This window comes from Cellulomonas sp. Root137 (assembly GCF_001426725.1).
GTDB lineage: Bacteria > Actinomycetota > Actinomycetes > Actinomycetales > Cellulomonadaceae > Cellulomonas.
In genome coordinates this window covers 1-56178 of sequence record NZ_LMFG01000003.1, presented here as the reverse complement: position 1 = coordinate 56178, position 56178 = coordinate 1, and the positions used below count along the sequence as shown (strand labels likewise).

Below are 56178 nucleotides of genomic sequence, written 5' to 3'. Positions count from 1 at the left end.
GGGCGCGGGTGGCTCCGCCGGACCGCCCAGCGGCAGGACGCTGCGCGCCCCGGTGCGCTGCTCGGCGCGCGCGAGGGCGGCCCGTGCGAGCATGACCCGTTCCTCGCGCGACAGGGTGCCGACGGACATGCGGACCTCCCCTCGACCGGCCGATGAGAGGGTGCTCTCGAGACCTTCATCGAACATCTGTTCGAAGTATCTCAGTACACGCTGACACTCCCCGCACTGTCAATCCGCGGCGTGCCGGACGGGTGACGTCGCAGGTCTCGGCTAGGTTCTCGTCGCCCGGCAGCGTGGCCGGCGTGGGACAACAGCACGGAGGGCACGTCATGGGAGTCGTCGTCGGGATCTACCGCCTCGCGCTGGCGGGGATCACGTTCCTCGCACTGTTCTGGGCGCCGAGCACGGGCGTGACGTTCGACATCGAGGACTACGTCTACTTCACCAACCAGTCGAACCTGCTGCTGGCCGTGGTGATGCTCTGGGGCGGCATCGCCGTGCTCGCCCGGCGCGCCGAGCCGCCGCCGTGGCTGTTCGGTGCGGTGACGCTCTTCCTGCTCATCACCGGGCTCGTCTCGTACCTGATCCTCGACCCCGCCCCTCCGGGCGAGGAGGTCATCGCCCTCGGGCTCACCCACGACCAGCTCGTGCACCGCCTGACGCCGATCGCGACGTTCGTGCACTTCCTGCTCCTGGTCCCGCACCGCCGCCTGCGCATCCGCACCGCCGCGTACTGGCTGCTCTACCCGGTGGCCTACTGCACGTTCAGCACGGTCCGCGGCCTGCTGAGCCCCACCAGCGACTACCCGTACGGCTTCGTCGACGTCTCGGACCTGGGCTACGACGGGCTGGTGCTCAACGTGCTCATCTACGGCGTCGGGTTCTTCGTGCTCGGCCTCGTCCTGGTGGGCCTCGACCGGCTCCTGCCCGCGCGGGCGATCCTCGGCAGGCACGAGCCCGAGCCGATCCCGCGCGCGCCGCTGGTCCCCGCGGAATGATGTCGCCATGCCAGTGAACCTCACCCGTCCCGTCGCGCCCGACCCCTACTCGCTGCTCCCGGCGGTCCCCGACTTCACGCTGACCAGCGACGACTTCCGGGCGGGCGAGCGCCTGCCGGACGTGCACACCAACACCGACGCCGGCCGCAACGTCTCGCCGCAGCTGTCCTGGGAAGGCTTCCCCGAGGCCACGCGGTCGTTCCAGATCAGCTGCTTCGACCCGGACGCGCCCGGTCCTGCCGGCTGGTGGCACTGGACCGTCGTCGACGTGCCCGCCACCACCACCTCGCTGGCCCGGGGCGCCGACCTGCCCGCGGGTGCGTTCGCCCTGCGCGGCGACGACGGACAGGCCCGCTACGTCGGCGCCGCTCCCCCGCCGGGCGACCAGGTGCACCGCTACTTCTTCGTCGTGCACGCCCTCGACGTGCCGTCCCTCGGGCTCGGCCCGGACGCGATGCCGGGCGCGGCGAACACCGCCGTCACCTTCCACACGCTCGCGCGGGCGGTCCTCGTCGGGACCTACCAGCAGTGACGCTCGGCACGCTGACCTGGGTGCGCGCGCTCGACCGCCCCGACCTGCTCGCCGTCTCCACGCTCGCCGCGATCGAGGCGTGGGCCGCGACCGACCCGACGGTGGCCGAGGCGGTCCTCGTCACGGAGATCGACCCCGACCTCGCGGACACCGCCGCGCTGACCGAGGCCTACCGCCTGCCGCCTGCGGCGTCGGCCAACTGCGTGCTCGTGGCAGGCCGGCGCGAGGGCGAGGAGCGGGTGGCCGCGGCGGTCGTCCGTGCGACCACCCGTGCGGACGTGAACTCCACGGTCAAGCGGCTGCTCGACGTCCGCAAGGCGTCGTTCCTGCCCATGGACCACGCTGTCGAGGAGTCGGGCATGGAGTACGGCGGCATCACCCCGCTCGGGCTCCCCACCCGGTACCGGGTGCTGGTGGACGGCCGCGTGGCGGTGGACGACCCCGACGCGGGGGCGACCGTGATCATCGGCAGCGGGGTGCGTCGGTCGAAGATCGCGCTGCCCGGGGCGCTGCTCGCGCAGGCGCCCGGCGTGGGCGTCATCGAGGGCCTCGCGCTCGCGTAAACTTTCTTCGAGTAGCATCGGAGGCAAGTTTACGAGCCGGGGAGGTGGGCATGGGCACCTACGTCACGCAGCAGTGGACACCGCGCGCGACCGACGGGGTCCCCCGCCGGTTCACGCGCTCGGGCAGCTACCAGGCGTTCGTCCCCGACTCGCTGCTCGACCTCGACGTACACCTCGAGGCGGGCCTCTCGGGGCTCCTCGACGAGGCGGAGAGCCGCGCCCGGGAGGCCGCCGACCTCGCCGCGCACGCGGGGCTCGGACAGATCGGCGACCTGCTCGTCCGCTCGGAGGCCGCCGCGTCGTCCCTCATCGAGGGCTACGAGCCGACGCCCCGCGCGGTGGCCGTCGCCGACTTCGTGGCCCGCGGCCGCGAGTCCGCCGTCACGGTCGCGCGCACCCTGCACGCCGTCCGCTCGTCGGTGGAGCGGGCCCTCGACGCGGACGTGTCCCTGGTGTGGGACGCCGTCGAGCTCCAGCGACTGATCGCGCCGCGGCACGCGGGCGTCCGCACCGAACCGGTGTGGATCGGCGGCCGGACACCGCTCGAGGCGCACTACAACGCCCCGCCGCACGAGCTGGTCCCCGGGCTCCTCGACGACCTCGACGCCTACCTGGTGTCCCGTCGGCACCGGCCGGTCCTCGCGGCCGCCCTCGCACACGCGCAGCTGGAGACCATCCACCCGTTCGCCGACGGCAACGGCCGCGCCGGCCGGGTCCTCATCGGGACCGTCCTGGCCCGGTACGGCGTCGCGCCCCGGATCACCCTGCCCGTCAGCACCGCCCTCTTCCGCGACCGCGAGCGCTACTACGCCGCGCTCGACACCTACCGTCGCGGCGACCACGGTGTCGCGATCGTGACCGTGGTCGCCGAGGCGGTCGTCGCGGCCGCCGCCGACGCGCTCGCGCTCTCGGGCCAGGTGACGGACTGGCAGCGCCGGCAGACGGACGCTCTCGACGCCTACCTGCGGGACAGGTCGCCGACCGGCCGCGTCCGGCGCGGCGTCGCGCACCGCCTGGTCTCCGACCTCCCGACGCACCCCGTGCTCGATGCGGCCTCCGTGGCGGCGCGGTACGAGATCAGCGCCGTCGCCGCACGCAACGCGCTCGACTCCCTGGCCGCGTCGGGGGTGCTGCGCACCGACCGGAAGGCCGACCGCACCCGCACCGTCTACGTGGCCACGGAGCTGCTCGACCTCGTCGCCGAACCGGGGATCGTCCCCGACGCGGAGCCGGCATCGGCCGTCGACGTCCCCGTGGCCGCCCTCGACCTCGAGGCCGAGTCTGCGTGCGGCGCCTGGCTCCCTCGCGCCGGGCGCGCCTGCCGCCTGCCCCGCGGGCATCGCGGCCAGCACCGCTGAGCGTCGGTGGCCGTCGCTAGGGTGCGCCACATGAGCCGGACGACCCACCGCGTCATCAGGGACCGGACCGTGTGTCGCGCGCACGGGATCGCCGGCGTGCTGGCACGGCCCGCGGCCGGCGCCGAGCGGGCAGTCGTGGTGATCGGCGGGTCCGAGGGCGGGATGCACGAGCGGGACGCCGTCGCGCTCGCGGAGGAGGGGTTCGCCGCGCTCGCCCTCGCCTACTTCGGCACGGCCGGCGTCCCGAGGATGCTCCTCGACGTGCCCCTCGAGTACTTCGGCCGGGCGATCGACCTGCTCGAGGCGCAGGGGTTCGCACCCGGCTCGATCGGTCTGCTCGGCGGCTCCCGCGGCGGCGAGGCGGCGCTGCTGGTGGGCAGCCGCGACGAGCGCGTGGGGTCGGTGGTCAGCGTCGTCGGCAGCGGGGTCGTCACCGCCGGCATCGACTACGACGTGGGCCGGCTGGACCGGATCCTGCGGTCGTCGGGACCGGCCTGGACCGTGGACGGCGAGCCGCTGCCGTTCCTGCCGTACGCGGTCACACCGGAGCTCGAGGACGCCATCGCACGCCACGACCCGGTCGCGCTGCGCGACGGGTTCGCGCCGCTGCCGACCGACCACGACGCGCTGGAGCGGGTGAGCATCCCGGTGGAGCGGATCCGCGGCGGCGTGCTGCTGGTCGCGGGTGGCGACGACCAGATGTGGGACTCGCCCGGGTACCACCAGGTGGCTGCCGACCGCCTGGCTGAGCACCCCTACCCGTGGGCGAACGTGGTGCTCGACAGCGCCGGCCACATGATCGCCGGCCCGCCCGGCGGCGTCGCGACCAGCCAGGGCCCCGGTCCTGGCGTCACGTTCCGCTACGGCGGCGACCCGGTCCTCACCGCGCACGCTCGCCGGGAGACGTGGACGCGGACCATGGGCTTCCTGCGCTACACGCTCCCCCGCGACGACCCGGCGTGAGTCAGGCCCGGGTCGCCCAGAACGCGACCGCGGCGGCCGCGGCGACGTTGAGGGAGTCCACCCCGCCCGCCATCGGGATCCGTACCACCAGGTCGGACTCGGCGACGGTCACCGGCTTGAGCCCGTGCCCCTCGGCGCCGAGCACGAGGGCGAGCCGCTCCGGCGGGTCGGCCACCAGCTCGTCGAGGGTGATCGAGTCGTCCGACAGGGCCAGTGCCGCGGTGACGAACCCGGCGTCGCGCAGCGCGGAGATCCCCTCGGGCCAGGGGTCGATGCGCGTCCACGGCACCTGGAACACCGTGCCCATCGACACGCGGACGGACCGGCGGTAGAGCGGGTCGGCGCACCGCGGCGTGACCAGCACGGCGTCGACCCCCAGCGCCGCAGCCGACCGGAACGCGGCGCCGACGTTGGTGTGGTCGACGATGTCCTCCAGCACGGCGACCCGCCGCGCGCCGGCGAGCAGCTCGGAGACCGGCGCGAGCGGGGGCCGGTGCATCGCGGCGAGCGCCCCCCGGTGGACGTGGAAGCCGGTGATCGCCTCGAGCACGGGCTCCTCGGCGACGTAGACGGGGACCTCGGTGTCGTCGGACGGCAGGCTCGCCAGCAGCCGCTCCAGGTCCGGCAGCCAGCGCGGGGACAGCAGGACCGAGCGCGGTCGGTGACCGGCCGCGAGCGCGCGACCGAGGACGGTGGAGCTCTCGGCGATGTAGAGGCCCTTGGCGGGTTCCTGCCGCGAGCGCAGCGCGACGTCGGTCAGGGAGACGTAGTCGGCGAGACGCTCGTCGGCGGGGTCGGTCACGGGCTGGACGGAGGCGACGGGCACGCGCTCATCCTTCCAGCCGGACGACGACCTCCCCGTCGCGCTCGAGCGAGAACGGCGTGCCGTCGACGGAGTAGGCACCGAGCAACCCGCTCACCGGCACGCGTCCCGTGGACGAGGTCCGCCGTGTCGTCGGCGCCAGCCACCACTCGTCCTTCACCAGCCGCCGCAGCGCGTCGTACGCGGGCTTGGGGGTGCCGTCCGCCCGCACGAGCCCGCCGGGCGCGCCCAGCCACGCGCCGTCGTCGGTGATCCCCCAGTACGTCGCGGCCTGCACCGCGGGGTGCCCGACCAGCGTCCGGTAGTGCCGCTCGATCTCGTCGGCCTGGCGCGCCTCACCCTCGGGGGTCGACGGCCACGACGCGACCTGGTGGTCGTTGAGGTCCTCGATGTGCGCAGGCATGAGCTCGCCCGACAGCAGCGTCGTCTCGGTCAGGTGCAGCGGCAGGCCGAACCGTGCGAACCGGTCGAGGATCGCCAGCGTCTTCTCCTCACCCCAGTACCCCTGGTGCATGTGACTCTGCAGGCCGATCGCGTCGACCTGGATGCCGGCCTCGAGCACGCCCTCGATCAGGCACTCGTACGCGGTGGACATGTCGAAGTCGTTCAGCAGCAGCGTGGCCGACGGGTTGGTCTGCCGGGCGGCGTCGAACGCCAGCCGGATGGTCGGGATGCGTCCGCGGTCCCACGCCAGGCGCGTCAGCCCGTTGGGCTCCTTGTCGAACACCGGCATGATCACGACCTCGTTGATCACGTCCCAGGTGTCGATCACCCCGGCGAAGTCCGCGACCTCGCGACGGATGCGCGCGTCCTGCACGTCCGCGATCTCGTCGGTGCTCAGGTCCAGCAGCCACGGCGCGCACACGGTGTGCCAGGCCAGCGGGTGCCCCTTGACGACCACGCCTCGCTCGGCGAACCAGCGGGCAGCCCTCAGCAGCCGCGCGGTGTCCGGACGGCCGCGCACGGGCTCGAACGTGCCCCAGTAGAACGGCAGCGTCGCGGCGTTGAACACATCGAGCCAGAGGTCGGCGAGCGCCGCGGACCGCTCGTGCGCCTCGGCCTCGCCGTTGGCGAGCGCGACGAGGTCGAACCCGATGTTGCCGAACAGGAAGGCGTGCCGCTCCTGCGCGACCACGACGTCGGTGTCGGCGAGCGGGTGGCCGTCGGGGCCGAGGACGGTGACGACGGCGTCGGCGCGCCGGTGCTGCAGCGAGGACATGCGGGCCAGCCTGCCACGGCCGAAAACGTTATCGATCCGCCGCCACGCCGGGCTCGAGCTCGACGGCCGGCACCGGGCGAACCCGGATCGCGCGACCGCCGAGCACCGCGCCGACCGCGCCCGCCACGGCGACGACGGGCACCACCAGGAACGCCTGGTGCGTCCCGACGACGTCGGACAGGGCTCCGAGGGCGAACGGGCCCACCCCGATCGCCAGGCCGCCGACGAGCGTCGCGCGGGCCTGCATGGCGTCCGCGCGGCCGGGTGCTGTGGCCAGCAGGAGCGCGATCGACAGCGGGTACGTGGCGCCGTACCCGAACCCCGCCACCACCAGCCCGACCATCGCGACCCACGGTGTGGTCGCGGTCCACAGGATCGCCCACCCGCCGATCGCCACGACGAACGCGACGGCGAGGAGCATCGCCGGCGGCACGCGCAGCGACAACGGCCCGACGACGAACCGGATCGCGGACATGCCCGCCACCAGCCCCGCGGTCGTCGCCGCGGCGATGCCCGCGCCGGCACCGGTCTGCTCGATCACCAGGCCGGTCGCCCAGTACGTCGTGGCGAACTCCATCAGGATCGCGGCCACCAGGGTCACCAGGAAGCACCAGGTGGGAACCCGGCTCCCGGTCTGGACCCCGGACCGGGGCGCGACCACGGTGTCAGGGGCGTGCGGTGGGGTCATCGCCCCGCCCACCGGGATCCGCGCCACGACGACGGCCGTGGCGAGCGCCAGCACGGCCGTCACGGCCACGGCGGGCCGCCACCCCCAGCCGACGGCCACGCACGCGCCCACGGCGAGCGGGCCGAGCAGCCCGACCGAGGACCCGACCCCGTTGCCCTCGGTGAGCGCCGCGGACGCCTTGCTGCCGTGCTGCAGCGCGAGCCCCGCCTGCGTCGAGCTGATCGCGACGTTGCCGCCGAGCGACACGACGACCATCGCGCCGAGGCTCCAGGCCAGACCCGGGGCCGCCACGATGCCGCACGCGCCGACGGCCACGAGCGCGGACGCGAGGACGATCGCCCCCCGCCGACCCCGAGCACGCACGAGCCGCGGTGTGGCGAGCGACGCGACGATGGCTCCGACGGCCATCGCCGTCCCGTGCAGCCCTGCCTGCGCAGCGGAGATCCCCAGCTCGTCGGCCAGCAGCGGCACGCTCGGGTTGAAGCTGTAGAGCAGCCACCCCCACACGACGAAGGGTCCGTAGAACGCGATCGTCATGCGGTCGCGCGGGAACCCCTCGGAGGACATGCGCCCGAGCGTACGTGCCTGATCAGGGCGTTCTCCGGGACGTCAGTCCACCGGCGCCACCGCGGCGGCGAACTGGCTCGCGTACAACCGGGCATACGCACCGTCGGCGGCGAGGAGCTCGTCGTGCGACCCCTGCTCGACGATCGCGCCGTCCTCCATGACGAGGATCGTGTCGGCGTCGCGGATGGTGGACAGCCGGTGCGCGATGACGAACGACGTCCGCCCGTGCCGCAGCGCGTTCATCGCCTGCTGGACCAGCACCTCGGTGCGGGTGTCCACCGACGAGGTCGCCTCGTCGAGGATGAGGATCGCCGGGTCGGCCAGGAACGCGCGCGCGATGGTGAGCAGCTGCTTCTCGCCCGCGGAGACGTTCGAGCCCTCGTCGTCCACAGTCGTCTCGTAGCCGTCGGGCAGCGTCCGCACGAACTTGTCCACGTGCGTGGCCTCGGCCGCGGCGACGATCTCCTCCTGGGTCGCGCCGTCGGCGCCGTAGGCGATGTTCTCCGCCAGGGTGCCGCCGAACAGCCAGGTGTCCTGGAGCACCATGCCCATCTGCGAGCGCAGCGCGTCCCGGGTCAGCTCCCGGGTGTCCACGCCGTCGAGCGTGATCCGGCCGCCGTCCACCTCGTAGAACCGCATGAGCAGGTTGACCAGGGTCGTCTTGCCGGCGCCTGTGGGTCCGACGATCGCGATCGTCTCCCCCGGCTCGGCCACCAGGGACAGGTCCTCGATGAGCGGCTTGTCGGGCGAGTAGCTGAACGCCACGTGATCGAAGGCGACCCGCCCCCGGGTGGGCTGGACGGGCGGTGTCGGCTCGGCCGGGTCGGGCGACTGCTCGGGCGCGTCGAGCAGCTCGAACACCCGCTCCACCGAGGCGACCCCGGACTGCAGCAGGTTGGCCATCGACGCGATCTGCGTGATCGGCTGCGTGAACTGCCGGCTGTACTGGATGAACGCCTGCACGTCACCGAGCGTCATGGTGCCGGACGCGACCCGCAGCCCGCCGACCACCGCCACGATCACGTAGTTGAGGTTGGCGACGAAGCCGAGCGCGGGCTGGATGATCCCGGAGATGAACTGCGCCCGGAAGCTGGAGTCGTAGAGCTTCTCGTTGCGCTCCGCGAACACCTCGGCCGCCTCCGCCTGCCGCCCGAACACGGTCACGAGGGCGTGCCCCGTGTACATCTCCTCGATGTGCGCGTTGAGCTTGCCGGTCCATGCCCACTGCTCCATGAACTGCGGCCGCGACCGCTTGGCGATCGCCCCGGCGATCATCACCGAGAGCGGCACGGTGACCAGGGCGATCACGGCCAGCAGCGGGGAGATCAGGAACATCATCACCAGCACGCCGACCACGGTGAGCACCGAGGTGATGAGCTGCGAGAGCGTCTGCTGCAGGGTCTGCGCGACGTTGTCGATGTCGTTGGTCACCCGGCTCAGGAGCTCGCCACGCGGCTGGCCGTCGATGTACCGCAGCGGCAGGCGCGACAGTTTGGCCTCCACCCGCTGACGCAGCCCGTACACGACGCGCTGCACGACGACCGCGGTCAGCCGGCCCTGGAGCCAGCCGAACAGGAACGAGCCCACGTAGATGAGCAGCACGACCATGAGCAGCTGCCAGAGCCGGTCGAAGTCGATCCCCACCCCGGGCACGGCCCCGCTGCCGGCGACGACGTCCGCGAACGTGTCCTGCCCGCTCGCGCGCAGCGCCGAGACCGCCTGGTCGGTGGTGGTCCCGGCCGGGAACGCGGATCCGAGCTGGGTGCCGACGACCCCGTCGAAGATGATGTTGGTGGCGTCGCCCAGGAGCTTGGGGCCGATGACGGCGAGCACCACCGAGGCGACGGCCAGGGCCACGATGAGCGCCATCGGTGCCCGCTCGCCGCGCATCTCGCGCAGGAACCGGCCGGCGGACTCGCGGAAGTTCATCGACTTCTCGACGGGCATCCCCATCGACATCATCGGCCCGCCGGGGCCGCGGCGGGCCGGAGGGATGCGCTGCGTCTGGGTGCTCACGCCGCCTCCTCCACGCTGACCTGCGAGTACACGATCTCCCGGTAGGTCTCGGACGACTCCAGCAGCTCCGCGTGCGTGCCGACGCCGACCACCAGGCCGTCCTCCATGACCACGATGCTGTCCGCGTTCCGGATGGTCGCCACGCGCTGCGCGATCACCAGCACCGTGGCCTCCCGCGTCTCGGGGACGAGCGCGGCCCGCAGCCGGGAGTCCGTCGCGTAGTCGAGGGCGGAGAACGAGTCGTCGAACAGGTAGATGTTCGGCCGCCGCACCAGGGCGCGCGCGATCGCGAGCCGTTGACGCTGGCCGCCCGACACGTTGGTGCCGCCCTGGGCGATCGGCGCGTCGAGCCCACCGTCGAGCGCCTCGACGAAGTTGCGCGCCTGCGCGACCTCGAGCGCGTGCCAGAGCTCGTCGTCGGTCGCCCCTGGCCTGCCGTACTCGAGGTTGGACCGGACGGTGCCGACGAAGAGGAACGGCTTCTGCGGGACCAGGCCGATCTGGGTCCACAGCTGGTCGGGGTCGAGCGCGCGCACGTCGACGCCGTCGATGAGCACCTCGCCCCCGGTCACGTCGAACAGCCGGGGGATCAGGTTGAGCAGGGTCGTCTTCCCGGCACCCGTGGAGCCGATGATCGCGGTGGTCTTCCCCGGCTCGGCGACCAGGTCGACCCCGTGCAGCACGGGGCGCTCGGCGCCCGGGTAGCGGAACTCGACGCCGTGCAGCTCCAGCAGGCCGGGCCGCGACTCGGGCCCGGTCCGGAGCACGGCCGGCTGCGCGGGCGGGACCACGGAGGTGCGGGTGTCCAGCACCTCGCCGATGCGTTCGGAGGACACGACGGCCCGCGGGACCATCACGAACATCATCGTCGACATCATCACGGCCATGAGGATGTAGGCGATGTACGAGAGGAACGCGGTGAGCTGCCCGATCATCAGGTGGCCGGCGTCGATGCGCTGCGCGCCGAACCAGAGGACGGCGACCGTGGTGGCGTTGAGCACGAGCATGACGGCCGGGAACATCAGCGCCATGAGCTTGCCCACCCGCAGCGAGGTGTCGTAGAGGTCGGTGTTCGCCCCGTCGAACCGGGCGGACTCCCGGCGCTCGCGCACGAACGCGCGCACCACCCGGACGCCCGCGATCTGCTCGCGCAGCACGCGGTTGATGGCGTCGATCCGCTTCTGCATGGACCGGAAGTACGGGATCATCCGCGTGACGATCAGGGCGACGACGATGCCGAGCGCGGGCACCGAGACCAGGAGCACCGCGGACAGCCCGACGTCCTCGCGCATGGCCATGACCACACCGCCCACCAGCATGATCGGCGCCATGATCATCAGGGTGAACGTCAGCAGCACCACCATCTGCACCTGCTGCACGTCGTTCGTCGTGCGGGTGATGAGCGTCGGGGCGCCGAACTTGGCGACCTCCTGGGCCGAGAACGTCTGCACGTGGCCGAACAGCCGCTTGCGCACGTCACGGCCGAACGCCATGGCGGTGCGGGAGCCGAAGTAGACGGCGATCACGGCGGCGACCACCTGCACCAGGCTCACCGCGAGCATCACGCCGCCGAGCCGCATGATCTCCCCGGTGTCGCCCTGGGCCACGCCGTCGTCGATGATCCGCGCGTTGAGGCTGGGCAGGTAGAGCGTCGCGATGGTCTGCACCAGCTGGAGCACGACCACGGCGACGACTGCGCTCCGGTAGGGCCGCAGGTGCTCCTTGAGCAGGGTGATCAGCATCGCGGGGTCCCCTCGGCCAGCACGCCGTGCAGGACCAGGTCAGCCAGCCGCTCCGGGCTCGGGGGCGGGACCTCCAGCCCGCGCCGCAGCGCGTCGACCGTCCGCATCGACGAGCCCATCAGCACCGTGGTGAGGAGCTCGATCACGTCGTCGACGGGCAACCGGAACTGGTCGGCGTCGGGCTCCAGCAGCCACGCGAGCGTCGCGTTCACGGCCGCGGTGCCGGCCTCCTGCCGCCGCCCCCACATCCGCATCGCCGCCTCGCGGTGCTCGCTCGGGGACCTCCCCGGCTCGAGCCGGCTGATCTCGTGCAGCAGGGCCATCCACCGCATGGACTCGCCCACCCGCCCGAGTCCCTGGGCCAGGATCGCGACCAGGCGGTCACGCAGCGGCAGGGTGCGGTCGATCGTCGCAAGCTCGGGTACCGACGCGGCCGGGTCGACCGCGGCGAGGACGGCCTCGCGGACCAGCGTCACCTTGTCGGTGAACACCCGGAAGAGCGTGCCTTCCGCCACGCCGGCCGCGTCGGCCAGCTCGCGAGAGGTCACGGCGGCGCCGCGCTGCAGCAACAGGGGCCGCACGGCGAGCAGGATGGCCGCCCGGCGCTCGTCGGGCGGCAGCGGCGTCGCCCGTCCCGTCGGCGGTTGGAGAGTCGTGTCCACGACGCGACCGTAAGTGAGTGAGCACTCACTCCGGAACCATGTTCGCTGTGGGCGAACATGGGCCAGGGGAGGACCCTCGTCGAGATCCGGCCCTGTGCGTCAGGCGGTCGGTGCGTCCTCCGGCGGCGGCTCTGGCGCCCGCGGGGGCACCGCTCCCCCACCAGGACGCTGCCCGAGCTCGACCGACGGGTCGAACGGGAGACCGCTCAACGTGCCCGAGCTCGTCGCGTCCGCGGTCGCCGCGGCCGACTCGCGCCGCGCCTCGGCGAGCGCCTCGGCGGGGTCCGTCAGCGTCGTCGGCGGGAGGTCGTCACCCAGGGGCGAGGTGCCGGCCGGGCGGCCCGAGTCGGAGACTCCCCCGTCGCTCCCGGTGAACGCGCCGCCGAACCCCTTGGCGAACGTGCCGAGCGCGCTGGTCAGCTCCGACGGCAGGAACCACATCTTGTTCGACGGGGTCGCGGCGATCTTCGGCAGCATCTGCAGGTACTGGTACGCCAGCAGCTTGGGGTCGGCGTCGCCGCGGTGCACGGCGTCGAACACCTGCAGGATCGCCCGGGCCTCGCCCTCGGCCGTGAGGATCGCCGCCTGGGCGCCACCCTCGGCCCGTAGGATCGCGGCCTGCTTCTCGCCCTCGGCCGTGAGGATCTGCGACTGCTTGAACCCCTCGGCGGTCAGGATCGCCGCACGACGGTCACGCTCGGCGCGCATCTGCTGCTCCATCGACCCCTTGATGGAGTCCGGCGGGTCGATCGACTTGAGCTCGACGCGGTTGACGCGCACGCCCCACCGCCCGGTCGCCTCGTCGAGCACACCACGCAGCTGGCCGTTGATCTGGTCGCGGCTGGTCAGCGTCTGCTCGAGGTCCATCGACCCGACCACGTTACGGAGCGTCGTGACGGTGAGCTGCTCGATGCCCTGGATGTAGTTGGCGATCTCGTAGACCGCCGACTTGGGCTCGGTCACCTGGAAGTAGATGACCGTGTCGATGCTCACCACGAGGTTGTCCGAGGTGATCACGGGCTGCGGCGGGAACGACACCACCTGCTCGCGCAGGTCCACGCCGGCGCGCACGCGGTCGACGAACGGGATCAGCAGGTGCAGGCCGGCGTCCAGCGTGCGGGAGTAGCGCCCGAGCCTCTCGACGATGATCGCGACGGCCTGCGGGACGATCTTGACCGCCCGCACCAGCGCGATGACGACGAACAGCAGGACCAGCCCCAGCACGATGTAGAGGGCGATCTGCCCACTGCCCAAGCCGTCCATGAATCCTCCAGAGGGGTCACTCGCGGGCGAGCTGCCCGCGGTCGTTCAGGGCTCAGGCGCCGACGACGGGGACGACGACTGCCGTCGCTCCGTCGATCCGGGACACCCGCACCTCGGTGCCGGGCGGGATGGCCTCCGCGGCATCCGCCCGGGCGCTCCACACCTCACCGTTGAGCTTCACGCGGCCACCCTCGACGGTGACCGTCGAGACGACCACCGCGTCGCGGCCGACAAGCGCTGCGGCGTTGGTCTCCACCAGCGGCATCCGGTCCCGCAGGTGCCGCAGGAGCCACGGACGGAGCGTGGCGAGCAGGATGACCGAGGTCAGCGCGGCGACGACGAACTGCACCGGCACCGGGGCTCCGAGCCAGTACGCGATCGCCCCGGCGATGGCGCCGCCGGCGAACATCGCGAGCACCAGGTCGAGCGAGAGCATCTCCAGGATGCCCAGCGCGAGCGCTGCTCCGATCCACCACAGCCAACCCATCGGTGCCCACTCCCTCAGTCAGGCAGGTCCGGACGCCGGAGCCTGCTGTCCAACCGATACTAGACGGGTTCTTTGCGAACCTGTGGGGAAATGCTCAGCCCTCAGAGGAAGCCGCGCGCGCCGACCAGCGACCGTCGGTCTTGGCCACGACGAGAGGGAGGTCGAACGCGCCCGACAAGGTCTCCGGGGTGAGGACCTCGTCGATCGGTCCGGCCGCGAAGGCCTTGCCCTGGCGCAGCAGCAGGATGTGCGTGAACCCGGGCGGGATCTCCTCGACGTGATGCGTGACCAGCACCAGGACGGGCGAGCGGTGGTCGCCGGCCAGCTCGGCCAGGGCCGCGACCAGCTCCTCGCGACCCCCGAGATCGAGACCGGCGGCAGGCTCGTCCAGCAGCAGCAGCTCGGGGTCGGTCATCAGCGACCGGGCGATCTGCACACGCTTGCGCTCCCCCTCGGACAGGGTGCCGAAGGTGCGGCCGGACAGGTGCGCCACCCCGAAGGCGGCCAGGAGGTCCGCGGCACGCGAGTCGTCGAGCGCCTCGTACTCCTCGCGCCAACGCCCCGTCACGCCGTACGCCGCGGTGAGCACGACGTCGCGCACGCTCTCCCCCGCGGGGATCCGGTCCGCGAGCGACGCGCTCGACAGGCCGATGCGCGGGCGCAGCTCGAAGACGTCGACCCGCCCCAGCCGCGAGCCGAGCAGGTCGGCGGTCCCGCTCGTCGGGTGCATCCGGCCCGAGGCGACCTGCAGGAGGGTCGTCTTGCCCGCACCGTTGCGGCCGAGCACCACCCACCGCTCACCCTCGCGGACCGTCCACGTCACCTCGTCGAGGATCGTCGTCGTTCCCCGGCGGATCGTCACGGCCTGCAGGTCGAGCACGTCGGTCATGGGCATGACCCTAACCGTCGAGCCGCACGTCGGCGGCCTGCGACGGGCCGCTCGTCGGTGCGCTGGGTCACGTCTACCGTTGTACCGTGGACCTGACCCTGGAGCTCCCCCGCTCCGTCCTCCTCGCGCTCTGGCTGGCGGACGAGAGCATCGACCGCGCGGTGCTCGTCGACGCCGTGCAGTCCGACGACGAGCCGCACACGGTCCAGCGGCGGCCGTCGCACGACGAACCGCTCCGTGACGACCTGACCGACGAGCCGCTGAGCGTGCTCCTCGACGCGTGCGCCGGCTCGCCCCGGGACGTCGCCGCGGTGCTGCCCGTGCCGGGTGACCCCGGAGCCACACCGGCGTCCGTGAGCTCGGCGGCGACCGAGGCCGGCGAGGCCGTGCTCGTCCGCACCCCGCAGGAGTGCCTCGTCGCGGTCCCGGTGGTGCAGCGCTTCGGCTCCGCACTCGAACCCGGGCACCTGGTCACCTGGGAGCTCTCCGACGTCGCCGACTGGCGCCACGCCGTGCACGCCCGCACGGGGTCGCTGCAGGACGCCGAGCGCGAGCTGCGCCAGGGGCTGCTCCAGGCGACCGAGGCACTGGTCAAGCTCGACGTCGCGCAGTGGCGTCCCGACGCCGCCGAGACCGTGGCGGCGCTGCGGGAGCTCGAGCTGCCCGCGTGGCGGCTGCCGGACAGCCTCGACGGCCGGCGCGTCCGGGTGCTCGCCAGCGCGGCGCGCCTGCGCGCGATCGTCGCGCTGGCCACGCAGGACGACGGCGCCGCCGTGAACCTGTGGCAGGCCGACCAGCGGTCGACGGCGCTGCGCGAGGTGGACCGGATGGCCCGCCGCGCGATGGCCGCGGCGGCGTCCCAGGTGACGGCCTGACGGTCAGCCGAGCGCCGCTCGATACACCTCCAGCGTCCGCTCGGCGATCGCCTCCCACGTGAAGTGGTCCTCGACGCGGCGGCGCGACGCCAGCCCCCACTGCGCGGTCCGGGCCTCGTTGCCGACGACGTCGGTGAGCGCGTCTGCGAGGTCGTGCACGAACCGGTCGGGGTCGACCGGGGTGCCGGTGCCGTCCTGCAGCTGGTCGATCGGGACGAGCCGGCCCGTGACGCCGTCGTCGATCACCTCGGGGATGCCGCCGGTGGCCGTCCCGACCACGGGCAGCCCGACCGCCATGGCCTCGAGGTTGACGATGCCCAGCGGCTCGTAGACCGACGGGCACGCGAACACCGTGCCGTGCATGAGGACGGCGATCAGCTCGTCGCGCGGCAGCATCTGCTCGATCCAGACCACGCCCGACCGCTTGGCGCGCAGCTGCTCGACCAGCCCGGTGACCTCCGCCATGATCTGCGGCGTGTCCGGCGCGCCCGCGCAGAGCACCACCTGGACCTCGGGCGGCAAGAGCTCGACGGCACGCAGGAAGTACGGCAGGCCCTTCTGCCGGGTGATCCGGCCGACGAACACCACGCTCGGCCGGGACGTGTCGATGCCCAGCGCCGCGACGGTCGCCGACGCCTTCGCCACCGCCTCGTCGCTCGTCGGCCGCTGCCACTGGTCGAGGTCGATGCCGTTGTGCACCACCTTGACCCGTGCGGGGTCCACGCTCGGGTAGGCCCGCAGGATGTCCTCGCGCATGCCGCCGCTGACCGCGATCACGGCTGCGGCACCCTCGTACGCAGTCTTCTCGGCCCAGCTGGACAGGGCGTAGCCGCCGCCCAGCTGCTCGGCCTTCCAGGGGCGCAGCGGCTCGAGGCTGTGCGCCGAGACGACGTGCGGGAGCCCGTGCAGCAACCCGGCGAGGTGGCCGCCGAGGTTGGCGTACCAGGTGTGCGAGTGCACCAGGTCGGACGCGACGCCGTCGGCACCGACCGCGCCCACCGCGTCGGCCATCTCGAGGTCGACCCCGAACGTCTGCAGGGCGGCGTTCGCGCCGGCGAGCTCGGTGGGGACGGTGTAGCCCGTCACGCCGGGGGCGTCACGGGGGCCGTCGAAGCAGTGGACGCGCACGTCGATCGTGCGCTCGAGGACACGGGTCAGCCCCGCGACGTGGACGCCCGCTCCGCCGTAGACGTGCGGCGGGTACTCCCGGGTCAGCAGGTCGACACGCACAGCAACCATCCCCTCGCCACCGGCACCGACGACCGGTTCTCCCGCCGACACGCTAGCGCGTGAGCGACGTCACGCCTCGCTGGGACCGCGCCTGGGGCCTAGGGTCGTAGCCATGGCAGCGCCGCGCGTCCTCGCTATCGTCCTCGCAGGTGGGGAGGGCAAACGTCTGATGCCCCTCACCGCAGACCGTGCCAAGCCGGCGGTGCCCTTCGGGGGGTTGTACCGGCTGATCGACTTCGCCCTGTCGAACGTCATCAACTCCCGGTACCTGCACGTCATCGTGCTCACCCAGTACAAGTCCCACAGCCTGGACCGGCACGTGTCCAAGACGTGGCGGATGTCCCCGCTGCTGGGCAACTACGTCGCCGCGGTGCCCGCGCAGCAGCGCGTCGGCAAGCACTGGTACCTCGGCAGCGCCGACGCCATCTACCAGTGCCTCAACATCATCGAGGACGAGCGCCCGGACATCGTGGTCGTCGTCGGGGCCGACCACGTGTACCGCATGGACTTCTCCCAGATGGTCGACGCCCACATCTCCTCGGGTGCCGAGTTCACGGTCGCCGCGATCCGCCAGCCCATCGAGGAGGCCGACCAGTTCGGCGTCATCGAGGTCGACCCGACGGACGCCACGCGCATCAAGGCGTTCCTGGAGAAGCCGACCGACCCGGTGGGCCTGGCGGACTCCCCCGGCGAGATCCTCGCGTCGATGGGCAACTACGTGGCCAACGCGGACGCGCTGGTCGCCGCGGTGACCGCCGACTCCGAGAACGTGAACTCGCGCCACGACATGGGCGGAGACATCGCCCCGTACTTCGTGGAGCGCGGCACGGCCGGTGTCTACGACTTCCTGCGCAACGACGTGCCCGGCTCCACGCCGCGCGACCGCGACTACTGGCGCGACGTCGGCACCATCGACGCGTTCTACGAGGCGAACATCGACCTCATCTCGATCGAGCCCGTGTTCAACCTCTACAACGACGAGTGGCCGCTCTACAGCGGGTACACGAGCCTGGCACCCGCCAAGTTCATCCACGCGGGCGCGGGCAGGCTCGGTCACGCCGTGGACTCGGTGGTCTCTCCGGGTGTGCTGGTCTCCGGCGCGACGGTGTCCGGCTCGGTCCTCTCGCCAGGCGTCCGACTGCACTCGTGGGCGCAGGTCACGGACTCGGTGCTCTTCGACGACGTCCACATCGGCCGGTACGCGCAGGTCCACCGGGCGATCATCGACAAGAACGTCCACGTGCCCGAACGCGTCCGCGTCGGCCTCGACCACGACCACGACCGCGCACGCGGGTTCACCGTCACCGAGTCCGGGATCACCGTCGTGCCCAAGGGAACGATCATCGCGGAGTGAGCACCGGGCACGTCGCCCGGCGCGCGCCACTACCCTGCCGTCCGTGAACCAGTCGCCGCCCCGCCTCGTCGTGATGGACGTCGACTCGACGTTCATCACCGGCGAGGTCGTCGAGATGCTCGCCGCCCGAGCGGGCTCCGAGGAGCTCGTCACCGAGATCACCGAGCGGGCCATGCGCGGCGAGATCGACTTCGCCGAGTCCCTGCACGAGCGCGTGGCGACGCTCGCCGGCCTGCCGGAGTCCGTGCTGGCCGACGTGCTCGCCGAGGTCGAGCCGTCCCCCGGCGCCGCGGAGCTGGTGGCCGAGCTGGCTGCCCGCGGGTGGCCCGTCGGCCTGGTCTCCGGCGGGTTCATCGAGATCGTGCGCCCCCTCGCCGCGTCGTTCGGCATCACGCTGACCAGGGCGAACGCCCTCGAGGTGGTCGACGGCCGACTCACCGGCCGCGTGAGCGGAGCGGTCGTGGACCGGGCGGCGAAGGCGCGCACCCTGCGCGAGTACGCGGCCACGGTCGGCATCCCGATGGAGCGCACGATCGCCATCGGCGACGGCGCCAACGACATCGACATGGTGGTCGCCGCCGGCTTCGGGATCGCCTACAACGCGAAGCCCCTGCTGTGCGCAGCGGCCGACGCTGTCGTGCGCGACCGGCTGGACGCCGTCCTCGACCTGCCGGTCTTCGCGTCGTGACCTCGACGGATGCCACCGGGCCGGTCGACCACCGCGTGCGGATCCTCACGCTCGACACCCACGCCCTGCGCCGGCTGTACTGACCTCAGCCCAGGTCTGGCAGGGACCTTGCCGTCCCGGCCGGTACGTGGTCAGCCCTGGCGAGCCTGCTGGCCGGCGCCGTGGGGATCGGTTCGTTGCGTCGGAACGTCGCACGCCAGGTCGACGTCGACGAAGAGTCGCAGCCGGTCGTCCGCAGCCAACGATGCCAGCGCCCACTCGCGGCGGGCGGCGGTCGCGGCGGTCTCGACGTGGTCCGCCGTCGCCTCCAGTGCCTGTGCCTGTCGCAGCAGCCGCTCGTCGTCGGGGGCGGCGGCTGCGGCGACGGCTGCGGCGTCGGCACCGTGGCGCGCCCGGCGGGCCGCGAGCATCAGATGGGCGGCCCGGGCTCGGGCCACGTGCTCCTGCCGACGCGCGCGGAGCTGCTCGGCGGTCGCGCCGGTGTGCGTGGCGGTACGGACCTGCTGCGTGGTGGTCATGTGGCTCGCCTCCCTGTCAGGAACTACGGCAGACGGCACGCCGCGCTTGAGGGTTTCCACCGCCTGGACTGACGGCTCTGACGCAGTGCGACCGTGAAGAGAGCGATCGTCGCCGCCCTGGCCGTGGTCGTCGTGGCGAGCCTCGCGGCGTGCGACCCGTACGGGCCATCCGGCCAGACGGACGCCGTCGACATCCAGGTCGTCGTCAACACGGACGGTTCCACCACCGCCCAGGTGTTCCTCGACGACACCGCCGTCCGCAGCGATGCGCAGCTTCTGGCATGGGGCCACGCAATCGGCACCCGGCTGTTCCCCTCCGCGACGTCCCTCGCCGTCCGGGTCGAACCGAACGGCGCGGGGTACCCCTTCGCCGTCATCGACGCGCCTGACGTGTACGAACCCGGGCCGCACCCCCGTGTCTCGCTCGATACTCGCGACGCCGTGACCTGGATCTTGGCCCAGGATGCGGAGCTGGTCGACGTCTACGTCGATGCCCCCGGTATCGCCCTGACGGCGACCTGGGAACCGTCCCGCGGCCAGGACGTCGCCGAGTGGGCGTGGATGGACGTCGCAGACGCAGCGGACGCCCCGGTCGGCGTCGTGGTGATGTCACCCGAGCCCTGGATCGGCCTCCTGGCCGTCACGCTGACGGCGCTGGGTGTCGCCGCGCTCATCGGAGCGTTCGTCGTGCTTCGGCGTCGCCCGCGTCGCCACCGCGTGATCGCGATCACGCTCGCCAGCGGCGCGTTCGTCGCCTCCTTGGCCGTGCTGCTCCGCGGAGGAGCGAACCTCCCGGAGAACCTCGGCGTAGCCGGCGTCGCGTCGAACACCTGGGTCGAGGTCGCTGCGATCGTCACGGCACTGGCGGTGCTCCAGATCCCGGCCGCCTGCATCATCGTCGCGGCCGCCGCCTCGCAGCGCACACCCTCCACCCAGCAGTTCGTCCCAGCGCCCGGGTGGCCACCGCCACCCGCCGGCTGGCGTCCGCCGCCGCGGTGGCGGCCCGACCCGAGCTGGCCAGCGGCCCCGGCGGGGTGGAAGTTCTTCGCGGATCCAGCCGAGGAGCGGGCGGACGGGCAGACGCCGCCGTCGTAGGTCGGCGGGCCCTCCAGCTCGCCGACCTCCGGCAGCTGCCCCGGCGGCGCGGCCAAGACTGGCGCCCTGAGCAGACCTCAGCCCGGCAGCACGAGCGTGCGCAGCGTCGCCGTCCCGCTCTCGAGGGCGTCCCACCCGGGGACCTCGAGCAGCGACCAGCTCGCGGTCGGCACTCCCAGGCGCACGCGCGCGAGCGTCGCCGGATCCGAGTCCGGACCGGCGAGCGCGGCCGCGGACTGCGACATCGTGGGCTCGTGCCCGACGACGAGGAGGGTCCGGACGTCCGCCTGCACCGCGCGCACCAGGTCGATCAGCGCGCGCGACCCCGCGTAGTACAGGTCGTCGAGGTACTGGACCGTGGGGTCCGCGCCGAGCGAGGCACGGGCGAGGTCCCACGTCTGGCGCGTCCGCACGCTGGCCGAGCAGAGCACGAGGTCCGGGACCAGCTGATCCTCCGCCAGCCGTGCACCGACGCGCGCGGACTGGCGCCGGCCCACGAGCGAGAGGGGCCGCTGGATGTCCGCGATGAGGTCCGGGTGCTCCGCCTTGGCATGGCGCAGCAGCAGCAGTCGCCGGGTGCCGGTGTCGGGCCTCACGGGCTCAGAGTGCCATTCGGGGGCGCTCCGCGCAGCAGCGGTCACAGACCCATCGCGTGGTAGCCGCCGTCGACGTGCACGATCTCGCCCGTGGTCGCGGGGAACCAGTCGGACAGCAGCGCCGCCACCGCGCGAGCCGTCGGCTCCGGGTCGAACGCGTCCCAGCCGAGCGGTGCGCGCTCGGGCCAGCCGCCCTCCATCGCCTCGAAGCCGGGGATCGACTTGGCGGCCGTCGTGCGGATCGGGCCGGCGGAGACCAGGTTGATGCGGATGCCGTGCGGGCCGAGGTCGCGGGCGAGATAGCGCGAGGTCGACTCGAACGCCGCCTTGGCGACACCCATCCAGTCGTAGACCGGCCAGGCGTAGCGGGCGTCGAACGTGAGGCCGACGATCGCGCCGCCGGAGCTCAGCAGCGGCTGGGAGGCGACCGCGAGCGACTTGAGCGAGTAGGCGCTGACCTGCAGGGCCGTCGCCACGTCCTCCCACTCGCCGGCCAGGAAGTTGCCGCCCATCACGGACTGCGGCGCGAAGCCGATCGAGTGGACCACGCCGTCGAGCGAGTCGAAGCCCGCCTCGCGCACCCGGTCCGCGAGCGCCGCGAGGTCGTCGGCGTCCGTGACGTCGAGCTGGAGGACCGGCGCCTCCTTCGGGAGCCGTCGCGAGATCGCCTGGGTCAGGCGGAACTGGCGGCCGAACGAGGTGAGCAGGACCTCGGCACCCTCCTGCTGCGCGAGCCGCGCCACGTGGAAGGCGATCGACGCGTCCGTGAGGACACCGGTGATCAGGAGCTTCTTGCCGTCGAGCAGACCCATGTGCGTTCCGTTCTGTCGTGTCGCCGTGCGTCAGGAGAGTGGTCAGTGGCCCATGCCCAGGCCGCCGTCGACGGGGATGACCGCGCCGGAGATGTAGCCCGCCGCGTCCGACGCGACGAACTCGACGACGCCGGCCACCTCCTCGGGCAGCGCGAACCGGCCCAGCGGGATGGACTCGCGGTACGCCTTCTGCTTGTCCTCGGGCAGGGCGCGCGTCATGTCCGTGTCGATGAAGCCGGGGGCGACGACGTTGGCGGTGATCGCCCGCCCGCCGAGCTCACGGGTGATCGAGCGGGCCATGCCGACGAGGGCCGACTTGGACGCCGCGTAGTTCACCTGGCCGGCCGACCCGTACAGGCCGACCACCGAGGAGATGAAGATGATGCGTCCGCGGCGGAGCCGGATCATGCCCTTGCTCGCGCGGCGCGCGCAGCGGAAGGCACCGGTGAGGTTGACGTCGATGACGTCGTCGAACTCCTCGTCGGTCATCCGCATGAGCAGCTGGTCGCGGGTGACGCCCGCGTTGGCGACGAGGACCTCGACCGGACCGTGCGCGGCCTCGATCTCGGCGAACGCCGCGTCGACGCTCGCGGTGTCCCGCACGTCGCCGACCACGCCGAGGACGCCGGCAGGCAGGTCGCCCGAGCGGTAGATGGTGGCGACCTTGTCGCCGTTGGCCACGAACCGCTCGGCGATCGCCCGTCCGATGCCTCGGTTGGCCCCGGTGACGAGGATACTGCGAGCGGTGGCTGTGTTGTCGGAAGTCTCAGGCACGGGACACGACGCTATCCGACGACTCCCGTGAGTCGCGGCAGGGTCCGCGCCCACGTTCGTCGCGCCACGTTGTGGGACCTGGACAACACGTCTCCTCAGCGCCGCCACAGGCTCACCGGACTACGATCAGGTAGTGAGCAGCATCCGTCGGCGACCGGACCTCCCCTCGGCGGAGGTCCCCAGCATCACCAGCGCGCCCGAGCCGCTCGCGGACGACCTGGCGCGCCGCCAGAAGCGCTATCTCGTCCAGATGGGCATCCGCATCCTCTGCTTCGCCGGCGCCGTGCTCACCTGGGGCCGGATCCCGATGTGGGCGTCCCTGCTGCTGATCGTCGCCGCCGTCGTCCTGCCGTACTCCGCGGTGCTGTTCGCCAACGCCGGCCGCGAGCGCCGCGACTCCGACGGGACGTTCATGGCCGCCCGCGAGATCGGTCCCGGCTCGGGCGCACCCCGGGGTCTCGGCCCCTCCGACCACCCGGAGGGTCGCGCGTGAGCCTCTTCGGCCCGGTCCCCGACGCGGTGGACGAGCTGATCTGCAGCGGGCGCGGCTGCCGTGCGGACGCGACGTGGGGGCTGCTCTGGAACAACCCGAAGCTGCACACGCCGGAGCGCCGCAAGGTGTGGCTCGCCTGCGACGACCACCGCGAGCACCTCAGCACGTTCCTCGACACGCGCGGCTTCCTGCAGAGCGTGGTGCCCGTGGCGGAGCTCGAGTCCGCTCCCCGGTCATGAGCCCCGCGGCACGCCGCGCCACCGGCCTGGTCCTCGTCGGCCTGGTGCTCGCGGTCACCTGCACCCTGCTCGGCCGGTGGCAGTGGAACCGGCACGTGTGGCGTGACGGCGCGATCGCGGTGGTCGAGACCAACTGGTCGGCCGAGCCCGTGCCCCTGGGCAGCGTGCTCGACTCCCCCAGCACCGCGCTCACCGACGCGGACGTCTGGCGCCGGGTCACCATGGTGGGGCACTACGAGCCCGACGGCACCGTCCTGTTGCGCAACCGCCCGGTCGACGGCGCCCCCGCCTACCACGCTCTCGTCCCGTTCGTCGTGGAGGACGCCGACGCCCCCGCGCTGTCCGGGAGCGTGCTCGTCGTGGACCGCGGCTGGGTGGAGCCCGGCGCGGACGGGAGCGTCGACGTCGTTCCGCCCGCGCCCCCGGAGGGCACGATCACGCTCACCGCTCGGCTGCGGCACGACGAGCCGGCATCGAACCGGGCCGCGCCGTCGGGACAGGTCCAGGCGATCTCCGTCGACCAGGTGCTCGTGGCCGGCGGCGTCGAGGGTCGGTCGGTCGACGCCTACGTCGCCATGACCGCCGAGGACCCGTCCGTCGCGACGGCCCCCGGGCAGCTGCCCGCGCCGAGCACCGACCCGGGCTCGCACCTGTCCTACGCGTTCCAGTGGTGGACGTTCGCGCTCGGTGGCCTCGTCGCGTTCTGCCTCGGCGCGCGCCGCGAGCTGCAGGACGAGCGCGCCGCGGACGAGGCCCCGGCGCCGCCGCCCGTGACCACCGCCTCGGGCGTCGAGCTGTGGCCGACCCGGGACACCCCCCGACCGCGCCGTGCGCCCACGGCACCGGACGTCCCCCACCGCCGCGGCGGGCGCGACGAGGACCTCGAGGACGCGCTCATCGACGCCCAGCTCGCGGAGCCGACGGGACGCGACGAGCGCTAGGCGAGCGCGATGAGGTCCAGGTAGGCCGGGTTCCAGAGGTCCTCGTCGCCGTCGGGCAGCAGGAGCACCCGCTCCGGGTCGAGGGCCGCGACGGCGCCCTCGTCGTGCGACACCAGCACGACGGCGCCCGAGTAGCCGCGCAGGGCCGCGAGGATCTCCTCGCGGGAGGCAGGGTCGAGGTTGTTGGTCGGCTCGTCGAGGAGCAGCACGTTGGCGCTGGAGACCACCAGGGCGGCGAGCGCCAGACGGGTCTTCTCACCACCGGACAGGACGCGGGCAGGCTTGTCGGCGTCGTCCCCGGAGAACAGGAACGAGCCGAGCACCGACCGGACCTGGGTCTCGGTGAGGTCGGGCGCGGCGGACTTGAGGTTCTCCACGACCGTGCGCTCGAGGTCGAGCGTCTCGTGCTCCTGGGCGTAGTAGCCGAGCTTGAGCCCGTGCCCGGGGCGGACCTCGCCCGTGTCGGACTTCTCGATCCCCCCGAGGATGCGCAGCAGGGTGGTCTTGCCGGCGCCGTTGAGTCCGAGGACGACGACCTTGCTCCCGCGGTCGATGGCCAGGTCGACGTCCGTGAAGACCTCCTGCGACCCGTACGTCTTGGACAGGCCCGACGCGGTCAGCGGGGTCTTGCCGCAGGCCGCCGGCTCGGGGAACCGCAGACGCGCGACCTTGTCCGACGCCCGCACGTCCTCGAGCCCCGACAGCAGACGCTCGGCCCGACGCGCCATGTTCTGCGCGGCGACGGTCTTGGTGGCCTTGGCGCGCATCTTGTCGGCCTGCGCCATCAGGGCGGAGGCCTTCTTCTCGGCGTTGGCGCGCTCACGACGGCGGCGCTTCTCGTCGGTCTCGCGCTGCTGCAGGTACGCGTCCCAGCCCAGCGCGTACTGGTCGAGCTGGGAGCGGTTGGCGTCCAGGTGGAAGACCTTGTTGACCGTGGCGCGCAGCAGGTCGGCGTCGTGGGAGATGACGACGAACCCGCCGGAGTACGTGCGCAGGTAGTCGCGCAGCCAGAGGATCGAGTCGGCGTCGAGGTGGTTGGTCGGCTCGTCGAGGAGCAGCGTGTCGACGCCCGAGAAGAGGATCCGGGCCAGCTCGACGCGGCGGCGCTGACCGCCGGAGAGCGTGCCGATCGTCTGGCCGAGCACGCGCTCGTCGAGCCCGAGGTTCGACGCGATCCGGTGCGCCTCGCTCTCGGCGGCGTACCCACCGGCCGCGTTGAACCGGGCGTCGAGACGCGTGTAGCGCTCCATCGCCTTGTCGCGCACGTCGTCGTCGGTGCTCGCCATCGCACCCTCGGTCACGCGCATCGCGCGGACGATCTCGTCGAGACCGCGCGCGGAGAGCACCCGGTCCATCGCGAGCGCGTCCAGGTCACCCGTGCGGGGATCCTGCGGGAGGTAGCCGACCTCCCCCGACCGGACGATCTGGCCGCCGGTGGGCTGGGTCTCCCCCGCCAGCGTCTTGGTGAGTGTGGTCTTGCCGGCGCCGTTGCGTCCGACCAGACCGATCCGGTCGCCGGCCGCGATGCGGAACGACGACTCCTCGAGCAGCACGCGTGCGCCGATGCGCAGCTCGACAGCCTGGGCAGTGATCACTTGACGGTTTCCTCCGAGTTCGCCGCGCTGGCGTTGGCCGCGGGCACAAACGCCAGCAAGTCTACGACCGGCTAGCGTGGCGTCCGGTCGCAAGGGTCCGAGGACGTGCCCCGGGATCGCACCGATACGCCACGACGATCAAGGGGTAGCCATGACCAGCGCACCTGAGAACGAGACCGCCGCCGCACTTCCCGCCCCGATCACGCGCTCCTCCGTCGCGACGGACGTCGCCCTCATCGCCACGTTCGCCGCGTTCATCGCGGTGTGCGCGATCCTGCCCGGCATCCCGACCCCGTCCGGCGTGCCGATCACCCTGCAGACGTTCGCGGTGATCCTCGCGGGCCTCGTGCTGGGCTGGCGTCGTGGCGGCCTCGCCGCTCTCCTCTACGTCGTCCTCGGGCTTGCCGGTCTGCCGATCTTCTCCGGTGGCGTCGGTGGGGTGGCCGTCCTGGCCGGGGCGTCGGTGGGCTACCTGCTGGCCTTCCCGTTCGCCGCCGCCCTCGCGGGCGTCCTCGGCGGCGTCGCGCTGCAGCTGGCCCCTCGGCTCCAGGCGTCGCGACTCGCTGCGCGCCTCGGCGACTGGGCGGTCCGCTCGGCGTCGGCGTGGCGGTACCCGCTCCTGGTGCTCGCCGGCCTGGGAGCCAGCTTCCTGACCATCCACCCGGCCGGCATCGTGGGCCTGATGGCTCGCCTGGGCATCTCGTTCGGGGAGGCCCTGGCCATCGACGTCGTGTACTGGCCCGGGGACGTGATCAAGAACCTCGCCGCCGCCGCGGTGGCCGTCGCGATCTTCAAGGCGTTCCCCGACATGCTGCGCTCCCGCCGCTGACCTGGCCCATGATCGCGCTCGACGACGTCCTCGTCACCGCGTACAGCCCCGACCCGGCCGGCGGCGCCGACCGCGTCGTCCGGCTGCTCGGGCCGGTGACCCTGGAGCTCACCGAGCGTCGCATCGCGATCGTCGGCGCCAACGGCTCGGGCAAGTCGACGCTGGCCCGGCTGCTCAACGGCCTCGTCCTGCCCTCGTCGGGCACCGTCCGCGTGGACGGGCTGGACACCGCGCGGGACGGCGCCGCGGTCCGCCGCACGGTCGGGTTCATGTTCACCGACCCCGACGCGCAGCTCGTGATGCCGACGCCCGTCGAGGACGTCGCCCTGTCGCTGCGCCGCCTTCCGATGACCTCGGCCGAACGGGACGTCGCCGCGCGTGCTGCGCTCGCCCGGTTCGGGCTGGCCGACCGCGCGGAGGTGCCGGTGCACGCCCTCTCCGGGGGCCAGCGCCAGCTGCTCGCGCTCACCTCGGTCCTCGCGACCGAGCCCGCGGTGCTGGTGTGCGACGAGCCGACGACGCTGCTGGACGTGCGGTGGCGCGGCGTGGTCGACCGGCTGCTGGACGATCTCGACCAGCAGGTGATCACGGTGACCCACGACCTCGACGCCGCGCTCCGGGCCCAGCGCGTCCTCGTGGTCGACGGGGGCGTCGTGGTGTTCGACGGAGACCCGACGGAGGCGGTCGCGTCCTACCGGGCGCTGATGCAGGTGCCGACGTGAGCGGGCCGATCCGCCCGCCGTGGGCCGGCCCTCTCGGCCTGTACCACCCCGGCACCACCGTCATCCACCGCGCACCGGCCGGGTTCAAGCTCGCGTGCCTGGCGCTCTTCGCGATCGCCGTCGTCGCCGTCCGAGGACCCCTGTCCGCGCTGGCCTTCCTCGGTGTCGCCCTGCTCGCGCAGCTGGTCGCCCGCCTCCCGTGGCACCGGACCACCCGCGGACTCGTCCCCGCGCTGCTCACCGCGGCACTGATCGGCGTCTACCAGTGGTGGGCGCGGGGGTGGGCCACCGCCGTGGAGGTCGCCGTCGACCTGGTGGCCCTCGTGCTCCTGGCCGCGGTCGTCACGGCCACCACCCGGGCGGACACGCTCCTGGACGCGCTCGCCCGTCTCGCGCGCCCGCTCCGGCACGTCGGCCTGCGCCCTGAGACGTTCGCCCTCGCCGTCGGGCTCTTCCTGCGCACCATCCCGGTCCTGGCGCGGATGTCGCTGGAGACGCGCGACGCCGCCCGCGCCCGCGGCCTCGACCGCAACCCGCGCGCGCTCCTCGTCCCCGCTGCGGTCCGCATGGTGGCCCACGCCCGCGCCACCGGCGACGCGCTCGCCGCCCGCGGCCTCGACGAGAACTGATCACCCGCTCTCGACGGGCGGACGCACCTGCACCCGGCTAGGTTGCCTGCGTGACGTTCCAGGAGGGTGGCAGCTTCGGTGGCGGCCGCGTCCGCAAGGGCGGCGGCGGCAAGGTCGCGGCTGGTGGCGGTGCCATCGGCCTGCTCGCGCTCGTCGTCTACCTGTTCACGGGCGTGGACCTGTCCGGTGTCACCGGCGGCGCCCAGCAGCCCGCATCGGAGACCGGGGAGACCGTCGGAGCGTGCACGGCCGAGCAGGCCAACACCGACCGCGAGTGCCTGTACAGCGCGACCCTCGACTCGCTCGACACGTACTGGGGCGCGACCATCCCGGCCGCCGGCGGCCAGTTCAGCATCCCCGAGGCGGTGTCGTTCAGCGCCGCCGTCAGCACCGGCTGCGGAAACGCGTCGAGCTCCACCGGCCCCTTCTACTGCCCGCCGGACGCCACCATCTACGTGGACGTCTCGTTCTTCGACCAGCTGGCCCAGCTCGGCGCCGAGGACGGGCCACTGGCCGAGCAGTACGTGATCGCGCACGAGTACGGCCACCACATCCAGCAGATCACCGGGGTGATGGACCAGGCCGAGCGCCAGGGCACCGGCGCGGACTCCGACTCCGTCCGCGTCGAGCTCCAGGCGGACTGCTACGCCGGCATGTGGGCGGGGAGCGCGGCGAACACCGTGGACCCGGACACCGGTGTCACCTACCTCGAGCCGATCACGAAGGAGCAGCTCCAGAACGCCCTGGGCGCGGCCGAGGCCGTCGGCGACGACAACATCCAGGAGCAGTCCGGCGGCGGCGTGAACCCGGACTCGTGGACCCACGGGTCGAGCGAGCAGCGGGAGCGCTGGTTCACCACCGGCTACCAGCAGGGCTCCCTCGCGGCCTGCGACACGTTCGCCACCGACCAGCTCTGAGGTCTCAGGCGCGGGTGCGCCCCACGCGCAGAACGACGAGCGCTGCCCCAGCCATGCACAGGGCGACGGCCAGCATCGCGACACCGTTCGAGCCCGACGTGTTCAGCGACTCCGCATCGACGAGCACGGGCCGGAGCACCGACGCGGCCGAGTGAGCGGCGAACCGGCCCGCACCCACCAGGGCCAGCAGCATCGCGGTCACGCACAGGAGCACGGCGACGACGCCCGCCCCGCTCCGCGTCCCTCGTCGCCAGAGCACGACGCCCACGACGGCGACGCCCGCGAACCCGGCACCGAACAGAGCGGGCACGGCCTCCCGCAGCACGCTGTTCTCCGCACCCGGCACGTCCGCGAGCATCCACCCGACGCTCCCGATCGACCACGCCACGGCGAGCAGCGCGACCCCGGTCGCAGCCGTCACCGCACTGACGACCACGGCATCGGCGCGCAGCCGGAACGTTATCGGGGCGGCGGCGACGTTGCCCTCGAGTGCTCTCATACCCTCAGGATGCTCCATCGAGCTCCCCGCCGACCGCTGTTCCTGCACGCAGAAGCCCCGGTCGGCACGAGCTGACCGGGGCTCCGGAGACGGCGACCTCAGATGTTGAACCCGAGGGCACGCATCTGCTCGCGACCGTCGGGCGTGATCTTCTCGGGACCCCACGGCGGCATCCACACCCAGTTGATGCGGAACCCGTCCACCAGGCCCTCGAGCGCCTGCGCCGACTGGTCCTCGATGACGTCGGTCAGCGGGCAGGCCGCCGACGTGAGCGTCATGTCGATGACGGCCGTGTTGGTCTGGTCGATCGTCAGCCCGTAGACCAGCCCGAGGTCGACGACGTTGATGCCCAGCTCGGGGTCGATGACGTCGCGCATGGCCTCCTCGACGTCGGCCACCGTGATGGGGGCGGGCGAGGGTGTGTCCGTGCTCATGAGTTCTCCCGTGCGCCGGTCTTGATGAGTGCGTCGGTCAGCGCCGCCCAGCCGAGCAGGGCGCACTTGATCCGCGCGGGGTACTTGGCGACGCCGGTGAAGGCGGTCGCGTCGCCGAGTGAGTCCTCGGCCTCCTCGTCCAGGCCCGCGCCGCGCGTCTGCATGAGCGCGCGGAACGTGCCGCCGAGCTGGTCCACCGTGGCGAGGTCGTTGCCGACCACCAGGTCGTGCAGCACCGAGACCGAGGCCTGCGAGATGCTGCAGCCCTGCCCGTCCCAGCGGACGTCACGGACGACACCGTCGTCCGAGAGGTCCACCTGCAGGGTCACCTCGTCGCCGCAGGTGGGGTTCACCTGGTGCGACTCGCCCGTGTGCAGGTGCAGGTCGGCCGCCGCGCCCAGTCCCTTGCCGTGCGGGAACTTCGCGTGGTCGAGGATGACCTGCTGGTACAGCTGCTCCATCGATCCCGTGCTCATGACACCTCCAGACCGAAGAACGCCCGGACCCCCGTCAGTGCTTCCCGGAAGACCTCGATCTCCTCGTCGGTCGTGTAGACCGCGGCGCTGGCGCGTGACGTCGACGCTACGCCGAACCGGCGGTGCAGGGGCTGCGCGCAGTGGTGGCCCACCCGCACGGCCACCCCGGCGTCGTCGAGCACCTGACCGACGTCGTGCGCGTGCACGCCGTCGACGACGAACGACACCGTGGCCAGCCGGTCGCGGGTGTCGGTCGGGCCGATCACCCGCACGCCGGGCACGGAGGCGACCGCGTCGAGCAGCAGCCCGGCCAGGTGCGCCTCGTGCGCGGCGACGGCGTCCATGCCCAGCTCGGCCAGGTACGACGCCGCGGCGCCCATCCCGACGGCCTGCGAGACCATCTGCGTGCCGGCCTCGAACCGCTGCGGCGGCGGGGCATAGGTGGTCGACTCCATGGTGACGACCTCGACCATCGACCCGCCCGTGGTCACCGGCGGCATCGCCTCGAGCAGCTCGCGCCGCCCGTACAGCGCGCCGACACCCGTGGGGCCGAGCATCTTGTGCCCCGAGAACGCGGCGAAGTCGACGCCCAGGGCTGTCAGGTCCACCGGCAGGTGCGGGACCGACTGGCAGGCGTCCAGCACCGTCAGAGCACCCACTGCGCGGGCGCGGGCGACGAACGCCTCGACCGGCGTGATCGCACCGGTGACGTTCGACGCGTGCGTGAACGCGAGCACCTTGGTGCGGTCGGTGACCACCGTGTCCAGCTCGTCGACGCGGATCCGCCCGTCGTCGTCGACCCCGAGCCACCGCAGCGTCGCGCCGGTGCGCAGCGCGAGCTCCTGCCACGGCACGAGGTTCGCGTGGTGCTCGGCCTCGGTGACCGCGATCTCGTCGCCCGGGCCGAGGGCGAACTGCCGGGCCGCCGCTCCCCCGCGGCCGAGCGACGCGTTCGACATCGCGTACGCGACAAGGTTGATCCCGGCCGTCGCGTTCGACGTCCACACCAGCGACCCCGGCGACACCCCGACGAACGACGCCACGCGGCCGCGCGCGTCCTCGAACGCCTCCGTGGCCTCCTCGGCGAGCTGGTGCGCCCCCCGGTGCACGGCCGCGTTGCGCTGGACGTAGAAGTCCTGCTCCGCGTCGAGGACGACCTCGGGCTTCTGCGAGGTGGCCCCCGAGTCGAGGTACACCAGCGGCCGGCCGCCGCGGAGGGTCCGCGCGAGCAGCGGGAAGTCCGCGCGCACGGCCGCGAGCTCGGACGCGTCGAGCGTCCGGGCCGCGTCGTGGAGGAGGCTGGTCATCAGGTGCTCAGAGAACCGTGGCGCTCGACAGGAAGCGGTCGTAGCCCTCGTTCTCGAGGCGGTCGGCCAGCTCCGGGCCGCCCTCCTCGGCGACCTTGCCGTCGACGAAGACGTGCACGAAGTCGGGCGTGATGTAGCGCAGGATCCGCGTGTAGTGCGTGATCAGCAGGACGCCGACGTCGGGGTTCTGCTTGACGCGGTTGACGCCCTCGGACACGACGCGCAGCGCGTCGACGTCGAGGCCCGAGTCGGTCTCGTCGAGGATCGCGAACTTCGGCTTGAGGAGCTCCATCTGCAGGATCTCGTGGCGCTTCTTCTCGCCACCGGAGAAGCCCTCGTTCACGGACCGCTCGGCGAACGTCGGGTCCATGCGCAGGTTGTCCATCGCGGTGCGGACGTCCTTGACCCACGAGCGCAGCGGCGGGGCCGTGCCGTCGATCGCCGTCTTGGCGGTGCGCAGGAAGTTCGACACGCTGACGCCGGGGACCTCGACCGGGTACTGCATGGCGAGGAACAGGCCGGCACGAGCGCGGGCGTCGACGGAGAGCGCGAGGACGTCCTCACCGTCGAGGGTCACGGTGCCGCTGGTGACGTGGTACTTCGGGTGGCCGGCCAGCGAGTACGCGAGCGTGGACTTGCCGGAGCCGTTGGGGCCCATGATGGCGTGCGTCTCGCCGCTCGCCACGGTCAGGTCGACGCCGCGCAGGATCTGCTTGGGGCCTTCCTTGGTCTCGACGCTGACGTGCAGGTCGCGGATCTCCAGGGTGGACATGCTGTTCCTTCCGGGCTGCTTCAGAGCGGGGCGTCGACGTCGACCAGCACGCGCTGGCCGTCGACGGTCACGGGGTAGACGGGGACGGGCTGGACGGCGGGCGGGCCGGTGGGCTTGCCGGTGCGCAGGTCGAAGCGGGAGCCGTGGAGCCAGCACTCGATCGTGCAGTCCTCCACCTCCCCGTCCGACAGCGAGACGGCGCCGTGCGAGCAGATGTCGCTGATGGCGTGGAGCTCGCCGGCCGAGTCGCGCACCAGCGCGACCTCGACCGTGCCGTGCTCAGCCTCGAGCTCCACGCGAAGGGTGCCCTCGACGGGCACGTCCTCGTCGTAGCAGGCCAGCTGGGCGCTCATGCACGCTCCGTCGTGAGGGACACCTCGGAACCCTCGACGTGGCCGCCCTCGGAGAGCGCGTCCAGCACGCTCATCGACTTCTCGAGCTCGCGCTCGATCGCCTCGATGAGGCGCTCCTCGATCGACGGGACGCCGATCTCGTGGATGAGCTCCGCGAAGAAGCCGCGCACCACGAGGCGACGCGCGTCGGTCTCCGGGATGCCGCGGGCGCGCAGGTAGAAGAGCTGCTCGTCGTCGAACCGGCCGGTCGCGCTCGCGTGACCGGCGCCCTCGATGAGACCGGTCTCGATCTCGAGGTTGGGCACCGAGTCGGCGCGGGCACCGTCGGACAGGACCAGGTTGCGGTTGAGCTCGTACGTGTCGGTGCCCTCGGCGGCCGCGCGGATGAGCACGTCACCGACCCACACCGTGTGCGCACCCTCGCCCTGCAGGGCACCCTTGTACGTGACGCGCGAGATGCAGTTGGGCACCGCGTGGTCGACGAAGAGGCGCTGCTCCTGGTGCTGGCCGGCGTCGGCGAAGTACAGGCCGACCATCTTCACGTTCGCGCCCTCACCGACGAACTCGGCGTCGGGGGTGATCCGCACGACGTCGCCGCCGAGCGTCACCGCGATGTGCTTGACCGTGGCGTCGCGGCCGATGCGCAGCCGGTGCGAGGAGGCGTGGATCGACCCCTCGGCCCAGTCGTGCACCGTGACGACGGTCAGGTGGGCGCCCTCGTCGGCGACGATCTCGACGGTCTCGGTGAGCGCGGCGTGGCCGACGTGGTCGATGACGACGACGGCCTGCGACAGCGCCTCGGCGTGCACCAGCAGGTGGGTGGCGCTCGGCTCGAGCGAGGCCTCGTGCGTGCCGGCTCCCTCGACGCCCTCGATGCGGATCGACGTCACCTCGGAGGCGACGGCCTCGCGCGGGATCGTGACGATCGTGGCGCGCGGGAACGAGGCCCACGCGACGGCCGCGGTGCGGTCGCCGGGCTCCCCGGCCTTGCCGAGGCGGGTGTCGTCGCGCTCGACGATCTCGACGCGCACCTCGGGCGCCTCGACGACCGTGGTGAGCACGCCGTGGCCGCTGAGCACGCCGTCCGAGTCGGCCGCGAACAGCGGGGCGAGCCGGCCGACGGGGGCGAAGCGCCACTCCTCCTCGCGCCCGTTGGGCACGGCGAAGTCGGCCACGTCGAACGACGTGGGGCGGGACGCGCGCGAGGCCTCGGGCAGCGGCCCGACCCCGTGCGAGTGGCTCCCGTCGGCGGTGGCCTTGGAGTGGTCCGTCGACAGGGAGTCTGTTGCGGTCGTCATCAGCCGACGGCCCCTTCCATCTGCAGCTCGATGAGGCGGTTCAGCTCGAGGGCGTACTCCATGGGCAGCTCGCGGGCGATGGGCTCGACGAACCCGCGCACGATCATGGCCATGGCCTCGGTCTCGGGCATGCCTCGGGACATCAGGTAGAACAGCTGGTCCTCGCTCACGCGCGACACGGTCGCCTCGTGGCCCATCGACACGTCGTCCTCACGGACGTCCACGTACGGGTACGTGTCCGAGCGGGAGATCTGGTCGACCAGCAGGGCGTCGCAGAGCACGTTCGACGCCGAGTGGTGGGCGCCCTCGAGCACCTGGACCAGTCCGCGGTAGGACGTGCGGCCACCGCCGCGCGCGACCGACTTGGAGACGATCGAGCTGGAGGTGTGCGGCGCGGCGTGCACCATCTTGGCGCCGGCGTCCTGGTGCTGACCCGCCCCGGCGAACGCGATGGACAGCGTCTCGCCGCGCGCGTGCTCGCCCAGCAGGTAGATGGCCGGGTACTTCATGGTCACCTTGGAGCCGATGTTGCCGTCGACCCACTCCATGGTGGCGCCCTCGGCCGCGGTCGCCCGCTTGGTCACGAGGTTGTACACGTTGTTCGACCAGTTCTGGATGGTCGTGTACCGGACGCGCGCGTTCTTCTTGACGATGATCTCGACGACAGCGGAGTGCAGCGAGTCGCTCGAGTACACCGGAGCGGTGCAGCCCTCGACGTAGTGCACGTACGAGCCCTCGTCCGCGATGATCAGCGTCCGCTCGAACTGGCCCATGTTCTCGGTGTTGATCCGGAAGTAGGCCTGCAGCGGGATGTCCACGTGGACGCCCGGCGGGACGTAGACGAACGAGCCGCCCGACCAGACGGCCGTGTTGAGGGACGCGAACTTGTTGTCCCCGGGCGGGATGACCGAGCCGAAGTACTGCTCGAAGATCTCCGGGTGCTCCTTCAGAGCCGTGTCGGTGTCGAGGAAGATGACGCCCTGCTCCTCGAGCGACTCCTGGATCTGGTGGTAGACGACCTCGGACTCGTACTGCGCGGCGACGCCGGCGACGAGGCGCTGCTTCTCGGCCTCCGGGATGCCCAGGCGGTCGTAGGTGTTCTTGATGTCGTCCGGCAGGTCCTCCCAGCTGGTGGCCTGCTTCTCCGTGGAGCGCACGAAGTACTTGATGTTGTCGAAGTCGATGCCCGACAGGTCCGAGCCCCACCAGGGCATGGGCTTCTTGTCGAACAGGCGCAGCGACTTCAGGCGCGTCTTGAGCATCCACTCGGGCTCGTTCTTGAGCGCGGAGATCTCCCGGACCTTGGCCTCGGACAGGCCACGGGTCGCGGTCGCGCCGGCCGTGTCGGCGTCGTGCCAGCCGTAGTTGTAGTTCCCGATGGAGGCGATGGCCTCGTCCTGGGTCATCTGCGGCGCGTTGGCCGCAGTGCTGTCGGTCTGTGCACTCATGCTTGATGTCCTTCCACGGAGAGCACGGGGTGGGCAGAGGCGTTCGTGTGGGTGGCGTTCGAGATCGGGATGTTCGTGGTGCAGACGTGGCCACCGCCGGCCAGCGTCGAGAGGCGCTGCACGTGCACGCCGAGCAGGCGGGAGAACGCCCGCGCCTCGGCCTCGCAGAGCTGGGGGAACTCGTGGGCGACGTCCTGCACGGGGCAGTGGCCCTGGCACAGCTGCATGGCGGCTCCACCCGGGGCGGGCCGCGCCGTCGCCGCGTAGCCGTCGGCGGCCAGACCGTCGGCGAGCACACGCACGCGCGCCGCGACGTCCGGTCCGGCGGCGGCGACGGCCTCGGCGTGCCGCTCCTCGAGCTCGCGCACCCGCTGCTCCGCGAAGCCCTGGACGGCCTGGGCCCCGGCGGTCTCGGCGAGGAAGCGCAGCGCCTGGCTGGCCAGCTCGGAGTACCGGTGCGACAGCGCGGACTGGCCGCGGTTGGTCACCACGTAGCGGCGTGCGGGACGGCCGCGACCCTTCGGGCCGTTGGCGGCGTCGTGCATGGCGATCTGGTCGGTGGACTCGAGCACGCCCAGGTGGCGACGGATTCCGGCCGGAGCGAGGTCCAGCTGCGCGGCGAGCTCGGCGGCCGACACCGGGCCGGCGGCCGCGATGATCTGCAGCACGCGCTGGCGGGTGCCGGCGTCCGGGTCCGGGCCGGTCGCGTCGGGCAGGAGGTGGTCGACCGCGGGCAGCGTCGCGTTCATGCACACCTCCGTCGGATCTCGTCGGGCAGAGCAGCCGCGCACGGGTCGCACGAGAAAAGGGGCTGCGATATTGGCAACATCCTTGTTGTCAATATCCATCCCCGCAAGCAAGGTGAGCCTTCGCTCAGGGTCGCGTCCCTCACACCGGGCGACGTCCGCGTGCGCCCTAGACTTCCCTCTCGTGCCCGACTCCCCCGCGCTCGAGATCTCCGGGCTCGTCAAGCGCTACGGCGGCCGTGCCGTCGTCGACGGGCTCGACCTCGTCGCCCACCGCGGTCAGGTGACCGCCGTCCTCGGGCCCAACGGTGCAGGCAAGACCACGACGATCGAGTGCTGCGAGGGCCTCCGGGAGCCCGACGGCGGTTCGGTACGCGTCCTGGGCCAGGATCCGCTCGCCCACGCTCGCGACCTGCGGCCCCGGGTGGGCGTCATGCTCCAGGACGGCGGCCTGCCGACGGGCGTCAAGGCGCACGAGATGCTCGCGCACGTCGCGCGGATGTACGCCGACCACCGGGACCTGGGCGAGCTGACCGAGCGCCTCGGGCTCGCCTCCTTCGCCCGCACCACGGTTCGGCGACTCTCCGGGGGTCAGCGCCAGCGCCTCGCGCTCGCCGCCGCGATCGTCGGCCGGCCCGAGGTCGTGTTCCTCGACGAGCCCAGCGCCGGCATGGACCCGCAGACCCGGCACGCCGTCTGGGACCTCGTGCGCGAGCTGCGCGACGAGGGCGTCGCCGTGGTCCTCACCACGCACCTCATGGACGAGGCGGAGGACCTCGCCGACCACGTCGTCGTGGTCGACCACGGACGCGTGATCGCCGAGGGCTCGGTGTCCTCACTCGTCTCGTCCGCCGACGACCGCACCCTGCGGCTCGAGACCACGCCCGGGCTCGCCCTGCACGACGCGCTGGGCACCGGCTTCGACGTCACCGAGCCGCGCGACGGCTCGTACACGGTCACCGGTGCCGTCGACCCCGACGCGGTCGCGGCGGTGACGTCCTGGCTCGCCGCGCAGGGGGCGCTGGCCACCCGGTTGACCGTCGGGCGACGCACCCTCGAGGACGTGTTCCTCGACCTGACCGGACGGAACCTGCGATGAGCACCGCGGCACCCGCGTCCCAGCGCGTCCTCGCGCAGACCGCGTTCGAGGCGCGCGCCATCCTGCGCAACGGCGAGCAGCTGCTCGTCACGATCATCGTGCCCGTGCTGGTGCTCGTGGGTCTGTCGAGGGTGACCGCGATCGACCTGGACACCGGCGGCGCCAGCCGGATCGACTTCCTCACGCCCGGCATCCTGGCGCTCGCGGTGATGACCTCGTCGTTCACCTCGCAGGCCATCGCGTCCTCGTTCGACCGCCGCAACGGGGTGCTCCGACTCCTGTCCACCACGCCCCTCGGGCGCGGCGGGCTGCTCGCGGGCAAGGTGCTCGGCGTCCTCGTGGTCGAGCTCGTGCAGGTCCTCGTGATCGGCGCGGTCGCCCTCCTGCTCGGCTGGCGCCCCGACCCCGCGGGCATCGCCCTGGCCGTGGTGGCGATCGTCCTCGGCACCGCCGCCTTCACCGCCCTCGCGCTGCTCGTCGCCGGGACGCTGCGCGCCGAGGCGGTGCTCGCGCTCGCCAACCTGCTGCTGCTCGTCCTCGCGGTCGCCGGTGGGGTGGTCATCCCCGCCGAGCAGCTGCCCGGCCCGATGGCGCACATCGCCCTGCTGCTCCCCTCGGGCGCCCTCGGGGAGGCGATGCGCGAGACGCTGATGCACGGCGTCCTGCCCGCCTGGTCGGTCGTGGTCCTCGTCGGCTGGACTGCCGCGCTGGGCTGGGGTGCGAGCCGGCTGTTCCGCTGGCACTGAGCGCGGCTCCGCCGGCACGGAGCGCTGTGACGAGCCTCGCCCGCGGTCCGGTCCGGCGCGCGGTGACCGGACCGTAGGCTGGTCGTCGTGAGCTCGTCCCCCGCCCTCGACACCCGCCAGTCGACCCTGGACAGGTTCCGCGACCGGTGGACCTGGACCGCCGTCGTCGCCAACCTCGTCGGGCAGATCGTCATCATCGTCACCGGCGGCGCGGTGCGGCTCACGGCCTCCGGCCTCGGGTGCTCCACGTGGCCCCAGTGCGAGCCCGGCCAGTTCACCCCCCAGCTCCACAGCGCGACGTCGTTCCACCCGTACGTCGAGTTCGGCAACCGGACCGTCAGCGTGCTGCTCGTGGCCGTCGCCGCCGTCGTGGCCGTGCTCGTGGTGCTCGACCGGCGCCGTCCGTGGTCCTACCGGCGCCTGGGCCTGGTCCCCGTGGTCGGCGTGCTGATCCAGGCGGTCATCGGCGGGATCACCGTGCTGGTGGACCTGCACCCCGCGATCGTCGGCAGCCACCTGCTCATCTCGATGGCGCTCGTCGCATTCTCGGCGTGGCTGGTCGTGCGCACCCGCGAGGGTGACGGCCCGGCCGTCCCGCTCGTCGACCGCACGACGACGCTCGTCGTCCGCGTGCTCGTCGCGCTCACCGCCGTGGTCCTCGTCCTGGGCGTCGTCGTCACCGGTGCCGGGCCGCACTCGGGCGACGACGAGGTCGGCTACCGGTTCGACGTCGACCCCTGGACCATGTCGAAGCTGCACGCGGCCTCTGTCTGGGCGTTCGTCGCCGTGCTCGTCGTCGTGCTGGTGCTCCTGCGCCGCCGCGGGGTCACCGGGCGCCCCTGGACCACCGGGCTGGTGCTCCTCGCCGTGACCCTCGGCCAGGGCGCCATCGGGTACGTCCAGCTGTTCACCGGCCTGCCGATCGCGCTGGTCAACCTGCACATGCTCGGCGCGGCGCTGCTCGCGACCGCGGTGACGTTCTTCGTCGGGAGCCTGCGCACGCGCGACGCCTGACCAGGTTCGTCCTGGTATCTGGTGTTGTCGTGTCGGTGGTCTCTCCTAGCCTCGAACCATGGCAGACGCGATCACCGCCCAGGGACTCGTCAAGCGCTACAAGACCGTCACGGCCCTCGACGGGGTCGACCTGGCCGTGCCCACCGGCTCCGTGCTGGGGCTCCTCGGCCCCAACGGGGCGGGCAAGACGACCATCGTCCGCATCCTCACCACGCTCCTGCAGCCCGACGCCGGGTCCGCGACCGTGGCCGGGGTGGACGTCCTGACCAAGCCGCGGGACGTCCGGCGCCGCATCGGCCTGTCCGGCCAGTACGCCGCCGTCGACGAGTACCTCACCGGCTTCGAGAACCTCGACATGATCGGCCGGCTGTACCACCTGGGCGCCAAGCGCTCCCGGGCGCGGGCTCGGGAGCTGCTCGCGTCGTTCCGGCTCGAGGACGCGGCGGACCGTCCGTCCAAGACCTACTCGGGAGGCATGCGCCGCCGGCTCGACCTCGCCGGCGCGCTGGTCGCGGACCCGCCGATCATCTTCCTCGACGAGCCCACCACGGGGCTGGACCCGCGCGGCCGCACCGAGATGTGGGAGGTGATCCAGAACCTCGTCGCCGGCGGCACCACGCTGCTGCTCACCACGCAGTACCTCGAGGAGGCGGACCTCCTGGCCGACGACATCGTGGTCATCGACCACGGGCGGATCATCGCGCAGGGCACGGCCGACCAGCTCAAGATGCAGGTCGGCGGCGAGCGGCTCGAGCTCACGGTCCGCGACCCGGTGACGTTGTTGCGAGCCCGCGACCTGCTCGAGCCCCTCGGGGTGGGCAAGGCGGCGCTGGACGAGGGCCGCCGCACCCTGCTGATGCCGATCAGCGGCGGAGCGCAGGTGCTCACCGAGGCGCTGCGTGTCCTCGACGACGCGCAGATCGGCATCGACGACGTCGGGCTGCGCCGGCCCACGCTGGACGACGTGTTCCTGTCGCTCACCGGGCACGCGAGCGAGGAGCAGGACGCCGGCCCCGAGGAGTCACCGCCGCCACCGCCGGCCGAACCCACCGGACCGGGCCGTCACGCGGCCGCCGCCCACGAGTCCTCCACCGGAGGTGCCTGATGGCCGCGCCCACCGTGTTCTCGGACAGCTACGTCGTCGCCAAGCGCAACATCATCAAGATCAAGCGCGTCCCCGACCTGCTGGTCTTCACCACGCTCTCGCCGATCATGTTCGTCCTGCTGTTCGCCTACGTGTTCGGCGGCGCGATCGACGTGCCGGGCGGTGCCGACGCCGACGCGTACCGCGAGTTCCTCATGGCCGGGATCTTCGCCCAGACGGTCATCTTCGGCGCCACCATCACCGGCGCCGGGCTGGCGGAGGACATCAAGAAGGGGATCATCGACCGGTTCCGGTCGCTGCCCATGGCGCCGTCCGCCGTGCTGACGGGTCGCACCATCTCGGACGTGGCCAACAACATCCTGGTGCTCATCGTCATGTCGCTGACGGGACTGCTGGTGGGCTGGGGCATCCACAGCTCCGTCGCCGAGGCGGCGCTCGGGTTCCTGCTGCTGCTGATCTTCTCGTACTCGATCTCGTGGATCATGGCGTGGCTGGGGATGCTGGTGCCCAGCGTCGAGGTGTTCAACAACGCCACGTTCATCGTGATCTTCCCGCTGACGTTCGTCGCCAACACGTTCGTGCCGCTCGAGACGCTGCCCGCGCCGCTGCAGACGTTCGCCGAGTGGAACCCGGTGTCGGCGGTCACGCAGGCGTCCCGCGAGCTGTTCGGCAACATCCCGGAGGGGGTGCCGACGCCGGACGCGTGGCCGCTGCAGCACTCGGTGGTCTACACGCTGATCTGGTCGGCGATCTTCATCATCGTGTTCGTCCCGCTGGCCAACCTCCAGTACCAGCGCTCGACCAGCCGCTGAGCCCGGGCGTCGACGGTGCCGACCCCGGCACCGTCGACGCTCAGAGCGTCACAGCCTCCAGCGTCGACCACCCACGCGCGCGCGCCGCGGCCGCGGCGAGCACGCCGGTGACGGCCGTCGGGCTGTGCAGGTGCCCGGACAGCGCGGCCTCCACGGCGTCGTCGAGCGGGACCCAGACCGGCACCATGCCGGCTTCCTCGTCCGTCCGCGTGTGCAGGTCGGCCTCCGCCACGGGCCGCAGGTCGCGGGCGAGGAACACCCGGATCCGCTCGTTCGAGCCGCCCGGCGTGGTGAAGAAGTCCACGAGCCGCCACCAGGAGCCCGCCACCAGGTCGGCCTCCTCCGCGAGCTCGCGTGCGGCGGCCACGGCGAGCTCCTCGTCCGGGACGTCGCGCAGCCCCGCGGGCGGCTCCCAGAGCTCGGAGCGCACCGGGTGCCGGTACTGCGAGAGCAGCAGCACGCGGTCGTCGTCGTCGAGCGCGATGACCGCGACCGCCCCGGGGTGCGACACGTACTCGCGGAGCACCTGCGTCTCGCCGAGGTCCACCACGTCGCCGACCAGGTCGAAGATCTTCCCCGCGTGGATCACGTCGTGCGACACGACCGGGCGGGGCGCCTCGACGTCAGCGAGCATCAGGACTCGTCACCGCGCTGCGCGAGGGCTGCCTCGACGAGCCCGGCGAACAGCGGGTGCGCCCGCGTCGGACGCGACTTGAACTCGGGGTGCGCCTGCGTGGACACGTAGTACGGGTGCACGTTCTTCGGCAGCTCGACGAACTCGACCAGCGAGGTGTCGGGCGAGACCCCCGAGATGACCAGGCCGGCGTCCTCGAGCTTGTCGCGGTACGCGTTGTTCACCTCGTAGCGGTGCCGGTGCCGCTCGGACACCCGGGTCGCCCCGTAGGCCTCGGCGACCACGGACCCGGGCGTCAGGACTGCCTCGTAGGCGCCCAGACGCATGGTGCCACCGAGGTCACCGTCGCCACCGACGATCGCGAGCTGCTCAGCCATCGTGGCGATCACCGGGTGCGCGGGGTCGGCGTCGAACTCGGAGGACGACGCCCCCTCGAGCCCGAGGACCGTGCGGGAGTACTCGATGACCATGCACTGCAGACCCAGGCAGATGCCGAGCGTCGGGACGAGGTTCTCGCGCGCCCAGCGCAGTGCACCGAGCTTGCCCTCGATGCCGCGCACGCCGAACCCGCCGGGCACGAGCACCGCGTCCACGCCCTCGAGTGCGAGCCGGGCACCCTCGGGTGTCTGGCAGTCGTCCGAGGTGACCCACCGGATGACGACCTTGGTGTCGTGGTGGAAGCCGCCGGCGCGCAGGGCCTCGGTGACGGACAGGTAGGCGTCGGGGAGGTCGATGTACTTGCCGACGAGGGCGACCTCGACGCGGTGGGCGGGCTGGTGCACACGGTGCAGCAGCTCGTCCCAGCCCTTCCACTCGACGTCGCGGAACGGGAGGCTGAGCCGCTGCACGACGTAGGCGTCGAGGCCCTCCGAGTGCAGGACCCGCGGGATGTCGTAGATGCTCGGTGCGTCCTTGGCGGTGACGACACCCTCGATGTCGACGTCGCACATGAGCGCGATCTTGCGCTTGGTGGACTCCGGGACGTCGCGGTCGGCGCGCAGCACGATCGCGTCGGGCTGGATGCCGATGCTGCGCAGCGCGGCGACCGAGTGCTGGGTCGGCTTGGTCTTGAGCTCGCCCGAGGGGCCGATGTAGGGCACCAGGGAGACGTGCAGGAAGAAGCAGTTGTCGCGGCCCAGGTCGTGACGCACCTGGCGGGCGGCCTCGAGGAACGGCAGCGACTCGATGTCGCCGACCGTGCCGCCGATCTCCGTGATGATCACGTCGATGTCGGAGTTCGCCTGCTGGCGCATCCGCGTCTTGATCTCGTCGGTGATGTGCGGGATGACCTGCACCGTGTCACCGAGGTACTCGCCGCGACGCTCCTTGGCGATCACCTGCGAGTAGACCTGGCCCGTGGTCACGTTGGCCGAGCCGACGAGGTCCACGTCCAGGAACCGCTCGTAGTGCCCCACGTCGAGGTCCGTCTCCGCACCGTCCTCGGTGACGAAGACCTCGCCGTGCTGGAACGGGTTCATGGTGCCCGGGTCCACGTTGAGGTACGGGTCGAGCTTCTGCATCGTGACGCGGAGGCCACGGGAGCGAAGGAGTCGGCCGAGGCTGCTCGCCGTCAGGCCCTTGCCGAGGGAGGAAGCGACACCCCCGGTGACGAAGATGTGCCGGGTCGTGGAATCCGACCGCCCGGAGAGTCGATGCGCGCGCTCTGTCACGGGATTCCAACCTACCCGACGAACGCCCTCTCCCGGAGCACGGCGCGGGGTGAGTCCGGACACGTGCTGCCCCTACAGGAGCGGCGCGCCCGGGTTCGCGGGGTCGGGGACCCGGTCCGTGGCCGGCCGCGGTTCCGCCTCGATGCGCCGGAAGTCCCGCAGGGTCCCGCGATCCCCGGCGGCGAGCGCGCCCGCGACGACGAGGGCGGCGATGATCCCGCCGCCCGCGGCCGCACCGAGCGCGGTCAGCACACCGTGCCCCGCCAGCTCGATGACGGCATCCACCACCCACCGGCCGACGAGGGCACCGAGCCCGGCACCGAGCCCGAGCACCAGAGCGCTGCGCAGCAGGCCTGCCGTGGCAGCACGGCCCGCCGCGCGGCGCAGCAGGACCACCGCGACCGTGCCGCCGACGAGCATCCCGAGGGAGCTGGCCTGGGCGAGCGCGAGGAGCGTCGCCTCCGGGTCGTTCCCGGCGGGCGCCCGCGCCGCGGCGAGCAGGGGCGTCGCGACGGCGACGGTCCCCCAGCCCGCGACGTTGGCCGTGATGGCGGCGCGGCCCCGCTCGAGCGCGTAGAGGGCGCGGGATGCGTGGAACATCAGCGCGAAGCCGAGCAGACCCGGCATGAGCCAGGTGATCGTCAGCGTCATGGCGCGCATGCCGGGGCCGCCGTCGGCGATGAACACGAAGACGTTCGTGACCGCGGGAGCGGCGGCGGCGAGGGCGGCCCCGCCGAGTGCAGCGGCGGCCAGGACCGCGCGCGTGGTCCCGGACGCCATCCGCGCGAACGACTCGTGCTCACCGGACGCCGCACGCTGCGCGAGCCGGGGGAACGTCGACGTCGCCAGCGGCACCACCAGCACCGCGTACGGCAGCAGGTACACCTGCTGCGACCACAGGTAGACCGACCAGGTGCCGGCGTTCCCTCGGTCGGCGGCCACCAGCAGCGCCACCAGCACCGAGAGCTGCTGGGCCACCAGCGAACCCACCCCGGCGAAGGCGAGGGCAGCGAGGCGTCGACCCGTGCCCTCGGGGAAGCGCAGGGTCGGCCGGATGCGCACGCCCAGGCGCCGGACCGGCACGAACATCGGGAAGCACATCGCCGCGACGCCCAGCGTGGTCCCCCACCCGAGCACCGCCAGCGCCTCGGACGTGACGGCCGCAGGGTCGTCGAGCTCCCCGCCGGCGAGCGCCGCGTAGACCAGGTAGGTCGCGATGACGACGACGGACGACAGCACGGGGGCGAACGCCGGCCAGAAGAACTTCTTGTGCGCCTGGAGCACCGCGTAGAGGAGCACCGCGATGCCGTACATGGGCACCTGGACCGCGAAGACGGCGATGAAGTACTGGAGCAGGTCACGCTGCGCGTCGTCGAGGCGCCCCGGCCACACCGAGGCGATGAGCCCGCTGGAGGCGGCGAGTGCGGCGCCGAGAGGCACGAGCACCAGGAGCGTCCAGCCGAAGGTGGCGGAGGTGATCGCGTCGATGTCCTTGCGCAGGCCACGGGCGACCGGCAGCGCGAGCAGCGGGACGAGCGCGCCGGCCAGCGCGCCGCCGGCTGCCACCTCGAACAGCACGTTCGGCAGGGTGTTGGCCGCGTTGTAGACCCCGCCGATAGCGCCGTCGTGGAACGCGTGGGCCTGGACGAGGTACCGGCCGAACCCGAGCACCCGGCTCAGGACGGTGACGGCGGCGATCATCGCGGCCGCGCCGCCGAGCCCGGCGAGCGTGCGCCGCGCCGCGGGGCTCACCCGGACCGGTCCGCGGGCGGGCCGACGGGCCGCCGGCCCCAGCCGTCGATGTCGCGCAGCACCGGCGTGCGCTCGATGACCCGCGTGAAGCTGATCTTCTCGCTGGCGACGGTGAGACCGACGACGACCGCGAGGCAGGCGAGCCGGACCGGCCGCGGGGCGCTCAGCACCACGGCGGCGCCCAGCGTGGCGCCCACGGCGTTGGCACCGCCGTCGCCGAGCATGTCGGCCTCGGCCAGGTCCTGGTCCATCGCGGCCCCGACCACACCGAGCACCGAGGCACCGGCCCCCGCGCCACCGCCCGGCCCGAGCGCGAGCGGAGCCGCGACGAGCGTGGCCGCCTTGAGGGCGCGTCCCGGACGCAGGTCGAGGAGGTTCACCAGGTTGGCGCTCGAGGCGATCAACGCTCCGGATGCGGCGACGTCCGCGAGCCAGCCGACCGTCGAGCGCCGCGTGCCGTCCGTTCGGTGCACCGGCGTCGCCGCAGCGGCGGCGACGAGCGCGCCGCCGCCGATGCCGAGGACCTTGAGGCCACCGGTCGTGAGCTGCCCGCGCGCGAGGGCGCCGAGGTGGCCGCGCAGACCCTTGCGCCGCGATGAGGAGTCCTCGCCGAGGTCGTCGACCAGGCCGAAGGCCGCGCCGGACGCGGTCGCGAGCGTGAGCGCGACGGCCGCTCGCGGCGACGGCGCGCCGACGAGTCCGGCGGCGAGCAGTCCCGCGGCCACCGACGGCCCTTCGAGCAGGCTGATCGGCTCTCCGCGGTGGTTCGTACGGGTCCAGCGCGCCTGCCCGCCGGGAGCCTGGTGGTCGAACGCGCCGCGCACGACCGCGGTCACCGCACTCGCGACGGCGCCCGTGAGGACGCGACGCGCGACGCCTACCGTCATCCCTCGGTCCCGGCAGTCGACTCCGCACCCTCGGGCAGCCGCGGCGTGCGGTCGACCGGCGGGAGCACCACGGCCGCCGGCAGCGGGGTCTCGTCGTCACCGAACCCGTAGTGACCGTTGGTGCCGGCGATCCGACCGGCCAGGGCGAGAGGCACGTTGACCTGCCCGGTGACGACGGCGGTCCCGGAGACGGTGGTGATCGTGGCGGCCAGGTCCTGGTCGGCCAGCACGGCGTCCGTGAGGCTGCCCTCGCCGCGCGGCCCGTCGGCCAGGACGGCCCCGGTCGAGAGCTCCTGCGCGGCGCTGAGGACCGCGAGCTGGGCCACGACGGTCGACTCCGACGGCGCGGGGCTCGGGGTCGCGTCCGCGGCGGCCTCCTCCCGGGGCACGCCGATGACGACGATCGCGTCGGCAGGCACGGTGACCTGGTCGGCCACGGTGACCAGGGGGCTGTCGCTCTCGCTCGACGAGAGGAGCTCGAGCAGCACGGAGGCGTCGTCGGACAGCACGTCCGGGTTGCTCGGGTCCGACGTGACGAGGGCCTGCACCAGCGCCGAGGCGAGCTCGTCCTCGACGCCCGCGTCGTCGGCCGGCACCGGGTCGAGGTACGTGAGCAGCTGGCCGACCAGCGCCTGCCGGAACGTGCGCGCGTCAGGGTCCATCCACGTGTCCGTCAACGTGACGTGGGCCGTGACGCTGGCGCCCGACTGGGTCAGGCGCGTGTCGATCGCGGTGCGGACCGCCTCGTCGACCTCACCGAGCGCGATCACGGCGACCCGGCGGTCCGGCAAGGTGCCGTCGAGGAGCTGCGGACCGGCGGCGTCGATGTAGGTCTCGGCGTCCTGGAGCTCGCCCGACGTGGTGTCGAGCTCGGCCCGGAGCGCGTCCTTCTCGCCGCGGAGCTGCTCGACCTGGCCGGTGAGGGTGTCGCCGATCGTCTCCTTGAGCGGGCCGGCACCCAGGGCGATGCCGACGGCCAGCGCCAGGAAGACCGAGATGAGCGAGACGATGTGGTAGCGGAAGTCGATCACGGTGCGAGGTCTCCGTCGGGTACGTCGCCGGCGTTCACCGGGACCAGGTGCAGGGCGGGGGCGGCGGTGCTCATCCGAAGAGTCCGCTCACCCACGACGTGATGTCGTCGATACGGGCGCCCGAGAGGCCGATCAGGGTCTGGCCCGCCGCGGTCGACGCGAGCGCCACGCCGAGGGCGAGCAGGCCCGCGAGGACCAGGAGGGTGAGCTGCAGGTTGGAGATGCGGTTCCGGTAGAGCCGCGAGACGCCCTTGGCGTCGACCAGCTTGCTGCCGACCCGCAGTCGCGTGAGGAAGGTGCTCGCCATGCCCGACCGGCCCTTGTCCAGGAACTCGACGAGCGTGGCGTGCGTCCCGACCGCCACGATCAGCTCGGCGCCCTTGTCGTCGGCGAGCAGCATGGCGACGTCCTCGCTGGTGCCGGTGGCGGGGAATACGACGTGCTTGACGTCGAGCTGTTCCACTCGCGCGAGCCCGGGCGCGCGACCGTCGCGGTAGGCGTGCACCACCACCTCCGCGCCGCACGTCAGGGCGCGGTCGGATACGGAGTCCATGTCTCCGACGATCAGGTCGGGCTTCCAGCCGGCGTCGAGGATCGCGTCCGCTCCCCCGTCGACGCCGATGAGCACCGGCCGGTACTCGCGGATGTAGGGCCGCAGCGTGACCAGGTCTTCCTTGTAGTGGTAGCCGCGGACCACGATGAGCACCTGCCGACCGTCGATCACGGTGGAGATGTCGGGCACGCCGACCCCGTCGAGGAGCAGGTCCCGCTCGCGGCGCAGGTAGTCCATCGTGTTCGCGGCGAACGACTCCAGCTGCACGGAGAGGCCGGCACGGGCCTCCTCCATCGCGGCGGCGACCGTCGCCTCGGTCTGCAGGACACCCTCCGCGACCAGCGTCTCGCCCTCGTAGACGGCACCGTCCACGATCCGGAGCCGGTGGCCCTCGGTCAGGGACATGACGTCCGCACCGAGGTCGTCGATCAGGGGGATGCCGGCCTCGATGAGGATCTCCGGGCCGAGGTTCGGGTAGCGACCCGACGTGGAGCGCGCAGCGTTGAGCACGGCGGTGGGCTGGCACGCGACCAGCGCCTCGGCGGACACACGGTCGAGGTCCAGGTGGTCGATGACGGCGATGTCACCGGGGCGCAGACGCTTGGTCAGCCCCTTGGTCCGGGGGTCGACACGTGCCGGACCGGCGACGACGCCGGCTTCGGGCAGGGCGGTGCGCTTGCGCAGGGAGGCTCTCATCGCCGCTCATCGTCCCACGGACGAGAGCTCGAGCAGTTCTGCGGCGTGCGTCCGCGCGGCGTGCGAGTCCTCCTGGCCGGACAGCATGCGGGCGAGCTCGCGCACACGGTCCTCCTGCGTGACCAAGCGCACGTCCGACTCGGTGACCACGTCCACCCCGTCGGCCGTCGACTTGGTGACGACGAGGTGCCGGTCGGCGAACGCCGCTACCTGCGCGAGGTGCGTCACGACGAGCACCTGGCTGCCCTGCGCGAGTGACGACAGCCGACGTCCCACCTCGACCGCGGCCCGACCGCCGACGCCCGCGTCGACCTCGTCGAACACGAACGTCCCCGGCCGTGTCGCGCCCGGCGCGGTGGCCAGCGCCACCTCGATGGCCAGCATGACGCGGGACAGCTCCCCACCGGACGCGCCCTTGCCCAGCGCGCGAGCGGGCGCGCCCGCGTGTGGCACCAGGAGCATCTCGACCTTGTCGGCGCCGTGCGGTCCGGGCTCGTCGGCCGGCTCGACGACCACGCGCAGCTCGGCTCCACCCATCGCCAGGCCCGCCAGCTCCTCGGACACCACCGCGGACAGACGCTCGGCGCCGGCGCGTCGCCCGCTCGTCAACCGGTCCGCGAGCGTGTCGAGCTCGGCGCGCAGGCGAGCGCGTTCCTCCCGCAGCTCGTCGATCCGCTCCTCCCCGCCGTCGAGGTCGAGCAGACGGCGACCGGCGGTGTCCGCCCAGGCCAGCACCTCCGCGACCGTCGACCCGTAGCTCCGGGTGAGGCTGCCCAGCTCGGCGCGCCGGCGCTGGGCTGCCTCGAGGCGCAGCGGGTCGGCCTGCAGGTCCTCCAGGTAGGCGGCGAGGTCCGTCGACACGTCCGCGAGCAGGTAACCCGCCTCCGCGATGCGGGTGGCGAGCGCGGCGAGCGCCGGGTCGTGGCTGCCCTCGTGCTCGAGCAGCCGGCGCGCGAGCTCGATCGTCCCGACCGCCGTCCCCTCGTCCGTCCCGTCGTCGCCGCCGACGAGCGCGGTGTGCGCCCCGGCCGCGGCCGTCCGCAGGTCCTCGGCGTGCGACAGCCGCTCGACCTCGTCGGCCAGCGTCACGTCCTCGTCCGGCTGCGGGTCCACCCGCTCGACCTCCGCCAGCCCGAGGCGCAGCAGCTCCGCCTCCCGCGTGCGGTCCCGCGCCCGGTCGACGAGGTCCGTGAGCTCCGCCTCCACGCGTGCCCGCTGCGCCCACGCACCGCGGTAGCTCGCGAGCACCTCGCGGTGCGCCGGACCGACGAACTCGTCGAGCGCCTCCCGCTGCACCGCGGGCGAGCGCAACCGGGCCTGGTCGGCCTGGCCGTGCACCGTGACCAGCTCGTCCGCCAGCTCCGCGAGAAGCCCTTGAGGCACGGACCGACCGCCCACGAACGCACGGGAGCGGCCGGTGGTGCCGTCCGAGCCGGCACCGACCGTCCGCAGGAGCACGAGGCTCCCGTCGTCGTCCAGAGCGGCACCGGCCTCGGCGGCGCGCGCGAGCGCAGGAGCACCGGCGTCGAGCACCACCCGGCCCTCGACGGAGGCCGACGCCGACCCGACCCGCACGGTCGCCGGGTCGGCCTTGCCGCCGAGCAGGAGGTTCAGCGCCGTCAGCACCATCGTCTTGCCCGCACCGGTCTCGCCCGTGAGCACCGTGAGCCCCGGGCCGAGCTCGACGTGCGCGCGGCCGATGACCCCGAGGTTCTCGATCCGGATCTCCTCGATCACGGTGCCACCTCCGGCTGCACGGCGCGCACGGGCCGCGGCGCGCTGGGCCGCCCGCGCCAGCCGTCGACCGGGAGACCGAACTTGTTCACCAGGCGCGTCGTGAACGGCGCCATCGTGAGCCGTGCGAGTCGCACGGGGACGGGGCTGCGGGTGACCTCCACCCGCGACCCCTTGGGCACCTCGAGCCGGCGGCGGCCGTCGAGCGTGACCAACCCGGCGGCGGGCGAGCGCTCCAGCACCTCCACCGCGAGGGTGCTCCGGGGACCGACCACCAGCGGCCGGGCGAACAGGGCGTGCGCCGACAGGGGCACCAGGATCATGCCGTCCACGTCCGGCCACACCACGGGGCCGCCGGCGGAGAACGCGTGCGCGGTGGACCCGGTGGCGGTCGCCGCGACGATCCCGTCGCAGCCGAACGACGACAGCGGGTGGCCGTCGACCTCGACGAGCACCTCGAGCATGCGCGATCGGTCCACCTTCTCCAGCGCCGCCTCGTTGAGCGCCCACCCGGTGCCGACGCTCCCGTCCGGCCGCAGCACCCGGACGTCGAGGGTGACGCGCTCCTCGACGACGAACTCGCCCGCGGTCAGTCGTCGAACCGCCTCCCCGAGGTCCTCACGCTCACTCTCGGCGAGGAACCCGACGTGACCGAGGTTCACGCCCAGCAGGGGCACGGACGTCCCCCGTGTGAGCTCGGCGGCCCGCAGGATCGTCCCGTCGCCACCGAGCACGATCGCCAGCTCGAACGCCGGCAGGTCGGCAGCGTCGGCGTCCTCCGCGGCCAGCACCGGCTCGACGCCCGCGCGCTCGAGCTCGCGCACCACCTCGCGGGTGGCCGCCACGGCTTCCTCGCGGCCACCGTGGGTGACCACCAGGGCGCGCCGGGTCACGGGGCCACCTCGGCGTCCGCGAGCACGGCGGCGGTGATCCGGTCGACGGGGACATCGACGGCCGCGTCGCCCTCCGGCCGCCGGAACCACACGAAGAACTCGACGTTGCCGCTCGGTCCCGGCAGTGGGCTGCGGACGACGTCGCGGACCTCCAGACCGAGCTCGGCACCGGCGCGCGCGACACCCAGGACGGCGTCGACCCACAGGCCGGGCAGACGCACCACACCACCCGAGCCGAGTCGCTCGCGCCCGACCTCGAACTGCGGCTTCACCATCAGCAGCAGGTCGGCGTCCGGCCGAGCGACGTCGACGAGCGCGGGAAGGACGAGGGTGAGCGAGATGAACGAGAGGTCGGCGACGACCAGCTCCGGGGCGGGGCTGACGTCCCCACGCGTCAGGGTGCGGACGTTGACGCCCTCGCGCACGTTCACCCGCGGGTCCGCACGCAGCTCGTCGACCATCTGGTCGTGACCGACGTCGACCGCCACGACGCCCGCCGCCCCGCGGCGCAGCAGCACGTCGGTGAATCCTCCGGTGCTCGCCCCCGCGTCGAGGCAGTGCCGGCCGGCGACCGCGGGACCGTCCGCGCCGAGCGCGTCGAGGGCACCTGCCAGCTTGTGCCCTGCGCGCGACGCGTAGCCCGGGTCACCGTCGTCGGACCGGACGGCGACCTGGCGCTCGTCCGTCACCTGCGCGGCGCTCCGCGAGACCGCGGAGCCATCGACGGTCACCCGACCGGCCGCGATCAGCTCTCCGGCGTGCCGCCGCGACCGGGCCAGTCCGCGGCGCACGAGCTCCGTGTCGAGGCGTGTGGTCACCGCGGGTCAGCCCTCCGCGTCCGCGAGCCGGTCCTGGAGCGCGCCGTGGACCGCGTCGAACACGGCGACGTGCGACCGCAGCGGCTGGTCCTCGAGGCCCACCAGCGTCGACAGTGCTTCGTCGACCGCCGCGTCCGAGGTCGAGCTCAGCCCGGGCACCTGTCCCGGTGTCACGTCCGTCCCGCCGGTCTCGCTCACTGCGCCGTCTCCTGAGGTGGTCGTCGTCCTGCGTCGGTCCCGGTCACGCGAGGATCACCGGCGGCGCTGCCGCCCGAGTCCGAGGTCCGGGACCGCGCCCACGCTACCTGCCGGAGCCGACCTCGACCGGTCGCCACACACAGGCGACCCCGCTCGCGATCACTCGCCGTCGAGCGCGGTCGCCAGCTCCGGGACCGAGGACGGGTCGAGCTCGACACCGGCGTCGACCGCGGTCCACGCCGCAGCGCACGCCGCGCGGACCACGTCGACCTGGCCCTCGACGGACGTGTCGGAGCCGCGACCCAGCTCGAGGCGACCCTCGACGACTCGCGCCGACGCCTCCCGCACGGTCCACCAGCCGTCCTCTCCCTGCTGGGGCTCGGGGTGGGCGACCAGCAGCGAGCGCAGGTCCGCGCCGATGAGGTGCGGCCGCTCCCCCGGCACCGCCAGCACGTCGTCGCGCGCCGAGCTCACGCCGGTCAGCACGTGCAGCCCGATGTAGCCGCCTGCGCGCGCACCGCCCAGGTCGGTGTCGAGCCGGTCGCCGATCACGAGCGTCTCGCGCGCGCCGACCCGCTCCACGGCCATCTGGTACATCGTCGGGGACGGCTTGCCCGCGCTGTCCGGGACCACGCCCGTCGCCGCCTGGACGGCGCCGACGAGCGATCCGTTCCCCGGCGCGAAGCCCCGCGCGGTCGGCAGGCTCAGGTCGAGGTTCGACGCCACGTGCCACGCACCGCGGCCGACGGCGTACGCCGCCTCCGCGAGCTGCGGCCAGCCCACCTCCGGCGAGAAGCCCTGCGCGACGGCTGCGGGCTCGTCGTCGGCGGAGTGCACGACCTCGTACCCGGCCAGCCGCACGGCGGTGACCAGCCCGGCGCCGCCGACGACCAGCACCTTCGACCCGCGCGGCAGCCGGGTGCGCAGCAGCTGCGCAGCCGCCTGCGCCGCGGTCATGACCTCGGAGGCGTGCGTGACGATCCCGAGGTCCGTGAGCTGGTCCGCGACGGACTCCGGCTCGCGCGACGCGTTGTTGGTGACGAACACCAGCCGCATCCCTCGCTCGCGCGCCGCCGTCAGCCCCTCGGCCGCACCGTCGATCGGCTCGTGACCGCGGTAGGCCACGCCGTCCAGGTCGACCAGCGCGAGGTCGAACCGGTCCGCGAGCGGTGTGGCCGAGCCGATGAGCCCCCCCGTCACCGACCGCCCTCCGCCTCGTCCGACCCCTGACCGCCCAGCAGCTGCTCCGGCTCCTCGTGCGGGCGGTCGCCGTCTGCGGGTGCGTCGGGCGTCTCGTCGAGGGCTCCGGCGACATCGTCGACCGGCTGCTCGGACTCGTCGGACGACACGTCGACCGACTCGTGCGCGTCGTCGGCGACGACATCGGTCTCGTCGTCGTCCTCGACCTCCTCGTCGTCCTCGTCGTCGTCGGCTGCGGCCGAGTCGTCCGCGACGGCGGGCGCCTCGAACGCGTCCTCGTCGTACTCGCCGTCCGCGTCGAACTCGCTGAGGTCGAACGAGACCACCTCGTCCTCGACCTCCACGTCACCCGCGGCTTCGTCGAGCTGGTCCTGCGTGTACGGCGCCAGCTCGGCCGCGGCCTCGTCGGTACGTCCGGCCGCCTCGAGCGCGGTCGCCCGCGCCTGAGCCACCCGCACGGCAACCAGACCGGTCGCGGCACGTACCGCCACGGTCGACAGGGCCGCCACGGCGGCATCGGCCTGACCGAGGTCCAGGCGCGCACCGCTGACGACGATCGCCAGCTCGATGCTCGACTCCGCATCGAGCGTCTCGGCCTCCGGCTCCTGCGCCAGGGCGAGCGCGCGCTCGGGCCTGCCCAGCCCACGCTCGCAGTCCGCCATGATCGCCAGGTGCTCCGACGACCCGTTCAACCGGCGCACCGTCCGCAGCTCGCGCAGCGCCTCGGCGTACCGACCCGTCCGGTAGGCAGCCAGACCGGCGGCCTCCCGCACGACGTCGACGCGCCCGGCACGGCGAACCGCGGCCTGGGCGTGCTCGTAGGCAAGCTCCGGCGCGGCGTCGAGCAGCCGGCCCACCATCACCAGGTGACGGCCGACGCCATCGGCGTTGTCCTTGCTCAGCGTGCGCAGCCGGCCGCGGACGGAACGGTCGAGGTCGCTGAACACGACCTCGTCCGGGATCTCGGGCGCGACGAGGCGCTCCTCCTGCGGCGGACGCGTGAGCCGCCGGTCGTCGGTCGCCGGACGCTCCGCGCCCGCGCCGTACCCAGCGCGCGGAGCGGAACGGTCGTCGCGCACGGGCCGTCCGCCGGGGGGCCGACGATCGCCCGTCGCGGGGCGGTCGCTGCGGTTGCCCGAGGCGGGCGGACGAGACGACGAGCGCTCGGGGCGGTCGCTCCGGTCGGAGTACGAGGGGCGCTGACCACCGGACGCCGGACGGTCGCCGGACGGACGTCGGTCGGCCCCGCCGGCCGGACGGCCTCCCCGATCCGGTCGGTCGCCGCTCGAGCGCCGGTCATCGGCCGGACGGCTGCCGTAGGACGGCCGGTCCCCGCCGCGGTTCCGGTCCCCAGCGGGGGGACGGTCGCCGTAGGACGGGCGGTCCCCGCCTGAGCGCTGCCCGTACGAGGGACGGTCGCCACCGGAACGGTCTCCATAGGAGGGACGGTCACCCGAGGGGCGACCACCACCCGAACGATCACCGTAGGTGGGGCGGTCACCCTGGGGACGACCACCACCGGAACGGTCACCGTAGGACGGGCGGTCACCCTGAGGGCGGCCACCACCGGAACGGTCACCGTAGGAGGGACGGTCACCCTGAGGGCGGCCACCACCGGAACGGTCACCGTAGGACGGGCGGTCACCCTGGGGACGACCACCACCGGAACGGTCACCGTAGGAGGGACGGTCACCCTGGGAACGACCAACGGAACGATCGCCGTACGACGGGCGGTCTCCGGAAGGTCGGTTGCCGTACGCGGGACGGTCCCCGCCGGAGCGGTTGCCGTAGGACGGGCGGTCACCCTGGGGACGACCACCAGAGCGGTCACCGTAGGACGGTCGGTCACCCGAGGGGCGACCACCACCGGAACGGTCACCGTAGGACGGGCGGTCACCCTGGGGACGACCACCAGAGCGGTCGCCGTACGACGGGCGGTCTCCGGAAGGTCGGTTGCCGTACGCGGGGCGGTCCCCGCCGGAGCGGTTGCCGTAGGCGGGACGGTCGCCGCTGCCAGCTCGCTCGCCAGCAGGGCGGTTTCCGTATGCCGGGCGGTCACCCGAGGGGCGGTCTCCGTACGCGGGCCGAGCGCCGGAAGGTCGGTTCCCGTAGGACGAGCGGTCGCCGCCGCGGCTGGTTCCACCGGAGCGATCTCCGAAGCCCGTTCGATCGCCCGACGGACGACCGTAGCTCGGCCGATCCCCGCTGGGACGGTCACCGTACGACGGTCGGTCGGCTCCACGGCCGCGGTCACCCGCGCCGGAGCGGTCACCGTACGGGGGGCGGCCGCTGCCGGAACGGTCGCCGTAAGACGGGCGGTCCGCACCCGGACGCCCGCTGCCGGACGGCCGGAACCCGCGGTCGTCGCCGGCCGGACGCCCGCCGGACGACGGGCGGTAGCCCCGGTCTCCGCCCGAGCTCGGACGCGCGCCACCGTAGGAACCGCCGCCACGACCGGACGAACCGCCGCGAGGCGCGCCGCCGCCCTGCGAGCCACGCGGGCCTCGTGCCGAGCTGCTGCGTTCGCCGTCGGGTCGACCGCGGCTCGCTCCACCCGATCGACCCCGGTCGTCGGGTGTGCCCTCGGCACGATTCTCGCTGTTCATCTGTGTGCTCTCCTCGTCGCGATCGACCGCCCCATCGTCTCATCCCCTGCTCCGGACGCCGAACGGCGGCCGAGTGGGCCGCGCCGAAAATGGCGGAGCGGGGACGACACTGCGGTGAATAGTGCTGATCAATACGCCCGACGTCGCGCGCACAGAACATTCTTGGGAAACAGAAGAAGCCACCCCCGTCGGGGGTGGCTTCTCCTGAATGATGTCCGGCGGCGTCCTACTCTCCCACACCCTGGCGAGTGCAGTACCATCGGCGCTGAAGGGCTTAGCTTCCGGGTTCGGAATGGGACCGGGCGTTTCCCCTTCGCTAT

Annotated in this window: 58 protein-coding genes and 1 rRNA gene (1 of these 59 only partly in view); 21 read left to right on the top strand and 38 right to left on the bottom strand. The window is 72.8% G+C overall.

Going from position 1 to position 56178, the window contains the following annotated elements; all coding sequences use genetic code 11:
* Positions 1–129 carry the beginning of a hypothetical protein gene (locus ASD18_RS15310; protein WP_056093947.1) on the bottom strand. The gene continues 669 nt to the left of window position 1, outside the view, so the window shows 129 of its 798 coding nt (coding positions 1–129); it begins with the start codon at positions 127–129; its stop codon lies beyond the left edge, outside the window.
* A 200-nt stretch (positions 130–329) separates the two neighbouring features.
* Between ASD18_RS15310 and ASD18_RS15305 the strand changes: the two genes are divergently transcribed.
* Genes ASD18_RS15305 through ASD18_RS15285 form a run of 5 tightly spaced genes read left to right on the top strand, consistent with a single transcriptional unit; the run spans position 330 to position 4414 of the window.
* Positions 330–998: a Pr6Pr family membrane protein gene (locus ASD18_RS15305; protein ID WP_056093944.1), complete on the top strand. Its 669-nt coding sequence runs from the start codon at positions 330–332 to the stop codon at positions 996–998.
* Between the two features lie 7 nt (positions 999–1005).
* Positions 1006–1530, top strand: a complete 525-nt coding sequence (locus tag ASD18_RS15300; protein ID WP_056093941.1) for a YbhB/YbcL family Raf kinase inhibitor-like protein — start codon at positions 1006–1008, stop codon at positions 1528–1530.
* Positions 1527–2093: a YbaK/EbsC family protein gene (locus ASD18_RS15295; protein ID WP_056093937.1), complete on the top strand. Its 567-nt coding sequence runs from the start codon at positions 1527–1529 to the stop codon at positions 2091–2093. Before ASD18_RS15300 ends, ASD18_RS15295 begins: the two co-directional genes overlap by 4 nt.
* A 50-nt stretch (positions 2094–2143) precedes the next feature.
* The gene (locus tag ASD18_RS15290) at positions 2144–3451 is read left to right on the top strand and encodes a Fic family protein (protein WP_056093932.1); all 1308 of its coding nucleotides are present in this window, start codon (positions 2144–2146) and stop codon (positions 3449–3451) included.
* Between the two features lie 30 nt (positions 3452–3481).
* On the top strand, positions 3482–4414 hold the full coding sequence (locus tag ASD18_RS15285) for an acyl-CoA thioester hydrolase/BAAT C-terminal domain-containing protein (RefSeq protein WP_056093927.1): 933 nt from the start codon (positions 3482–3484) through the stop codon (positions 4412–4414).
* 1 nt (position 4415) lies between these two features.
* On the opposite strand, the gene ASD18_RS15280 is transcribed toward ASD18_RS15285, so the two are convergent.
* The 9 genes from ASD18_RS15280 to ASD18_RS15240 form a co-directional block, all read right to left on the bottom strand.
* Entirely contained in the window at positions 4416–5240 is an 825-nt protein-coding gene (locus tag ASD18_RS15280; protein ID WP_056093924.1) for an RNA methyltransferase, read from the bottom strand.
* Between the two features lie 4 nt (positions 5241–5244).
* On the bottom strand, positions 5245–6456 hold the full coding sequence (locus ASD18_RS15275) for an endo-1,4-beta-xylanase (RefSeq protein ID WP_056093921.1): 1212 nt from the start codon (positions 6454–6456) through the stop codon (positions 5245–5247).
* Between the two features lie 28 nt (positions 6457–6484).
* Positions 6485–7711: a sugar MFS transporter gene (locus tag ASD18_RS15270; RefSeq protein WP_056093918.1), complete on the bottom strand. Its 1227-nt coding sequence runs from the start codon at positions 7709–7711 to the stop codon at positions 6485–6487.
* A gap of 42 nt (positions 7712–7753) precedes the next feature.
* Positions 7754–9673 carry an ABC transporter ATP-binding protein gene (locus tag ASD18_RS15265; RefSeq protein ID WP_082574180.1) on the bottom strand — a complete coding sequence of 640 codons (1920 nt, stop codon included), beginning with the start codon at positions 9671–9673 and terminating at the stop codon, positions 7754–7756.
* Between the two features lie 50 nt (positions 9674–9723).
* The gene (locus tag ASD18_RS15260) at positions 9724–11469 is read right to left on the bottom strand and encodes an ABC transporter ATP-binding protein (RefSeq protein WP_056093912.1); all 1746 of its coding nucleotides are present in this window, start codon (positions 11467–11469) and stop codon (positions 9724–9726) included.
* Positions 11463–12131 carry a TetR/AcrR family transcriptional regulator gene (locus ASD18_RS15255; protein ID WP_056093909.1) on the bottom strand — a complete coding sequence of 223 codons (669 nt, stop codon included), beginning with the start codon at positions 12129–12131 and terminating at the stop codon, positions 11463–11465. The genes ASD18_RS15260 and ASD18_RS15255 overlap by 7 nt, the downstream gene beginning before the upstream one ends.
* Positions 12132–12230: 99 nt before the next feature.
* On the bottom strand, positions 12231–13394 hold the full coding sequence (locus ASD18_RS15250) for an SPFH domain-containing protein (protein WP_056093907.1): 1164 nt from the start codon (positions 13392–13394) through the stop codon (positions 12231–12233).
* Positions 13395–13446: 52 nt separating this feature from the next.
* Positions 13447–13881 carry an NfeD family protein gene (locus tag ASD18_RS15245; protein ID WP_056093904.1) on the bottom strand — a complete coding sequence of 145 codons (435 nt, stop codon included), beginning with the start codon at positions 13879–13881 and terminating at the stop codon, positions 13447–13449.
* Between the two features lie 94 nt (positions 13882–13975).
* Entirely contained in the window at positions 13976–14770 is a 795-nt protein-coding gene (locus tag ASD18_RS15240; protein WP_056093902.1) for an ABC transporter ATP-binding protein, read from the bottom strand.
* Positions 14771–14856: 86 nt separating this feature from the next.
* Here ASD18_RS15240 and ASD18_RS15235 point away from each other — a divergent pair, with 86 nt between their 5' ends.
* Positions 14857–15645 carry a hypothetical protein gene (locus tag ASD18_RS15235; RefSeq protein WP_056093899.1) on the top strand — a complete coding sequence of 263 codons (789 nt, stop codon included), beginning with the start codon at positions 14857–14859 and terminating at the stop codon, positions 15643–15645.
* A gap of 3 nt (positions 15646–15648) precedes the next feature.
* Here ASD18_RS15235 and glgA read toward each other — a convergent pair whose 3' ends face one another.
* On the bottom strand, positions 15649–16875 hold the full coding sequence (gene glgA, locus ASD18_RS15230; RefSeq protein ID WP_056093896.1) for a glycogen synthase: 1227 nt from the start codon (positions 16873–16875) through the stop codon (positions 15649–15651).
* A gap of 112 nt (positions 16876–16987) precedes the next feature.
* On the opposite strand from glgA, the gene glgC reads away from it, so the two are divergent.
* Positions 16988–18229 carry a glucose-1-phosphate adenylyltransferase gene (glgC, locus tag ASD18_RS15225; RefSeq protein ID WP_056093893.1) on the top strand — a complete coding sequence of 414 codons (1242 nt, stop codon included), beginning with the start codon at positions 16988–16990 and terminating at the stop codon, positions 18227–18229.
* A 43-nt stretch (positions 18230–18272) separates the two neighbouring features.
* On the top strand, positions 18273–18917 hold the full coding sequence (serB, locus tag ASD18_RS15220; protein ID WP_255355449.1) for a phosphoserine phosphatase SerB: 645 nt from the start codon (positions 18273–18275) through the stop codon (positions 18915–18917).
* Positions 18918–19048: 131 nt separating this feature from the next.
* Here the strand turns inward: serB and ASD18_RS15215 are convergent, their stop codons facing one another.
* Entirely contained in the window at positions 19049–19435 is a 387-nt protein-coding gene (locus ASD18_RS15215; protein ID WP_056093890.1) for a hypothetical protein, read from the bottom strand.
* Positions 19436–19528: 93 nt separating this feature from the next.
* On the opposite strand from ASD18_RS15215, the gene ASD18_RS15210 reads away from it, so the two are divergent.
* Positions 19529–20530, top strand: a complete 1002-nt coding sequence (locus ASD18_RS15210; RefSeq protein ID WP_056093887.1) for a hypothetical protein — start codon at positions 19529–19531, stop codon at positions 20528–20530.
* Between the two features lie 77 nt (positions 20531–20607).
* Here the strand turns inward: ASD18_RS15210 and ASD18_RS15205 are convergent, their stop codons facing one another.
* The 3 genes from ASD18_RS15205 to ASD18_RS15195 are packed head-to-tail and all read right to left on the bottom strand — an operon-like array spanning position 20608 to position 22712.
* Complete coding sequence (locus ASD18_RS15205; protein WP_056093884.1) at positions 20608–21126, bottom strand: histidine phosphatase family protein; 519 nt, start codon at positions 21124–21126, stop codon at positions 20608–20610.
* 41 nt (positions 21127–21167) lie between these two features.
* A complete protein-coding gene (gene fabI / locus ASD18_RS15200; RefSeq protein ID WP_056093881.1) occupies positions 21168–21938 on the bottom strand; it encodes an enoyl-ACP reductase FabI in 771 nt (256 codons plus the stop codon).
* A gap of 42 nt (positions 21939–21980) precedes the next feature.
* Positions 21981–22712 (bottom strand): beta-ketoacyl-ACP reductase, encoded by a 732-nt coding sequence (locus tag ASD18_RS15195; RefSeq protein WP_056093877.1) that lies wholly within the window; start codon positions 22710–22712, stop codon positions 21981–21983.
* Positions 22713–22845: 133 nt separating this feature from the next.
* On the opposite strand from ASD18_RS15195, the gene ASD18_RS15190 reads away from it, so the two are divergent.
* Genes ASD18_RS15190 through ASD18_RS15180 form a run of 3 tightly spaced genes read left to right on the top strand, consistent with a single transcriptional unit; the run spans position 22846 to position 24385 of the window.
* Positions 22846–23205 (top strand): DUF3099 domain-containing protein, encoded by a 360-nt coding sequence (locus ASD18_RS15190; RefSeq protein ID WP_235522422.1) that lies wholly within the window; start codon positions 22846–22848, stop codon positions 23203–23205.
* Positions 23202–23444, top strand: a complete 243-nt coding sequence (locus ASD18_RS15185; RefSeq protein ID WP_056093875.1) for a hypothetical protein — start codon at positions 23202–23204, stop codon at positions 23442–23444. The genes ASD18_RS15190 and ASD18_RS15185 overlap by 4 nt, the downstream gene beginning before the upstream one ends.
* Entirely contained in the window at positions 23441–24385 is a 945-nt protein-coding gene (locus tag ASD18_RS15180) for an SURF1 family protein (protein WP_056093872.1), read from the top strand. The genes ASD18_RS15185 and ASD18_RS15180 overlap by 4 nt, the downstream gene beginning before the upstream one ends.
* Here ASD18_RS15180 and ASD18_RS15175 read toward each other — a convergent pair.
* Positions 24382–25980: an ABC-F family ATP-binding cassette domain-containing protein gene (locus tag ASD18_RS15175; RefSeq protein ID WP_056093869.1), complete on the bottom strand. Its 1599-nt coding sequence runs from the start codon at positions 25978–25980 to the stop codon at positions 24382–24384. The genes ASD18_RS15180 and ASD18_RS15175 overlap by 4 nt on opposite strands.
* A 151-nt stretch (positions 25981–26131) precedes the next feature.
* On the opposite strand from ASD18_RS15175, the gene ASD18_RS15170 reads away from it, so the two are divergent.
* Genes ASD18_RS15170 through ASD18_RS15155 form a run of 4 tightly spaced genes read left to right on the top strand, consistent with a single transcriptional unit; the run spans position 26132 to position 29077 of the window.
* On the top strand, positions 26132–26809 hold the full coding sequence (locus tag ASD18_RS15170) for a biotin transporter BioY (RefSeq protein WP_056093867.1): 678 nt from the start codon (positions 26132–26134) through the stop codon (positions 26807–26809).
* A gap of 8 nt (positions 26810–26817) precedes the next feature.
* Positions 26818–27531, top strand: coding sequence for an energy-coupling factor ABC transporter ATP-binding protein (locus tag ASD18_RS15165; protein ID WP_056093864.1), 714 nt, complete (start codon positions 26818–26820; stop codon positions 27529–27531).
* Positions 27528–28160, top strand: coding sequence for an energy-coupling factor transporter transmembrane protein EcfT (locus ASD18_RS15160; protein WP_056093862.1), 633 nt, complete (start codon positions 27528–27530; stop codon positions 28158–28160). Before ASD18_RS15165 ends, ASD18_RS15160 begins: the two co-directional genes overlap by 4 nt.
* A gap of 50 nt (positions 28161–28210) precedes the next feature.
* The gene (locus ASD18_RS15155) at positions 28211–29077 is read left to right on the top strand and encodes a neutral zinc metallopeptidase (protein ID WP_056093860.1); all 867 of its coding nucleotides are present in this window, start codon (positions 28211–28213) and stop codon (positions 29075–29077) included.
* A gap of 4 nt (positions 29078–29081) precedes the next feature.
* On the opposite strand, the gene ASD18_RS15150 is transcribed toward ASD18_RS15155, so the two are convergent.
* The 9 genes from ASD18_RS15150 to ASD18_RS15110 all read right to left on the bottom strand — a co-directional run bounded on the left by ASD18_RS15150 (position 29082) and on the right by ASD18_RS15110 (position 36413).
* Positions 29082–29576 carry a hypothetical protein gene (locus ASD18_RS15150; protein WP_056093857.1) on the bottom strand — a complete coding sequence of 165 codons (495 nt, stop codon included), beginning with the start codon at positions 29574–29576 and terminating at the stop codon, positions 29082–29084.
* Between the two features lie 98 nt (positions 29577–29674).
* On the bottom strand, positions 29675–30010 hold the full coding sequence (locus ASD18_RS15145) for a metal-sulfur cluster assembly factor (protein WP_056093855.1): 336 nt from the start codon (positions 30008–30010) through the stop codon (positions 29675–29677).
* Positions 30007–30486 carry a Fe-S cluster assembly sulfur transfer protein SufU gene (gene sufU / locus ASD18_RS15140; protein WP_056093852.1) on the bottom strand — a complete coding sequence of 160 codons (480 nt, stop codon included), beginning with the start codon at positions 30484–30486 and terminating at the stop codon, positions 30007–30009. The genes ASD18_RS15145 and sufU overlap by 4 nt, the downstream gene beginning before the upstream one ends.
* A complete protein-coding gene (locus ASD18_RS15135; protein ID WP_056093849.1) occupies positions 30483–31793 on the bottom strand; it encodes a SufS family cysteine desulfurase in 1311 nt (436 codons plus the stop codon). Before ASD18_RS15135 ends, sufU begins: the two co-directional genes overlap by 4 nt.
* Positions 31794–31800: 7 nt before the next feature.
* Positions 31801–32565 carry a Fe-S cluster assembly ATPase SufC gene (gene sufC, locus ASD18_RS15130; protein ID WP_056093845.1) on the bottom strand — a complete coding sequence of 255 codons (765 nt, stop codon included), beginning with the start codon at positions 32563–32565 and terminating at the stop codon, positions 31801–31803.
* Between the two features lie 20 nt (positions 32566–32585).
* Entirely contained in the window at positions 32586–32918 is a 333-nt protein-coding gene (locus ASD18_RS15125) for a non-heme iron oxygenase ferredoxin subunit (protein ID WP_056093842.1), read from the bottom strand.
* A complete protein-coding gene (gene sufD / locus ASD18_RS15120) occupies positions 32915–34216 on the bottom strand; it encodes a Fe-S cluster assembly protein SufD (protein WP_056093839.1) in 1302 nt (433 codons plus the stop codon). The genes ASD18_RS15125 and sufD overlap by 4 nt, the downstream gene beginning before the upstream one ends.
* Complete coding sequence (sufB, locus tag ASD18_RS15115; RefSeq protein ID WP_056093837.1) at positions 34216–35664, bottom strand: Fe-S cluster assembly protein SufB; 1449 nt, start codon at positions 35662–35664, stop codon at positions 34216–34218. Before sufB ends, sufD begins: the two co-directional genes overlap by 1 nt.
* On the bottom strand, positions 35661–36413 hold the full coding sequence (locus ASD18_RS15110; protein WP_056093834.1) for a metalloregulator ArsR/SmtB family transcription factor: 753 nt from the start codon (positions 36411–36413) through the stop codon (positions 35661–35663). The genes sufB and ASD18_RS15110 overlap by 4 nt, the downstream gene beginning before the upstream one ends.
* 181 nt (positions 36414–36594) lie before the next feature.
* On the opposite strand from ASD18_RS15110, the gene ASD18_RS15105 reads away from it, so the two are divergent.
* From ASD18_RS15105 to ASD18_RS15085, 5 genes are all read left to right on the top strand, one after another.
* The gene (locus ASD18_RS15105; protein WP_056093829.1) at positions 36595–37509 is read left to right on the top strand and encodes an ABC transporter ATP-binding protein; all 915 of its coding nucleotides are present in this window, start codon (positions 36595–36597) and stop codon (positions 37507–37509) included.
* Positions 37506–38255: an ABC transporter permease gene (locus ASD18_RS15100; protein ID WP_056093823.1), complete on the top strand. Its 750-nt coding sequence runs from the start codon at positions 37506–37508 to the stop codon at positions 38253–38255. The genes ASD18_RS15105 and ASD18_RS15100 overlap by 4 nt, the downstream gene beginning before the upstream one ends.
* Before the next feature lie 87 nt (positions 38256–38342).
* Positions 38343–39269: a heme A synthase gene (locus ASD18_RS15095; protein WP_056093818.1), complete on the top strand. Its 927-nt coding sequence runs from the start codon at positions 38343–38345 to the stop codon at positions 39267–39269.
* A gap of 58 nt (positions 39270–39327) precedes the next feature.
* Positions 39328–40374, top strand: coding sequence for an ATP-binding cassette domain-containing protein (locus ASD18_RS15090; RefSeq protein WP_082574119.1), 1047 nt, complete (start codon positions 39328–39330; stop codon positions 40372–40374).
* The gene (locus ASD18_RS15085) at positions 40374–41186 is read left to right on the top strand and encodes an ABC transporter permease (RefSeq protein ID WP_056093815.1); all 813 of its coding nucleotides are present in this window, start codon (positions 40374–40376) and stop codon (positions 41184–41186) included. The genes ASD18_RS15090 and ASD18_RS15085 overlap by 1 nt, the downstream gene beginning before the upstream one ends.
* 40 nt (positions 41187–41226) lie before the next feature.
* On the opposite strand, the gene ASD18_RS15080 is transcribed toward ASD18_RS15085, so the two are convergent.
* The 13 genes from ASD18_RS15080 to rrf all read right to left on the bottom strand — a co-directional run.
* Positions 41227–41820 carry an NUDIX domain-containing protein gene (locus ASD18_RS15080; RefSeq protein WP_056093811.1) on the bottom strand — a complete coding sequence of 198 codons (594 nt, stop codon included), beginning with the start codon at positions 41818–41820 and terminating at the stop codon, positions 41227–41229.
* Positions 41820–43490, bottom strand: coding sequence for a CTP synthase (locus tag ASD18_RS15075; protein WP_056093809.1), 1671 nt, complete (start codon positions 43488–43490; stop codon positions 41820–41822). The genes ASD18_RS15080 and ASD18_RS15075 overlap by 1 nt, the downstream gene beginning before the upstream one ends.
* A gap of 72 nt (positions 43491–43562) precedes the next feature.
* Positions 43563–45242, bottom strand: a complete 1680-nt coding sequence (gene murJ, locus ASD18_RS15070; protein WP_056093807.1) for a murein biosynthesis integral membrane protein MurJ — start codon at positions 45240–45242, stop codon at positions 43563–43565.
* Positions 45239–46129: a hypothetical protein gene (locus tag ASD18_RS15065; RefSeq protein ID WP_056093804.1), complete on the bottom strand. Its 891-nt coding sequence runs from the start codon at positions 46127–46129 to the stop codon at positions 45239–45241. Before ASD18_RS15065 ends, murJ begins: the two co-directional genes overlap by 4 nt.
* Positions 46126–47160, bottom strand: a complete 1035-nt coding sequence (locus ASD18_RS15060; protein ID WP_056093800.1) for a copper transporter — start codon at positions 47158–47160, stop codon at positions 46126–46128. Before ASD18_RS15060 ends, ASD18_RS15065 begins: the two co-directional genes overlap by 4 nt.
* Positions 47161–47230: 70 nt before the next feature.
* Positions 47231–48409, bottom strand: coding sequence for a putative cytokinetic ring protein SteA (gene steA, locus ASD18_RS15055; protein ID WP_056093797.1), 1179 nt, complete (start codon positions 48407–48409; stop codon positions 47231–47233).
* Positions 48410–48415: 6 nt separating this feature from the next.
* Complete coding sequence (gene recN, locus ASD18_RS15050) at positions 48416–50146, bottom strand: DNA repair protein RecN (protein WP_056093793.1); 1731 nt, start codon at positions 50144–50146, stop codon at positions 48416–48418.
* Complete coding sequence (locus ASD18_RS15045) at positions 50143–51036, bottom strand: NAD kinase (protein ID WP_056093790.1); 894 nt, start codon at positions 51034–51036, stop codon at positions 50143–50145. The genes recN and ASD18_RS15045 overlap by 4 nt, the downstream gene beginning before the upstream one ends.
* Positions 51033–51854 carry a TlyA family RNA methyltransferase gene (locus ASD18_RS15040; RefSeq protein WP_056093787.1) on the bottom strand — a complete coding sequence of 274 codons (822 nt, stop codon included), beginning with the start codon at positions 51852–51854 and terminating at the stop codon, positions 51033–51035. The genes ASD18_RS15045 and ASD18_RS15040 overlap by 4 nt, the downstream gene beginning before the upstream one ends.
* 6 nt (positions 51855–51860) lie before the next feature.
* Positions 51861–52052, bottom strand: a complete 192-nt coding sequence (locus ASD18_RS15035; protein ID WP_056093784.1) for a hypothetical protein — start codon at positions 52050–52052, stop codon at positions 51861–51863.
* A gap of 159 nt (positions 52053–52211) precedes the next feature.
* A complete protein-coding gene (locus ASD18_RS15030; protein WP_056093781.1) occupies positions 52212–53252 on the bottom strand; it encodes an HAD-IIA family hydrolase in 1041 nt (346 codons plus the stop codon).
* Complete coding sequence (locus ASD18_RS15025; RefSeq protein WP_082574117.1) at positions 53249–54331, bottom strand: hypothetical protein; 1083 nt, start codon at positions 54329–54331, stop codon at positions 53249–53251. The genes ASD18_RS15030 and ASD18_RS15025 overlap by 4 nt, the downstream gene beginning before the upstream one ends.
* Positions 54332–56071: 1740 nt before the next feature.
* Positions 56072–56178: ribosomal RNA gene (rrf, locus tag ASD18_RS15020) — 5S ribosomal RNA — on the bottom strand; the annotation flags it as partial.

Bases quoted from the DNA above. Each gene is read 5' to 3' on its own strand.
- ASD18_RS15305 (WP_056093944.1), top strand. From the start codon at position 330: ATGGGAGTCGTCGTCGGGATCTACCGCCTCGCGCTGGCGGGGATCACG.
- ASD18_RS15300 (WP_056093941.1), top strand. From the start codon at position 1,006: ATGCCAGTGAACCTCACCCGTCCCGTCGCGCCCGACCCCTACTCGCTG.
- ASD18_RS15290 (WP_056093932.1), top strand. From the start codon at position 2,144: ATGGGCACCTACGTCACGCAGCAGTGGACACCGCGCGCGACCGACGGG.
- ASD18_RS15285 (WP_056093927.1), top strand. From the start codon at position 3,482: ATGAGCCGGACGACCCACCGCGTCATCAGGGACCGGACCGTGTGTCGC.
- ASD18_RS15275 (WP_056093921.1), bottom strand. From the start codon at position 6,456: ATGTCCTCGCTGCAGCACCGGCGCGCCGACGCCGTCGTCACCGTCCTC.
- ASD18_RS15270 (WP_056093918.1), bottom strand. From the start codon at position 7,711: ATGTCCTCCGAGGGGTTCCCGCGCGACCGCATGACGATCGCGTTCTAC.
- ASD18_RS15265 (WP_082574180.1), bottom strand. From the start codon at position 9,673: ATGATGTCGATGGGGATGCCCGTCGAGAAGTCGATGAACTTCCGCGAG.
- ASD18_RS15260 (WP_056093912.1), bottom strand. From the start codon at position 11,469: ATGCTGATCACCCTGCTCAAGGAGCACCTGCGGCCCTACCGGAGCGCA.
- ASD18_RS15250 (WP_056093907.1), bottom strand. From the start codon at position 13,394: ATGGACGGCTTGGGCAGTGGGCAGATCGCCCTCTACATCGTGCTGGGG.
- ASD18_RS15245 (WP_056093904.1), bottom strand. From the start codon at position 13,881: ATGGGTTGGCTGTGGTGGATCGGAGCAGCGCTCGCGCTGGGCATCCTG.
- ASD18_RS15240 (WP_056093902.1), bottom strand. From the start codon at position 14,770: ATGACCGACGTGCTCGACCTGCAGGCCGTGACGATCCGCCGGGGAACG.
- glgC (WP_056093893.1), top strand. From the start codon at position 16,988: ATGGCAGCGCCGCGCGTCCTCGCTATCGTCCTCGCAGGTGGGGAGGGC.
- ASD18_RS15215 (WP_056093890.1), bottom strand. From the start codon at position 19,435: ATGACCACCACGCAGCAGGTCCGTACCGCCACGCACACCGGCGCGACC.
- fabI (WP_056093881.1), bottom strand. From the start codon at position 21,938: ATGGGTCTGCTCGACGGCAAGAAGCTCCTGATCACCGGTGTCCTCACG.
- ASD18_RS15180 (WP_056093872.1), top strand. From the start codon at position 23,441: ATGAGCCCCGCGGCACGCCGCGCCACCGGCCTGGTCCTCGTCGGCCTG.
- ASD18_RS15170 (WP_056093867.1), top strand. From the start codon at position 26,132: ATGACCAGCGCACCTGAGAACGAGACCGCCGCCGCACTTCCCGCCCCG.
- ASD18_RS15165 (WP_056093864.1), top strand. From the start codon at position 26,818: ATGATCGCGCTCGACGACGTCCTCGTCACCGCGTACAGCCCCGACCCG.
- ASD18_RS15150 (WP_056093857.1), bottom strand. From the start codon at position 29,576: ATGAGAGCACTCGAGGGCAACGTCGCCGCCGCCCCGATAACGTTCCGG.
- ASD18_RS15145 (WP_056093855.1), bottom strand. From the start codon at position 30,010: ATGAGCACGGACACACCCTCGCCCGCCCCCATCACGGTGGCCGACGTC.
- sufU (WP_056093852.1), bottom strand. From the start codon at position 30,486: ATGAGCACGGGATCGATGGAGCAGCTGTACCAGCAGGTCATCCTCGAC.
- ASD18_RS15135 (WP_056093849.1), bottom strand. From the start codon at position 31,793: ATGACCAGCCTCCTCCACGACGCGGCCCGGACGCTCGACGCGTCCGAG.
- sufC (WP_056093845.1), bottom strand. From the start codon at position 32,565: ATGTCCACCCTGGAGATCCGCGACCTGCACGTCAGCGTCGAGACCAAG.
- ASD18_RS15125 (WP_056093842.1), bottom strand. From the start codon at position 32,918: ATGAGCGCCCAGCTGGCCTGCTACGACGAGGACGTGCCCGTCGAGGGC.
- sufD (WP_056093839.1), bottom strand. From the start codon at position 34,216: ATGACGACCGCAACAGACTCCCTGTCGACGGACCACTCCAAGGCCACC.
- sufB (WP_056093837.1), bottom strand. From the start codon at position 35,664: ATGAGTGCACAGACCGACAGCACTGCGGCCAACGCGCCGCAGATGACC.
- ASD18_RS15110 (WP_056093834.1), bottom strand. From the start codon at position 36,413: ATGAACGCGACGCTGCCCGCGGTCGACCACCTCCTGCCCGACGCGACC.
- ASD18_RS15100 (WP_056093823.1), top strand. From the start codon at position 37,506: ATGAGCACCGCGGCACCCGCGTCCCAGCGCGTCCTCGCGCAGACCGCG.
- ASD18_RS15090 (WP_082574119.1), top strand. From the start codon at position 39,328: ATGGCAGACGCGATCACCGCCCAGGGACTCGTCAAGCGCTACAAGACC.
- ASD18_RS15085 (WP_056093815.1), top strand. From the start codon at position 40,374: ATGGCCGCGCCCACCGTGTTCTCGGACAGCTACGTCGTCGCCAAGCGC.
- ASD18_RS15080 (WP_056093811.1), bottom strand. From the start codon at position 41,820: ATGCTCGCTGACGTCGAGGCGCCCCGCCCGGTCGTGTCGCACGACGTG.
- ASD18_RS15065 (WP_056093804.1), bottom strand. From the start codon at position 46,129: ATGACGGTAGGCGTCGCGCGTCGCGTCCTCACGGGCGCCGTCGCGAGT.
- steA (WP_056093797.1), bottom strand. From the start codon at position 48,409: ATGAGAGCCTCCCTGCGCAAGCGCACCGCCCTGCCCGAAGCCGGCGTC.